The 55,350-nt window shown below is 73.7% G+C and carries 53 protein-coding genes, 1 pseudogene and 1 riboswitch (2 of these 55 cut by a window edge); of the genes and pseudogenes, 34 read left to right on the top strand and 20 right to left on the bottom strand.

Annotated features, from left to right (window positions below; translation table 11 throughout):
* Positions 1-282, bottom strand: partial view of a helix-turn-helix domain-containing protein gene (locus Cs7R123_RS05745; protein WP_212824012.1) — the start only. 309 nt of this gene lie to the left of the window's left edge; 282 of the gene's 591 nt are visible here — the first part of the coding sequence; it begins with the start codon at positions 280-282; the stop codon falls past the left edge of the window.
* A gap of 79 nt (positions 283-361) precedes the next feature.
* Between Cs7R123_RS05745 and Cs7R123_RS05740 the strand changes: the two genes are divergently transcribed.
* Positions 362-1,315: an NAD(P)/FAD-dependent oxidoreductase gene (locus Cs7R123_RS05740; protein WP_212824010.1), complete on the top strand. Its 954-nt coding sequence runs from the start codon at positions 362-364 to the stop codon at positions 1,313-1,315.
* Here Cs7R123_RS05740 and Cs7R123_RS05735 read toward each other — a convergent pair.
* Positions 1,304-1,903 carry a TetR/AcrR family transcriptional regulator gene (locus tag Cs7R123_RS05735; protein WP_212824009.1) on the bottom strand — a complete coding sequence of 200 codons (600 nt, stop codon included), beginning with the start codon at positions 1,901-1,903 and terminating at the stop codon, positions 1,304-1,306. The genes Cs7R123_RS05740 and Cs7R123_RS05735 overlap by 12 nt on opposite strands.
* A 63-nt stretch (positions 1,904-1,966) precedes the next feature.
* Here Cs7R123_RS05735 and Cs7R123_RS40015 point away from each other — a divergent pair.
* From Cs7R123_RS40015 to Cs7R123_RS05715, 4 genes and pseudogenes are all read left to right on the top strand, one after another.
* Positions 1,967-2,512: pseudogene (locus Cs7R123_RS40015) on the top strand (GNAT family N-acetyltransferase); the annotation flags it as partial.
* 426 nt (positions 2,513-2,938) lie between these two features.
* Entirely contained in the window at positions 2,939-3,754 is an 816-nt protein-coding gene (locus Cs7R123_RS05725; RefSeq protein ID WP_212824005.1) for an ATP-grasp domain-containing protein, read from the top strand.
* A 62-nt stretch (positions 3,755-3,816) separates the two neighbouring features.
* Positions 3,817-4,527 carry a cyclopropane-fatty-acyl-phospholipid synthase family protein gene (locus Cs7R123_RS05720; RefSeq protein WP_212824004.1) on the top strand — a complete coding sequence of 237 codons (711 nt, stop codon included), beginning with the start codon at positions 3,817-3,819 and terminating at the stop codon, positions 4,525-4,527.
* A 55-nt stretch (positions 4,528-4,582) separates the two neighbouring features.
* A complete protein-coding gene (locus Cs7R123_RS05715) occupies positions 4,583-4,849 on the top strand; it encodes a DUF4235 domain-containing protein (protein WP_212824003.1) in 267 nt (88 codons plus the stop codon).
* 142 nt (positions 4,850-4,991) lie between these two features.
* Here Cs7R123_RS05715 and Cs7R123_RS05710 read toward each other — a convergent pair whose 3' ends face one another.
* Positions 4,992-6,518: an MFS transporter gene (locus Cs7R123_RS05710; protein WP_212824002.1), complete on the bottom strand. Its 1,527-nt coding sequence runs from the start codon at positions 6,516-6,518 to the stop codon at positions 4,992-4,994.
* A 117-nt stretch (positions 6,519-6,635) separates the two neighbouring features.
* Here Cs7R123_RS05710 and Cs7R123_RS05705 point away from each other — a divergent pair, with 117 nt between their 5' ends.
* Entirely contained in the window at positions 6,636-7,415 is a 780-nt protein-coding gene (locus Cs7R123_RS05705) for a TetR/AcrR family transcriptional regulator (RefSeq protein WP_212824001.1), read from the top strand.
* Here Cs7R123_RS05705 and Cs7R123_RS05700 read toward each other — a convergent pair.
* On the bottom strand, positions 7,392-8,489 hold the full coding sequence (locus Cs7R123_RS05700) for an AI-2E family transporter (RefSeq protein WP_212824000.1): 1,098 nt from the start codon (positions 8,487-8,489) through the stop codon (positions 7,392-7,394). The genes Cs7R123_RS05705 and Cs7R123_RS05700 overlap by 24 nt on opposite strands.
* A 140-nt stretch (positions 8,490-8,629) precedes the next feature.
* Between Cs7R123_RS05700 and Cs7R123_RS05695 the strand changes: the two genes are divergently transcribed.
* Together Cs7R123_RS05695 and Cs7R123_RS05690 are read left to right on the top strand one after the other, a co-directional pair.
* Entirely contained in the window at positions 8,630-10,822 is a 2,193-nt protein-coding gene (locus Cs7R123_RS05695) for an MMPL family transporter (RefSeq protein WP_212823998.1), read from the top strand.
* A gap of 106 nt (positions 10,823-10,928) precedes the next feature.
* On the top strand, positions 10,929-11,495 hold the full coding sequence (locus Cs7R123_RS05690) for a carboxymuconolactone decarboxylase family protein (RefSeq protein WP_212828913.1): 567 nt from the start codon (positions 10,929-10,931) through the stop codon (positions 11,493-11,495).
* Between the two features lie 7 nt (positions 11,496-11,502).
* Here the strand turns inward: Cs7R123_RS05690 and Cs7R123_RS05685 are convergent, their stop codons facing one another.
* The gene (locus Cs7R123_RS05685; RefSeq protein WP_212823996.1) at positions 11,503-12,042 is read right to left on the bottom strand and encodes a hypothetical protein; all 540 of its coding nucleotides are present in this window, start codon (positions 12,040-12,042) and stop codon (positions 11,503-11,505) included.
* 29 nt (positions 12,043-12,071) lie between these two features.
* A complete protein-coding gene (locus tag Cs7R123_RS05680; RefSeq protein WP_212823994.1) occupies positions 12,072-15,116 on the bottom strand; it encodes a bifunctional diguanylate cyclase/phosphodiesterase in 3,045 nt (1,014 codons plus the stop codon).
* Between the two features lie 228 nt (positions 15,117-15,344).
* Here Cs7R123_RS05680 and Cs7R123_RS05675 point away from each other — a divergent pair, with 228 nt between their 5' ends.
* On the top strand, positions 15,345-15,764 hold the full coding sequence (locus Cs7R123_RS05675) for an RDD family protein (protein WP_212823992.1): 420 nt from the start codon (positions 15,345-15,347) through the stop codon (positions 15,762-15,764).
* Positions 15,765-15,833: 69 nt separating this feature from the next.
* On the opposite strand, the gene Cs7R123_RS05670 is transcribed toward Cs7R123_RS05675, so the two are convergent.
* The gene (locus Cs7R123_RS05670; protein WP_212823990.1) at positions 15,834-16,325 is read right to left on the bottom strand and encodes a DUF1203 domain-containing protein; all 492 of its coding nucleotides are present in this window, start codon (positions 16,323-16,325) and stop codon (positions 15,834-15,836) included.
* Between the two features lie 321 nt (positions 16,326-16,646).
* Here Cs7R123_RS05670 and Cs7R123_RS05665 point away from each other — a divergent pair, with 321 nt between their 5' ends.
* The 6 genes from Cs7R123_RS05665 to Cs7R123_RS05640 all read left to right on the top strand — a co-directional run bounded on the left by Cs7R123_RS05665 (position 16,647) and on the right by Cs7R123_RS05640 (position 22,687).
* On the top strand, positions 16,647-17,072 hold the full coding sequence (locus Cs7R123_RS05665) for a cupin domain-containing protein (RefSeq protein WP_212823989.1): 426 nt from the start codon (positions 16,647-16,649) through the stop codon (positions 17,070-17,072).
* 23 nt (positions 17,073-17,095) lie between these two features.
* The gene (locus Cs7R123_RS05660) at positions 17,096-18,292 is read left to right on the top strand and encodes an MFS transporter (protein ID WP_244871633.1); all 1,197 of its coding nucleotides are present in this window, start codon (positions 17,096-17,098) and stop codon (positions 18,290-18,292) included.
* A 160-nt stretch (positions 18,293-18,452) separates the two neighbouring features.
* On the top strand, positions 18,453-20,093 hold the full coding sequence (locus tag Cs7R123_RS05655; protein ID WP_244871632.1) for an ABC-F family ATP-binding cassette domain-containing protein: 1,641 nt from the start codon (positions 18,453-18,455) through the stop codon (positions 20,091-20,093).
* A gap of 98 nt (positions 20,094-20,191) precedes the next feature.
* Positions 20,192-20,683 (top strand): hypothetical protein, encoded by a 492-nt coding sequence (locus tag Cs7R123_RS05650; RefSeq protein WP_212829307.1) that lies wholly within the window; start codon positions 20,192-20,194, stop codon positions 20,681-20,683.
* 111 nt (positions 20,684-20,794) lie between these two features.
* A complete protein-coding gene (locus Cs7R123_RS05645) occupies positions 20,795-21,172 on the top strand; it encodes a hypothetical protein (RefSeq protein WP_212823987.1) in 378 nt (125 codons plus the stop codon).
* A 123-nt stretch (positions 21,173-21,295) separates the two neighbouring features.
* On the top strand, positions 21,296-22,687 hold the full coding sequence (locus tag Cs7R123_RS05640; RefSeq protein ID WP_212823986.1) for a diguanylate cyclase: 1,392 nt from the start codon (positions 21,296-21,298) through the stop codon (positions 22,685-22,687).
* A gap of 82 nt (positions 22,688-22,769) precedes the next feature.
* On the opposite strand, the gene Cs7R123_RS05635 is transcribed toward Cs7R123_RS05640, so the two are convergent.
* From Cs7R123_RS05635 to Cs7R123_RS05620, 4 genes are all read right to left on the bottom strand, one after another.
* A complete protein-coding gene (locus Cs7R123_RS05635) occupies positions 22,770-23,252 on the bottom strand; it encodes a hypothetical protein (RefSeq protein ID WP_212823985.1) in 483 nt (160 codons plus the stop codon).
* A gap of 61 nt (positions 23,253-23,313) precedes the next feature.
* On the bottom strand, positions 23,314-23,976 hold the full coding sequence (locus Cs7R123_RS05630; protein WP_212823984.1) for a DUF1345 domain-containing protein: 663 nt from the start codon (positions 23,974-23,976) through the stop codon (positions 23,314-23,316).
* A gap of 103 nt (positions 23,977-24,079) precedes the next feature.
* The gene (locus tag Cs7R123_RS05625; RefSeq protein WP_212823982.1) at positions 24,080-25,372 is read right to left on the bottom strand and encodes a VWA domain-containing protein; all 1,293 of its coding nucleotides are present in this window, start codon (positions 25,370-25,372) and stop codon (positions 24,080-24,082) included.
* A gap of 86 nt (positions 25,373-25,458) precedes the next feature.
* On the bottom strand, positions 25,459-26,700 hold the full coding sequence (locus Cs7R123_RS05620) for an EAL domain-containing protein (RefSeq protein ID WP_212823980.1): 1,242 nt from the start codon (positions 26,698-26,700) through the stop codon (positions 25,459-25,461).
* A 296-nt stretch (positions 26,701-26,996) separates the two neighbouring features.
* Between Cs7R123_RS05620 and Cs7R123_RS05615 the strand changes: the two genes are divergently transcribed.
* Complete coding sequence (locus Cs7R123_RS05615; RefSeq protein WP_212823978.1) at positions 26,997-28,808, top strand: acyl-CoA dehydrogenase; 1,812 nt, start codon at positions 26,997-26,999, stop codon at positions 28,806-28,808.
* Positions 28,808-29,395, top strand: coding sequence for a TetR/AcrR family transcriptional regulator (locus tag Cs7R123_RS05610; RefSeq protein WP_212823976.1), 588 nt, complete (start codon positions 28,808-28,810; stop codon positions 29,393-29,395). Before Cs7R123_RS05615 ends, Cs7R123_RS05610 begins: the two co-directional genes overlap by 1 nt.
* On the opposite strand, the gene Cs7R123_RS05605 is transcribed toward Cs7R123_RS05610, so the two are convergent.
* Genes Cs7R123_RS05605 through glsA form a run of 3 tightly spaced genes read right to left on the bottom strand, consistent with a single transcriptional unit; the run spans position 29,367 to position 32,866 of the window.
* Positions 29,367-30,686 carry a lactate 2-monooxygenase gene (locus Cs7R123_RS05605; RefSeq protein ID WP_212823973.1) on the bottom strand — a complete coding sequence of 440 codons (1,320 nt, stop codon included), beginning with the start codon at positions 30,684-30,686 and terminating at the stop codon, positions 29,367-29,369. The two genes, Cs7R123_RS05610 and Cs7R123_RS05605, sit on opposite strands and share 29 nt — an antisense overlap.
* Positions 30,687-30,721: 35 nt before the next feature.
* Positions 30,722-31,528, bottom strand: coding sequence for a hypothetical protein (locus Cs7R123_RS05600; protein WP_244871631.1), 807 nt, complete (start codon positions 31,526-31,528; stop codon positions 30,722-30,724).
* Positions 31,529-31,585: 57 nt separating this feature from the next.
* Positions 31,586-32,866, bottom strand: coding sequence for a glutaminase A (gene glsA, locus Cs7R123_RS05595; protein WP_212823970.1), 1,281 nt, complete (start codon positions 32,864-32,866; stop codon positions 31,586-31,588).
* A 66-nt stretch (positions 32,867-32,932) separates the two neighbouring features.
* On the opposite strand from glsA, the gene Cs7R123_RS05590 reads away from it, so the two are divergent.
* The 7 genes from Cs7R123_RS05590 (at position 32,933) to Cs7R123_RS05560 (ending at position 38,472) form a co-directional block, all read left to right on the top strand.
* The gene (locus Cs7R123_RS05590; RefSeq protein WP_212823966.1) at positions 32,933-33,367 is read left to right on the top strand and encodes a nitroreductase family deazaflavin-dependent oxidoreductase; all 435 of its coding nucleotides are present in this window, start codon (positions 32,933-32,935) and stop codon (positions 33,365-33,367) included.
* A 39-nt stretch (positions 33,368-33,406) separates the two neighbouring features.
* Positions 33,407-33,694: a DUF1905 domain-containing protein gene (locus Cs7R123_RS05585; RefSeq protein WP_212823964.1), complete on the top strand. Its 288-nt coding sequence runs from the start codon at positions 33,407-33,409 to the stop codon at positions 33,692-33,694.
* Positions 33,695-33,760: 66 nt separating this feature from the next.
* Positions 33,761-35,407 carry a Re/Si-specific NAD(P)(+) transhydrogenase subunit alpha gene (locus Cs7R123_RS05580; RefSeq protein WP_374706918.1) on the top strand — a complete coding sequence of 549 codons (1,647 nt, stop codon included), beginning with the start codon at positions 33,761-33,763 and terminating at the stop codon, positions 35,405-35,407.
* 7 nt (positions 35,408-35,414) lie between these two features.
* Positions 35,415-36,881, top strand: a complete 1,467-nt coding sequence (gene pntB, locus Cs7R123_RS05575) for a Re/Si-specific NAD(P)(+) transhydrogenase subunit beta (RefSeq protein WP_212823963.1) — start codon at positions 35,415-35,417, stop codon at positions 36,879-36,881.
* The gene (locus Cs7R123_RS05570) at positions 36,878-37,276 is read left to right on the top strand and encodes a hypothetical protein (RefSeq protein ID WP_212823961.1); all 399 of its coding nucleotides are present in this window, start codon (positions 36,878-36,880) and stop codon (positions 37,274-37,276) included. Before pntB ends, Cs7R123_RS05570 begins: the two co-directional genes overlap by 4 nt.
* 102 nt (positions 37,277-37,378) lie before the next feature.
* Entirely contained in the window at positions 37,379-37,840 is a 462-nt protein-coding gene (locus Cs7R123_RS05565) for a DUF427 domain-containing protein (protein ID WP_212823959.1), read from the top strand.
* Positions 37,837-38,472: an alpha/beta hydrolase gene (locus Cs7R123_RS05560; protein WP_212823957.1), complete on the top strand. Its 636-nt coding sequence runs from the start codon at positions 37,837-37,839 to the stop codon at positions 38,470-38,472. The genes Cs7R123_RS05565 and Cs7R123_RS05560 overlap by 4 nt, the downstream gene beginning before the upstream one ends.
* 10 nt (positions 38,473-38,482) lie before the next feature.
* Here the strand turns inward: Cs7R123_RS05560 and Cs7R123_RS05555 are convergent, their stop codons facing one another.
* Positions 38,483-39,007 (bottom strand): hypothetical protein, encoded by a 525-nt coding sequence (locus tag Cs7R123_RS05555; protein WP_212823955.1) that lies wholly within the window; start codon positions 39,005-39,007, stop codon positions 38,483-38,485.
* Positions 39,008-39,120: 113 nt separating this feature from the next.
* On the bottom strand, positions 39,121-39,777 hold the full coding sequence (locus Cs7R123_RS05550) for a hypothetical protein (protein ID WP_212823953.1): 657 nt from the start codon (positions 39,775-39,777) through the stop codon (positions 39,121-39,123).
* 114 nt (positions 39,778-39,891) lie between these two features.
* Between Cs7R123_RS05550 and Cs7R123_RS05545 the strand changes: the two genes are divergently transcribed.
* From Cs7R123_RS05545 to Cs7R123_RS05505, 9 genes are all read left to right on the top strand, one after another.
* Positions 39,892-41,139: a 26S protease regulatory subunit gene (locus Cs7R123_RS05545; RefSeq protein ID WP_212823951.1), complete on the top strand. Its 1,248-nt coding sequence runs from the start codon at positions 39,892-39,894 to the stop codon at positions 41,137-41,139.
* Positions 41,136-42,383: a lipopolysaccharide assembly protein LapB gene (locus Cs7R123_RS05540; protein ID WP_212823948.1), complete on the top strand. Its 1,248-nt coding sequence runs from the start codon at positions 41,136-41,138 to the stop codon at positions 42,381-42,383. Before Cs7R123_RS05545 ends, Cs7R123_RS05540 begins: the two co-directional genes overlap by 4 nt.
* A gap of 105 nt (positions 42,384-42,488) precedes the next feature.
* Entirely contained in the window at positions 42,489-43,472 is a 984-nt protein-coding gene (locus Cs7R123_RS05535) for a hypothetical protein (RefSeq protein ID WP_212823945.1), read from the top strand.
* 73 nt (positions 43,473-43,545) lie between these two features.
* Positions 43,546-43,636, top strand: a riboswitch (glycine riboswitch).
* Between the two features lie 148 nt (positions 43,637-43,784).
* A complete protein-coding gene (gene gcvT, locus Cs7R123_RS05530) occupies positions 43,785-44,957 on the top strand; it encodes a glycine cleavage system aminomethyltransferase GcvT (protein WP_244871629.1) in 1,173 nt (390 codons plus the stop codon).
* Positions 44,954-45,331 (top strand): glycine cleavage system protein GcvH, encoded by a 378-nt coding sequence (gene gcvH / locus Cs7R123_RS05525; protein ID WP_212823939.1) that lies wholly within the window; start codon positions 44,954-44,956, stop codon positions 45,329-45,331. Before gcvT ends, gcvH begins: the two co-directional genes overlap by 4 nt.
* Positions 45,328-46,599 carry a serine hydroxymethyltransferase gene (gene glyA / locus Cs7R123_RS05520; RefSeq protein ID WP_212823936.1) on the top strand — a complete coding sequence of 424 codons (1,272 nt, stop codon included), beginning with the start codon at positions 45,328-45,330 and terminating at the stop codon, positions 46,597-46,599. Before gcvH ends, glyA begins: the two co-directional genes overlap by 4 nt.
* Before the next feature lie 60 nt (positions 46,600-46,659).
* Positions 46,660-47,457 (top strand): metallophosphoesterase, encoded by a 798-nt coding sequence (locus Cs7R123_RS05515; RefSeq protein ID WP_212823933.1) that lies wholly within the window; start codon positions 46,660-46,662, stop codon positions 47,455-47,457.
* Between the two features lie 72 nt (positions 47,458-47,529).
* Positions 47,530-48,030 (top strand): SigE family RNA polymerase sigma factor, encoded by a 501-nt coding sequence (locus Cs7R123_RS05510; RefSeq protein WP_212823930.1) that lies wholly within the window; start codon positions 47,530-47,532, stop codon positions 48,028-48,030.
* On the top strand, positions 48,027-49,418 hold the full coding sequence (locus tag Cs7R123_RS05505; protein WP_212823928.1) for a WD40 repeat domain-containing protein: 1,392 nt from the start codon (positions 48,027-48,029) through the stop codon (positions 49,416-49,418). Before Cs7R123_RS05510 ends, Cs7R123_RS05505 begins: the two co-directional genes overlap by 4 nt.
* 51 nt (positions 49,419-49,469) lie before the next feature.
* Here Cs7R123_RS05505 and Cs7R123_RS05500 read toward each other — a convergent pair whose 3' ends face one another.
* A complete protein-coding gene (locus Cs7R123_RS05500; protein ID WP_212823925.1) occupies positions 49,470-50,165 on the bottom strand; it encodes a suppressor of fused domain protein in 696 nt (231 codons plus the stop codon).
* Positions 50,166-50,258: 93 nt separating this feature from the next.
* On the opposite strand from Cs7R123_RS05500, the gene Cs7R123_RS05495 reads away from it, so the two are divergent.
* Positions 50,259-50,591, top strand: coding sequence for a VOC family protein (locus Cs7R123_RS05495; RefSeq protein ID WP_212823922.1), 333 nt, complete (start codon positions 50,259-50,261; stop codon positions 50,589-50,591).
* A gap of 129 nt (positions 50,592-50,720) precedes the next feature.
* On the opposite strand, the gene katG is transcribed toward Cs7R123_RS05495, so the two are convergent.
* The 3 genes from katG to Cs7R123_RS41055 all read right to left on the bottom strand — a co-directional run.
* Entirely contained in the window at positions 50,721-52,958 is a 2,238-nt protein-coding gene (katG, locus tag Cs7R123_RS05490) for a catalase/peroxidase HPI (RefSeq protein ID WP_212823919.1), read from the bottom strand.
* A gap of 22 nt (positions 52,959-52,980) precedes the next feature.
* The gene (locus Cs7R123_RS05485) at positions 52,981-53,409 is read right to left on the bottom strand and encodes a Fur family transcriptional regulator (RefSeq protein WP_212823917.1); all 429 of its coding nucleotides are present in this window, start codon (positions 53,407-53,409) and stop codon (positions 52,981-52,983) included.
* A gap of 223 nt (positions 53,410-53,632) precedes the next feature.
* Positions 53,633-55,350, bottom strand: the 3' portion of a protein-coding gene (locus tag Cs7R123_RS41055; protein ID WP_212823915.1) for a protein kinase. It continues 43 nt past the right edge of the window; only the last 1,718 of its 1,761 coding nucleotides appear in the window; the start codon falls outside the window, past its right edge — the gene reads right to left on this strand; it ends in the stop codon at positions 53,633-53,635.

The raw sequence follows: 55,350 nt of genomic DNA, 5'->3' as shown, positions 1-55,350 counted from the left end.
CAGCATCGTCATCCCGTACCGGGTGACCGGTCGCAGGTGGATGCGCGGATCACCGGTCGGTGGGGCGTCGACGAGCTCGTCCAGCGTCACCCCGTACGCCCGCGCCAGTGGCAGCAGCAGTTCCAGGGTCGGCTTGCGGCTGCCGGACTCCAGCCGCGACAGGGTGCTGACCGAGATGCCGGTCTCGGCCGACAGGTCGGCCAGCGTGACGTCGCGCTGGCGGCGCAGGGCCCGGAGCCTGCCGCCCACCGCGTCCAGGGCCTGATCGAGATCTCCGGCCACGGTCCCAGTTTGCCAGATCGGCAACAGGGTTTGCGGGTCTGTGCCGACAGCCCGCATGGTTGCCGCGGAGGTGGTCGTGATGACCGACGAGCTGGCAGGCAGCTATGACGTGGTGGTGGTCGGCGGGGGAGCGGCGGGACTCAGCGGGGCGCTGATGCTGGGCCGCTCGCGCCGGGCGGTGGTGGTGCTCGACAGTGGGCAGCCGCGCAACGCCCCGGCCGAGGGGGTGCACGGGCTGCTGGCCCGCGACGGCATGCCGCCGTCGCAGCTGCTGGAGCTGGGCCGGGCCGAGGTGCGCGGCTACGGCGGCCACGTGGTGTCCGGCGAGGTCGCCGCGCTGACCCACGACGGCGACGGGTTCACGGTCGCCCTGGCCGACGGCCGCACCGTCGGCGCGCGGCGCCTGCTGGTCGCCACCGGCCTGGTCGACGAGCTGCCGCCGGTGCCGGGGCTGCGTGAGCGCTGGGGCCGCGACGTGGTGCACTGCCCGTACTGCCACGGCTGGGAGGTGCGCGACCAGGCCATCGGCGTGCTGTCCGGCGGCCCGTTGTCGGTGCACCAGGCGCTGCTGTTCCGGCAGCTCAGCGCCGACGTCACCTTCTTCGCGGGCACCGATGAGCTGTCGGCCGAGCACGCCGGGCAGCTGGCCGCGCGCGGGATCGCGGTCGTGCCGGGCGAGGTGGCGGGGGTCGAGGTCGCCGACGACCGGATCACGGGGGTACGGCTGGCCGACGGCACCGTCGTCGCCCGGCAGGCGCTGGCCGTGGCGAGCCGGATGGTCGCCCGCGCGGACCTGCTCGCGGCGCTCGGGCTGACGGCGGTGCCGCACCCGTCGGGCATGGGCGAGCAGGTGCCGACCACCGACCCGACGGGCCGCACCGAGCTGCCCGGAGTATGGGCGGCGGGCAACCTGACCGACCTGTCCGCGCAGGTCGGCGCGGCCGCGGCCGCCGGTGCCCTGGCCGGGGCGGCCATCAACATGGACCTGATCGCCGAGGAGACCCGGGCGGCGGTGGCGGCGCTACCGGGCTGAGGCCGGGCGGGCCAGCGCGGCGAGGAAGTCGTCGGTCAGCCGGGTCTGGCGCGCCGGGGTGAACCGGTCCGGGTCGAACAGCGCCTGCACGACCAGCCCGTGTGTGAACGACAGCGCGGCGGTGGCGAGATCGTCGGGGTCGCCCGGGGGCAGCTGGCCCAGCCCCTGGGCGTCCACGGCGCAGCCGCGCAGCACGTCGCGGATGCGCTGGTAGCGCGCGGTCTGGGCGGCGTACAGGGCCGGATCGGACAGGGCGACGTCCCAGGAGCCGACCCAGATGCGGTTCATCGCGGCTCCGTCAGGGGTCAGCGGCAGGATGTTGAGCAGGTGGGTGCGCAGCGCGGGCAGGCCCGGCCCGGGGGCGGCCTGCCGCGGCCGGTCGGTGGTGCGCGCCTCCAGGATGTCGAGGGCGTGGGCGATGAGCTCCCGCTTGCCCGCGAAGTAGTGGGTGACCAGGCCGGTGGAGGCGCCCAGGGCGGCCGCGACCGCGCGCAGGGTCAGCCCGCCGAAGCCGTGCTCGGCGAGCACCTGCCAGACGGCGGCGGAGACGTCCCCACGGCGGGCGTCATGATCGGCTCGGGCGGGCATGTGTGCTAGCGTACATACCAAACGTTTGTTATGCACACGGCTGTCATGTACACGGGAGACCTGATGTTCGCCCTTCCCCTCACCGCGACCGCGCAGCTGCGCCCGCTGGAGCCCTGGCACGACGAGCAGTTCCTGGCCAACCTCGACCGCTGCCGCGAGCACATCTCGCCGTGGGTCGGGGCGTCGTTCGTGGCCAAGGACCTGGCCGAGGCCCGCCACGTGCTGGAGCGCTACGCCGACCGGCGCACCCGCGACAACGGCGGCATCTGGGGCATCTGGGAGCAGGACCAGCTCGTCGGCGGCGTCATGTTCGTCTCCCTGGACGTCCGTCAGGGCGTGTGCGAGGCAGGCTGCTGGCTGGAGCCGTCCGCCGAGGGCCGGGGCCTGGTGACCCGGGCCGCCACGCAGATCCTCGACTGGGCGATCCGCGAGCGCGGCATCCAGCGCGTCGAGTGGCACACCAAGGCAGGCAACGTCCGCAGCGTCGCGGTCGCCCAGCGGTTGGGCATGAGCCGCGACGGCGTGCTGCGCGCGACCCACCCGGAGGAGGACGGCGGGCGCAGCGACACCGAGATCTGGTCGGTGCTGGCCCACGAGTGGCTGGCCCGCACCGCCGCGGCCGACGCCGACCGAGCCGAGCTCGACCGGCTCGCCGCGGCCTTCCTCGCGCTGTTCACCAACACCGGCGGCACCGAGCCCGACGTCGGCGCGATCCACCGGCTGTTCACGCCCGGCGGCGTCGTCGCCAACGGCGGACCCCGGCAGCAGGTCTGCGACCTCGACGCGTTCGCCGCCCCCCGCCAGGCGCTGCTCACCTCGGGCGAGCTGACCGACTTCAGCGAGCACGAGACCTGGTCGCAGACCGTCGTGTTCGGCGACGTCGCGCAGCGGCTGAGCCGCTACCGCAAGAGCGGCGTGCTGCGCGGCGAGGCGTTCACCGGGGGCGGCACGAAGAGCATGCAGTTCCTGCGTACGCCGGAGGGCTGGCGCCTGACCGCGGTCAGCTGGGACGACGACCGTCCCGGCCGGTGACCCATGATCGCTGCGCCCGCCGGCTTCCTGGTCCTGCCGCCCCGCCCCGACCGCACCGCTGAGCTGCTCGCCGGAGCGGCGCGGCGGCGGGGGCTGGCGGTCGAGCCGCTGTCCGGTCCGGCGGTGCCCGACCGGCTGCGCAGCGTCTCGGGCGGCCACCTCTACGGCGGGCCGCTGTTCGCCGCGGCTGTCGCCGCCGACCTCGACCTGGCTCTGCTCGAACCGGACGACGACTGGCTGACCGGGCTGCCGTACGAGTACACCCGCCGTGACATCGTCCTCACCACGCTCGGCGAGGCGCGCTGGTCGCGTACCCCCATGTTCGTGAAGCAGCCCCGCGAGAAGGCCCTGCCCGCCGGGGTGTACGCCGACGGCTCCCGCCTGCCCGGCGACGACCGGCACCCCGCCGACACCGAGGTGCTGGTCAGCGACATCGTGACGTTCCTGGCGGAATACCGGCTGTTCGTCCTCGACGGCGCGGTGCACACCGCCAGCCGGTACGCCGTCAGCGGCCGCCTGGACCCGGCGCCCCTGGACGCCTGCGCCCACCGCGCCGACGTGCTCGCCTTCGCCGCCGACCTGCTCGGCACCTGCGCCGGCACCCTGCCCGGCGCGGTCGTCGTCGACGTCGGCCTGGTCAGCGACCCGGACCGGGGGCACGAGCACTGGGCGGTGGTGGAGGCGAACATGGCCTGGTTCAGCCTGGCCTACGCCGCCGACCCCGACCGGGTTCTGGACGTCGTGCTGCGCGCCGCCGGCCCCCGCAGCCGCCTGACCTCGCGCGACGCGCCGTTCATCCGGGGTGTCGGCGAGCGTTGAGCGGGTGGATGTGATCGTGTCGGCACAGTCCGGCACATCGTCTCGGCGGGAAGGGTTGACTGATGACCGAGACCTACACCGTCACGGCCGAGTTCTACGACCTGCTGCAGGCCGCGCAGCACCGGGCCGTCACCGTCCCGCTGCTCGACCGCTGGCTCGGCCGCCCCGTGGTCGGGGTGCTCGACGTCGGCGCCGGGACCGGCCTGGACACGGTCCTGTTGGCCGAACGGTGCGACGTTACGGTGCACGCCGTCGAGCCCTCGTCGACAATGCGGGCGGTGCTGCTGGGACGGCTCACCGCCCGCGCCGACCTGCTGGCCCGGGTGCGGGTGCACGCCCGCGAGGTGGAGCGGCTGGGGCTGGCCGGGGTCGCCGACTTCGCCTGGTGCCGCAACACCGTCAGCGGGTTCGACACCGCAGGCCGCGCCGCCGCCCTGGCCGCGATGGCGACCGCCCTGGTGCCAGGCGGACGCCTGGTGGTGCAGCGGCCCCCGGCCGTCGCCCTGCCCGACCGCGGTGACCTGCCGTCGGTGCTGGTCGGCGGCGATCTCTACAGCGGCGAGCTGACCACGACCCCGGTCGGTGACCAGCGCGTCCGGTGGCGGTTCGCGTACCGGGTCAGCCGCGACGGCGCGCTGGTGCGGCAGGAGGACGAGACGTTCGAGGGCCACGTGGTGACACCCGAGGCGTTCGCGCGGGAGCTGGCCGCGGCGGGGTTCACGGTCGAGGCCGAGGACATCGGCGACACGGTCGTGGCCCGGCGCGTCGCCTGACCGGCCCGGCACCCGGCCCGGGACTGAACCGCCCCCGACCGGGTATGCGCTCGGCATGAACAAGCAGACACTGGTCTACAAGCCGATCGGCCTGATCGGAGGCGCACTGGCCGGTGTGGTCGCGGCCGCGGCCTTCAGACGGGTGTGGGCGGTGGCTTCGGGCTCGTCCGAGGCCCCGCACGCCACCGACCCGACGCGGGGCTGGGGTGAGATCCTCGCCGCCGCGGCGGTGCAGGGTGCGATCTTCGGGCTGGTCAAGGCGACCGTCGACCGCGGCGGCGCCCACGCCGTCAGATCACTCACCGGCCGCTGGCCCGACTGACCCGAGCCCTTCTTCGCCGAGTTGCCGAGCAGTCTGCGCCGAGTTGCCGGGCAATCGGGGGAATGCGCGGTGCCGATTCCCCCGATTGCCCGGCAACTCGACCAGAACGTGCCCGGCAACTCGGCCAGAACGTTTCCGGGGCTCAGGTGGCGAGTGCGGGGTCGGGCGGCTGCGGGGCATCGGCGGCCGGGCGCAGGCTGGCGAGCGCTGCGGCGGCGGCCAGCAGCATGATCGCGGTGCTGGTCCAGACCGCGACGTGCATGCTGGCCACGAACGCGTCGCGGGCGGAGCGCAGCAGCTCGTCGGCCGCGGGCGGGGACAGGCGGGCGGCGGTGGCCATGGCTCCGCCCAGGGTCTCGCGGGCGGCAGCCGGCACCTGCTCGCCGAGGCGGGTGCGGTAGACGGCGGTGGCGACACTGCCCAGCAGGGCGATGCCCAGGGCGCCGCCGAACTCCGTGGCGGTCTCCATCAGGGCCGATGACACTCCGGCCCGTTCCGGTGGGACCGTGCCGATGGCCAGCTCGGTGGCGGTGGACAGCACGACGACCAGGCCGGCCGCGTAGATTCCGGAACCGATCAGCCACACCACCAGGCCCGACTTGACCGGCACCGTGCTGAGCAGGGCGAAACCGGCGGCCGCCACGACGAACCCGGCAGTGACTATCTTCGTGCGGTGCACGCCGCGCCGGGCCAGGGTCGACGCGATCGGGGCAGCCGCGCCGACACCGACGGTCGGCACCAGACTCCACATTGCCCCGCGCAGCGGGCTCAGGCCGAGCACCAGTTGCAGATACTGGGTGGACAGCACCGCGAAACCGACCATCGCGAACGTCGCGAGCAGGCTCGCCAGCACCGACCCGGCGAACGCGGAGCGGCGCAGGACGGCGAGGTCCAGCATCGGGTCCGGCCGCCGCCGCTGGCGCCGGACGAACTGCACCGCGATCACCAGACCGGCCACGACGGCGGCGGCCCGGAGCGGGTCGGCGCCGTGTGCGGCGATCTCCTTGATCCCCCAGATGGCCGGCAGCACGGCGGCGACCGAGAGACCCGCGCCGGCCAGGTCGAACCGACCCTGCCCGGGGGTGCGGTACTCCGGCAGCAGGACGGGGGCCAGGGTCAGCAGCAGGACCATCGCCGGCACGTTGATCAGGAAGACCGAGCCCCACCAGAAGTGTTCGAGCAGCAGGCCGCTGATGATCGGTCCCAGCGCGATGCCGGAGGCCATCACGGCGGTCCAGACGGCGATGGCGGTGGAGCGCTGCTTCTCGTCGTGGAACATGTTGCGGACCAGGGCCAGTGTCGAGGGCATCAGGGCGGCGCCGGCGACGCCCAGGACCGCCCGCGCGGCGATCAGCATGGGCGCGCTGCCGGAGTACGCCGCCAGCGCGGAGGCCGCGCTGAACCCGAGCGCCCCGAGCATGAGCAATCGGCGCCGCCCGACGCGGTCACCGAGCGAGCCCATGGTGATCAGGAGACCGGCCAGCACGAACCCGTAGCTGTCGAAGATCCAGAGCTGCTCGGTGCTGCTCGGTGCCAGGTCGCGGCTGATGAACGGAACGGTGAAGTAGAGAACCGAGACGTCCATCGAGACCAGCAGCAGCGGCAGGATGAGGACGCCCAGCCCGATCCACTCCCGCTGCCCCGCTCGTGGCGTCGCTGCCTCCGGCATGGCGTGTCGCACGGCTTCCCCCCAGCATGGCGGCTTACTGCGTAAGGCTTACGCGTAATTGCTTAAGGTATACGCGGTAATAGGATGGGGGTCAAGCCCGAAGGAGAAGCAGCGTCGATGCCCGAGACCAACCCCGTACCCGGTGCCCTGCAACGGGCTTGGGGTCTGCGGGAGCGCCCCACCCGGGGCCCGAAGCCGACACTCAGCGTCGACCTGATCGTGACGGCGGCCGTCGGGGTCGCCCGCGCCGAGGGCTTCGCCGCGGTGTCGATGCCGCGGCTGGCCGCGGAGCTCTCGACCTCGGCGATGACGCTCTACCGGTACGTCGCCAACAAGGACGAACTGGTCCTGCTGATGCTGGAGGCGGCCGCGGGCGAGCCGCCGCACCCCAAGGCGCCGGACGAGGCGTGGCGGGCCGCGGTCGAGCGCTGGGCCCACGCGACGTTCGCCCTGTACCTGGCGGAACCGTGGATTCTGCAGGTCCCCATCGCCGCGCCCCCGGCCACGCCGCGCCAGCTCGCCTGGATGGAGACCGGCCTGCGCGCCCTGGCCGGCACCAGGCTCGCCGAGCGGGAGAAGCTTTCCCTGCTGATGCTGGTCCTCGGCTACGTCCGGTACGACGCCATGCTGCGCGGCCAGATGGTCGAGGCCGCACGGGCACAGGGAGGGTCCGTCGAGGCGGTGAACGCCGAGTTCGGCGGCCTCATGCGGCATCTGGTGCGGGCCGACCGGTTTCCCATGCTGCGCCAGGCGATCGACGCCGGTGCGATGGACGAGCCCCAGGATCCGGCGGCCTATTTCGGGTTCGGGCTGGCCCGCATCCTCGACGGCATGGCCGCCTTCATCGACGTGAAGAACGGCTCGGAGACAGGCCTATTCATCGAGGACGCCGGCTAGCTCGGGGTCGGCGGCGGTCTGGGCGGGTATGTGGCCCGGTGGTGGCAGCGGGGTGCGCAGCTCGGCGAGCACGGCCTTGGCGGTGGCGGCGACCGGGATCGCCATGAGCGCGCCGATCAGGCCCAGCAGCGCCGCGCCGATCAGGCCCGCGAGCAGCACGGCCAGCGACGGCATGTCCAGGCTGCGGCGCATCACCCGCGGCACGATCCAGTAGTTCTCCACCTGCTGGTACACCAGCAGCCACACCACGATCGCGACCGCCGCGGGCCACAGTCCGACGGCCATCGCGGCGACCAGGCCGCACACCGCCATGCCGAGGGTCGCCCCGACCAGCGGGATCAGGTCGGTGACCGCGACGATCAGCGCGAGCGGCAGCGCGAACGGGATGTCGAGGACCACCAGGCCGGCATACGCGACGGCGCCGGCGATCAGCGACACGACCACATTGCCGATCATGTACGAGCCGACCTTGTCGACGGCCGTGTCGACGATGCGCCGCACCCGCTCGCGGTGCCGGTCAGGGGCCATGAGCTGGGCGCGGCGGCGCAGCCGGGGCAGGTCGGCCAGGAAGTACAGCGACACGACCACGACCGTCACCGTGGTGGCCAGTCCGTCCAGAAAGGTCTGGAACAGGCTGAGCAGGTTGACGGCGATCCACTCGGGCACCGAGGAGGCCAGCTCGTTGAGCCGGTCGCCGAGCCCGTAGCGGGCGCTGAGCTCGCCGAAGACCGGGGACCGCTCGTCGAGCCCGGCGATGTAGCCGGGCAGGTCCTTGACCAGGTCGCCGGCCTGGCGGGCCAGTGGCGGCCCGACCCCGGCGGACAGCACGGCGGCACCGGCCAGCACGAGGACGAGGATCGCGGTGACGGCATAGGGGCGGCGTACGCGGTGGCGGACCAGCCAGCGCACCGCCGGGTCCAGGCTCACCGCGACGAACAGCGACACCAGGACCAGGACAAGCACGCCGCGTACGGCCCACAGCACCGCCGCGGCGGCGCCCACCGCCGCGACTCCGCACGCTGCCGCCGCCGACCAGCGGAACATCTCCGCCGAGGTGACCCGAGGTCTGCTCACCTGTTGCGGGTTGCCCCGGCCCACGCCCCGGCAAACGTGCCGGTTCCGGTCGCGCCGAGGTTTGCCCGCCCCGGCCGTGGGCATCGCTGGCGGGAGCGGCACCGGCCGCGGCGGCGACGAGCACCCCGGAGGTCTGACCGATGAGCCTGTACGCCCGGTTGGTGGTGTGGCTGCGCTGGCCGGTGGTGCTCGGGTGGCTGGCCGTGACGGCCGCCGCCGTGGTCAACCTGCCCGCGCTCGGCCAGGGCGGCAGCGACCTCGGCCAGCTGGTGGCGGTGGACAACCCGGCGATCCGCAGCGAGGTCCGCTCGTTCGAGAAGTTCGGGCTGCCGCTGCTGAGCCGGGTCGCGGTCGTGCAGCGCGACCCGAAAGGGCTGTCGGCGCAGGTCCAGGCCGAGGCGATCGCGCGCGCCCAGGCAGTCACCGACGGGACGTTCGCCGACGCGAAGCCGATCCTGGCCGCCGTGCCGGTGATGAACACGCTGAAGCTGGTCCCCGGTTCGCACGAGGACGGCACCACCATCGTCACGATGCTGTTCACCGCCCCGGACGTGGACTTCGCCGACCAGGTCGAGGCCGCCCGCCGGTTCGCCGCGGCGCACTACGACGCCGACGACGCCGTCATCGGGGTCACCGGTTCGGTTCCGGCCCGGGTGGAGCAGGGCGAGATCGTGCTGTCGTCGCTGCCGTGGCTGGAAGCGGTCACCGTGGCGGCGGTCTTCATCATCGTCGCGCTGGCGTTCCGGTCGCTGCTCGCGCCGCTGCTCGCGCTCGGGGTCGCCGGGATCGCGGTCATGCTCACCATCCACGTCGGCGGCGCGCTGGCCGAGCGGCTCGGCACGCCCGTGCCGCAAGAGACCCAGCCGCTGCTGGTGGCCCTGCTGCTCGGCGTCGTGACCGACTACGTCGTGTTCTACCTGTCGGGGTTCCGCAGCCGCCTGGCCGCCGGGGAGCACCGGCTGGACGCGGCCACGCAGGCCGGAGCCAGGTTCACCCCGATCATCGCCACGGCGGGCGCCACCGCGGCGGCGGGCACCGGCGTGCTGATCGTGGCGGGGTCGGCGGCGTTCCGGGCGTTCGGCCCGGGTATGGCCGTGGCGGTGCTGATCGGGATGGTCGTGTCGGTCACGCTGGTGCCCGCGCTGCTGGCCATCCTCGGCCCGGCGGCGCTGTGGGCGCCGGGGCGGCCGGTCGCCGAGCGCGTCGAGCCCGAGCCGGGCAGCGGCCGGTGGGCGCGCCTGCTGACCCGCCCCTGGGTCGCCCTGCCGGTGCTGCTGCTGTGCGTCGGGGGCCTGGTGGCGGCGACCCTGCCCGCCCGGCACCTGGGGCTGGGAGTGTCGTTCGTGGAGGCGCTGCCGGCCGACCAGCCGACCCGCCAGGCGGCCGCGCAGGCTGAGCAGGGGTTCGCGGCCGGAATCCTGTCGCCCACCGAGGTGCTGCTGGAGGGCGACGGCGTCGCCACCCGGCAGCAGCAGCTCGACCGGCTTCAGCAGCTGCTGGCCGAGGTGCCCGGCGTCGCCGCGGTCGTCGGGCCCGCCGACAGGTCCGTGCCCACCGAGCTCAACCTGTTCCGGGCCGAGGACGGGTCTGCGGCACGGTATCTGCTGGTGCTGGCCGACGAACCGCTCGGTGCGACCGCCGTGCGCACGCTGACCGGGCTCGAACGGGAACTGCCGGGGCTGCTGCGGTCCGCGGGCCTGTCCGGGGTGCGGGCGAGCCTGGGCGGCGACACCGCGATCGCGAAGGTGATCGTCGACCAGACCGTGTCCGACCTCGGCCGGATCGCGCTGGCGGCGCTCGCGGCCAACCTGCTGTTCCTCATGCTGTTCCTGCGCGCGCTGGTCGTGCCGCTGGCGCTACTGGCGTGCAGCGTCCTGGCCATCGGCGCGACGCTCGGCGCCACCACCTGGCTTTTCCAGGACCACCTGGGAGCCGACGGGCTGACCTTCTACGTGCCGTTCGCCGCGGCCGTGCTGCTGGTGGCGCTGGGATCGGACTACAACATCTTCGGCATCGGCCCCGCCTGGCGGGAGGCCCGCAGGCGCCCGCTGCGCGAGGCGCTGGCGATCACGCTGCCGCAGTCGGCGCGGGCCATCCGCACCGCCGCGGTGACGCTGGCGGTCAGCTTCGCGCTGCTGGCGGTCGTGCCGCTGCGGCCGTTCCGGGAGCTGGCGTTCGCGCTGTCGGTCGGGATCATCGTGGACGCGTTCGTCGTCCGGTCGCTGCTCGCCCCGGCGCTGCTGTCGCTGATGGACTGGGCGGGCGACGCGCGGCGGGTACGCCGGGTGGTGCATACCCGCCACGACCCCGCCGAGCAGCCGCAGGCGTCCTGACGTGGCGTCCACAACAGACGGTTGACTGACTCACGTGGATCGATAAGCTGGGCGGCGGTGCGTCGCGGTGGTGGGCCGGGCGCTGTCCGACCTGTGGGGGTACACGATGCCGCACGTGACCTTGCCGACCGACCAGCCCGGCATCCGGGGTCTGTTCCGGTTCCGCCCCGAGACCGCCGGGCCGCTCAACGCGCTCGTCGAGGTGCTGCTGTGCGGGCCGAGCACGCTGACCAGGGGCGAGCGCGAGCTGATCGCGGCGTACGTGTCGGGGCTCAACGAGTGCACCTACTGCTACTCCGCGCACGCCGCCTACGCCGCGGCGCAGCTGCCGGACGGCATGGCGCTGGTCGAGCAGGTGCGCGACGACGCCGGGGCCGCCCCGGTCTCGGCGAAGATGCACGCGCTGCTGGCGATCGCGGGCGCGGTCCAGCGCACCGGCCGCGCCGTGACCGCCGAACTCGTCGCCGCGGCGAAGGCCGAGGGCGCCTCCGACGTCGAGATCCACGACACGGTGCTGATCGCGGCGGCGTTCTGCATGTTCAACCGGTACGTCGACGGCCTGGCCACGACGCTGCCGGAGGACCCGGACTTCTACAACGAGCGCGCCAGGCTGATCGTCGCCAACGGCTACCTGGGCGTCCTGTCCCGCGAGGCCGTCCCGGCGGCGTCCTGACCGCCGGTCAGGCCGCCGGTTCCGGGGCGATCAGGCGCAGGCGGGCCAGGTCGCTCACGGCGAAGCCGAGCAGCACCGTGCCCGCGACCACGCCGGTGACCGTGCTCGGTGCGACGTCGGTGGTCGCCGCGACGGTGAGCGAGACCAGCGCGCCCGCCGTCAGCACGGCCGCGAGCACCCGGTAGCCGCCGTAGCCGAAGATCGGGACCAGCGGCAGGAAGTGGACGCCGACCACCGCGCACACCCACACCGGGATGTAGTCGGCCTGCCCGAGCGCGGCCAGCAGTCCCGCGCCCGCGCCCGCGGCGGCGAACTCGATCCCGACGACGACGCCGAACCGCCGCCACGTGGCCCGTTCGCGGGGCGCGGTGTCCCGCGAACGCAGCCCGAGCACCAGGCCGGCCGCGGCGACCAGCCAGCACAGCCCGCTCGCGGCGCCGAGCCATGCCGGCGCCCACGCGGGCGGGTCCGCCTGCGCCCACCCGAACCAGGACGCGGCGAAGAAGCCCAGTACGGCGGCGGAGAGCCCCGCGTCACGTCGTGACATTCCCCAAGTCGCGCTCACGTTCGAAGAGACTACGCATCCGGCGGCGATCCGGGTTGCCCGGAGGCTCGCGGCGAGGACCGGTGGTCGCGGGCCTGCTCGCCGGACATGGGGCGGGCGAACAGGTAGCCCTGGCCGTAGGGGCAGCCCGCGCGCAGCAGGTGGTCCAGTTCGGACTGCTGCTCGATGCCCTCGGCGATGGCGTCCAGGTTCATCCGGCGGGCCAGCGTGAGGATGCCCGCCACCAGGTCCGCCTGGTACTGGGAGGTGGTGATGCTGCTGGTGAAGACCCGGTCGAGCTTCACCACGTCCAGGGGCGTGTGGCGCAGGTAGTTCAGGGCCGAGTAGCCGGTGCCGAAGTCGTCTATGGCCACGCGTATGCCCGCCTGCCGCAGGCTGGCCAGGTCGTGCCAGACCTGCTCGTCGTCGCGCAGCAGCAGGGTCTCGGTGATCTCCAGCAGCAGCCGCCCGGCGGGCAGGCCGGTGGCCCGCAGGGTGTGCAGCACGTGCGCGGCGAATCCGCTGGTGCGGAACTGCCGGGCGGAGACGTTGACGCTGACGTACGGCGCGGTGCCGTCGACGGCGGGCCAGGTCGCCGCCATCGCGGCCGCCTCGCCGAGCGCCCAGTTGCCGATGGCCACTATCGCGCCGGTGTCCTCGGCGATCTCGATGAACTGCCCCGGCATGAGCCGGCCGCGCGCCGGGTGGTTCCAGCGCAGCAGCGCCTCGAAGCCCACGGTGGCGCGGTCGGCCAGCCGCACGATCGGCTGGTACTCCAGCAGGAACTGGCCGCCGGGCAGGGCCTGCTCCAGCTCGGCGCGCAGCTGCATCCGCTCGGCGGTCTGGGTGTCCAGGCTCGGGTCGTGGCGGCGCCAGCGGCCCTTGCCCTCGGCCTTGGCGGCGTAGAGCGCGACGTCGGCCTGGCGCAGCAGGTCGGCGCCGTCGTGGCCGTCGCTGGTGAACGACACCCCGACGCTGGCCCGGCCCGACACCAGGCGCCCGTCGAGGTCGAACGGCCGGGCCAGCGCGGCCACCACTCGGTCGGCCACGCCGTAGACGGTCTGGCGCGACGGGGCGTCCTCGACCAGCACCGCGAACTCGTCGCCGCCCAGTCGCGCGGCCGTGTCGTACGGCCGCAGCGCGTGCACGATCCGCTCGGCCACCAGCCGCAGCAACCGGTCCCCGGCCTCGTGCCCGAGGGTGTCGTTGACCAGTTTGAAGTCGTCGAGGTCGAGGTAGAGCACGCCCGCGAGCGCGCCGACCCGGTGCGCCCGCGCGGTGGCGTCGGCCAGCCGGCGCCGGAACGCCGTCCGGTTCATCAACCTGGTCAGCGAGTCGTGGTAGGCGTGGTAGGCCATCTCCCGCTGGAGCCGCCGCTGCACCGTCACGTCGCGCAGGGTCACCACGATCCCGGCGATGGCAGGCTCGGCGCGCAGGTCCCGGCAGATCGCCTCGGCCTCGGCGTGCTGGCCGTCGCAGCGCAGCACGGCCCAGTCGGCGACGCTGCCCGCCGGGCCGACCGGCGCGGTCTTGAGCTGGTCGCGTACGGCCGAGCGCCCGTCGGGCCCGGTCTGCTCGACCAGGTCGGCGCCGAGCAGCTCGCACGGGCCGAACAGGCTCGCCGCGGACGGGCTGGCGTAGCGGATGCGCAGGTCGTCGGCGTCGACGATGAGGATGACGTCGGTCGCGTTCTGGACCAGGGCGCGGAAGTACTGCTCGCTGTCGCGCTGGGTGATCTGGCGGGCCAGCGCGATCCGGTCGAGGGCCAGCACGGCCTGAGCCGAGAGCGTCTCGACCGGTCCCTGGAGCAGTTGCAGCAGTTCGAGGTCGCCGCCGACCAGCACCGCGCCGTGCTCGGCGGTGGCCTCGGCGTCGCGGCCCAGGTCGATCGGGCACACCAGCGCGTGCGGGAACGGGGTGATCGCGGCGGCGGCGACGGGCGGCAGGGCCGCGGTCTCGGTGAGGGCGCAGGCGGCGACGCCGTCCTGGCGGGGCCAGGCGTGCGCCCCCATGATCATGCGGAAGGTGTGCGGTTCGCCCCCGGCCAGGCGGCCGACCGCGTCGGCGAGGCTGGTGCGCACGCTGTGCACGTCGTGGGCGGCGACCAGGCTCGCCGAGGTGGCGCGCACGATGTCGGCACGGGCGGTGTCGCCGCGCCGATCGCCGATCATGGTGTAGAAACGGGCGCCGACCAGGACGGTGGTGACGCTGGCGCAGACCGCGATCGCCGGGGTGTGCAGGACGCCGCCGCGGGCGGCCTCGTACACCAGCAGGGCCGAGGGGAGCAGGGCGGCGGCCAGCAGCGACACCTGGCGGGCGGTGCTGAGCCGGCGCGGGGCAGTCGGCGGCCGGGTCAGCTCGACCATCGAGGGGTGCAGCGCGGCGGCGGCCCAGCCGCCGTAGAACAGCAGCCAGCCGAGGTCCACGGGGCCGCCCGCCGGGCCGTGGCCGCGCAGGTGGGACAGGGCGTACAGGAGGTCGGTGACCAGCAGCCCGGCGGCGCCGACGACGATCAGGAGCACGGCCGGGGTGAACCGGCGCACCACGATGAGACGGCCGATGGTGGCCAGCACGAGCACGTCGCCGACGGGGTAGGCGACCGAGAGCAGTCGCTGGACGGCGGTGAGGCCGGGGTCGGCCAGGTGCGGCGTGATCAGGAAGATCCAGGTCAGCAGTCCCAGGCCGCTGACCAGGATCATGGTGTCCAGCGGGATCGCGGGCCGTCGCCGCCGGCCGCGCGGCCCGGCCAGCCCCAGCAGCCCGGCGGCCAGCACCGGGTACATGGCCAGGTAGAACAGGTCGGCCGCCGAGGGGAACAGCTCGGCGACGTGCCGGGTATCGGTCAGCGCGGCGTAGACGGTGTCGCCGAGGAACAGCAGGGACACCGCGGCGCACAGCAGCCACCAGGGTCGCGCCGGGACGGGCCGGTGGTGCGCGACGCCGTACGCCATGGCGGCGGCGGAGCAGGCGCCGACCGCTGACCACACCACGTCGTCGGCGGGAGCGGGCAGGACGAAGAACCCCACCAGCCCCACGATCCACAATCCTGCATAGATCACGATCGCCCTCGGGAGCATGTCCCCCTCCCTCGCGCGGGTCTGACTGCTGCCGGGCTGTCCTCCGCGTCCCGCGCGACCGGTTACCACGCCCCTGACCTGCGGCGCCGGTGGATGCCCACGGTCAACCTGTACCCCAAAATGCTGTGAGTAATCTGAGAGTCACGAAATGTGCGCGTCGTGCGCGGTCCCTCGGGGCGGCGCGGCCGCCGAAGGTGATCTACCCTGTGGCCGATCTAGGAGGGTGTTGTGCCGTACGCGAGTTGGCCCCTGCGGGCCGCCGCCTTCGTCATCGACGTCATGCTCGTCACGGCGGTGGTGGCGGCGGTCGGGCTGACCGGCGCCGCCGCGCAGGACAGCGTCGCGGCCGATCTGGCCACGCTGCTCGTACTCGTGGTCCTGGGCGCCAACCGGTGGTACCTCGGCGGCCGCACCGGGCAGTCGCTCGGGCGCAGGCTGGCCGGGATCAGCCTGGTGTACGACCGCACGCACGACCCCATCGGGGTGCTGCCCGCGGTGGTGCGCGACGCGGCGCACGTGGCCGACAGCCTCGCGCTGCACATCGGCTGGCTGTTCCCGCTGTGGGACGCCAAGCGGCAGACGCTGGCCGACAAGCTCATCGGCACCGTCGTGATCAAGGCGGCGAAACCGGCGGTCGCCCGCGCCTGACCGAGTCGTGATCCGCGATCGTGGACGCGGGGTGCCGCTCCGGCAGCACCCCGCGTCCACGGCATCGGATCACACCCGCTGGAGCTCGTGCATGAAGCAGCCGAAGCCGACCGCCCGGACGTGGACCACGGCCACCGCCGGATCGGCGAACAGCTCACCGGCCACCGCGTCCGCCGTGCCGGCGTCGAGCACCTGCACCAGCTCGCCGCGCAGGATCCGGCCCTGCCCGTCATAGGCCCGCAGCACCCTCGGCCCGGCGTGCATATGCGCCGGGAACCGCGCGTCCGCCGGGCCCGCGCACTGCTCCGCGTGGATGAACACCGGACCCACCTCGTCGTACGGCCCGGGATCGGCGCCGGTGCCGGCCGCCCAGCGGCGCAGCGGCGCGTACGACACCAGCGCCAGCGCCTCACCCGGCTCGCTGCGGCGCAGGCAGCACCGTAACGGCGCCCCGCCCTCGGCGTCGATCGACAGCCGGGGCGGCCGCCTCGCGTCGTCGAACCGCCGCAACTGCGCCACCACCGCCGGGCTGATCGCCCGCACCACATAATCCGTCGTCATGCCTCCAGCCTCACCGACCCCCGCCCCGATCTCCGGCGGAGATCGGACACGGCATCCTGCCCCTGCCCCCGCCCCGCACTCCCATGCCGGGGCCCGCACGGCGCGGGGTTCGTGCAGTTTCGGGGAAAGTGCGGGAATCTTGGGCGCCTTTCGTGCAGTTTCCCCGAAACTGCACGCTGACCTGCGGCGGGGCCGCGGCGAGGCGACGATGGGTGGGGCGACGGCGCCCATGAGGTGGACCCGATGGTCGCCCCGTCGGCGCGGGCGTCCACTATCAAGCTCGTCCGCTGAGCAGGCGCGGCCCCAGCCGAGGAGGACGTGATGAAGATCGTCGAGCAGGCCCCGTCGGTCAAGGGCCGGGCCGAGTGGTTCACCGGCGACGTCTGGTTCGACGTGATCGCCCGGGGTGAGCCGCCGTCGCGGCTGCGGGTCAACAGCGTCCACTTCGCCCCGTGCGCGCGTACGGGCTGGCACCGGCACGCCGTCGGCCAGACCCTGTACGTCACCGAGGGCACCGGCCTGGTCCAGGCCCGGGGCGGGCAGGTGATGGCCATCCGGTGCGGCGACACGATCCACACCCCGCCGGGGGAGTGGCACTGGCACGGTGCCGCACCCGACCACTTCATGACCCACCTGGCCATGTGGGAGGGCCCCGACGACGGTGCCGGCCCCGAGACCGAGTGGGGCGAGCTGGTCACCGACGAGGAGTACGGCTCCGGGGCGGCGCAGGCGGGCGTGGCCGGATGACGGCGGCACCGGCGCAGCCGGCGATGACGCGCGGCCTGACGTTCCTGTTCGCGCTGGCTGCCGGGGCGGCGGTCGGCAACCTGTACTGGGCCCAGCCGCTGCTGGGGTTCATCGCCGCCGACCTGCACGCCTCCGCCGCTCGGGCGGGCTGGCTGATCACGGCCACCCAGGTCGGCTACGCGACCGGGGTGCTGCTGCTCGTGCCGCTCGGCGACGTGCTGGACCGGCGCCGGTTCATCCCGGCGATGATGCTGTGCGCGGCCGCGGCGCTGACGGCGTGCGCGCTGGCACCGACGATGGGCGTGCTGCTCGCGGCCCTCGCGGTGGTCGGCATGACCACGGTGTCGGGGCAGATCCTCACCCCGCTGGCCGGGGATCTGGCCGACGACGCCAGCCGCGGCCGGGTCGTGGGTGTCGTGGTGTCGGGCATCCTCACCGGCATCCTGGCCTCGCGCACCGTCAGCGGCCTGGTCGCGGGCGCGGCGGGCTGGCGCACCGTGTACGCGCTGGCGGCGGCGGCCGCGGTGCTGCTGGCGGTGCTGCTACACCGGGCGGTCCCGTCGCTGGCGCCGAAGGCGAGCATGTCCTATCCGGCGCTCATCGCCTCGGTGGGCCGGGCGGTGGCCCGCGAGCGGACCGTGCGCTGGACGCTGGTGCTGGCCGCGACCGGGTTCGGGGCGTTCACCATGTTCTGGACCTCGCTGACGTTCCTGCTCAGCGGGCCGCCGTTCGGATACCCGGTCTCGGTGATCGGTCTGTTCGGCCTGTTCGGCCTGGCCGGGGCGGTGGCCGCCCAGCGGGCCGGGCGGTGGCACGACCGGGGCTGGTCGATCCCGGCGACGGGTGCGGCGTGGGCGCTGGCGCTGCTGTCGTTCGTCGCGGCGGCGTTCGCCGGCCGGTCGGTGCTGCTGATCATCGTGGTGATCGTGGTGCTGGACGTGGCGGTGCAGGCGCAGGGCATCCTCAACCAGACCCGGGTGTTCGCGGTGTCGCGGCAGGAGCGCAGCCGGCTCAACACCGCGTACGTCACCTGCACGTTCATCGGCGGCGCGCTCGGTTCGGCCGCGGCGACCGTGCTGTGGTCGGCGGGCGGGTGGACGGCGACGTCGCTCGCGGGCGTGGTGCTGTGCTGCTTCGCGCTCGGGGTCTGGGCCTGGGGCAGCCGGGGGCCGCTGGTGGTGCCGCGACCGGCACCGGATGCCGCCGCGCCGTCGGCCTGACGGGTGTGAGCCGGGCCCCGGGCGCGGCTATCGCGTTGCGGGCGGGTCCGGGCGGCGGGTACCGTCGACGGCGATGTGATCCGTTGACACCTTCCCGCACCCGCGCCCGAGGCTCCGCCCGGCGGGTGGTCGAACCGAACCTTCCTCGGTGGTGTCAACCATGTCTGCTCCCTTGCTCGCCCATGACCTCGTCCGCACCCTCGGCACGCGCCGCGTGCTCGACGGGGTCAGCCTGACCGCCGCCCCCGGCCGCCGCATCGGCCTGATCGGGGAGAACGGCACCGGCAAGTCCACCCTGCTGCGCCTGCTGGCCGGGGTGGACGAGCCCGACGGCGGCTCCGTCGTACGCCCGGCCGACCTCGGTTTCCTGCACCAGGAGATGCCGTTCGAGCCCGGTGCGACCATCGCCGACGTGCTCGACGACGCGCTGCGGGAGTCCCGCGACGACCTCGCCGCGCTCGACCGGCTCAGCCGCGACCTGGCCGACATCCCGCCGGACGCGCCGAGCTACCCCGACCTGCTGGCCGAGTACGGCGAGCGGCTGGACCGGGCCGAGCAGCACGACGCCTGGGACGCCGACCGGCGGGCCGGGCTGGTGCTGGCCGGGCTGGGGCTGGGCGCGCTCGGCCACGACCGGGCGCTGGGGACGCTGTCGGGTGGCCAGCGCGGGCGCCTGGCCCTGGCCGCGCTGCTGGTGCGCCGCCCGGCCGCGCTGCTGCTGGACGAGCCGACCAACCACCTCGACGACGACGCGGCGTCCTTCCTGGAGGAGCAGCTGCGCGGCCTGCCCGGCGCGGTGGTGCTGGCCAGCCACGACCGGGCGTTCCTCGACGCCGTCTGCACCGACCTGGTCGACCTCGATCCGTCCGCCGACGGGCCGGTCCGCTTCGGCGGCGGTTACACCGCATACCTGGCCGAGAAGCGGGCCGAGCGGGAGCGCTGGCAGCGGCGGTTCGAGGCCGAGCAGGACGAGCTGGCGCAGCTGCGCCGGGCCGTCGACGTCACCGCGCACCAGGTCGCGCCGGGCCGGGCCAGACGCGACAGCGAGAAGATGGGGTACGGGCACACCGCGGGCCGGGTGCAGAACCAGATCTCGCGCCGGGTCCGCGACGCCGCCCGCCGCCTGGACGAGCTGGAACGCGACCAGGTCCGCAAACCGCCGCAGCCGCTGCGGCTGCGCTCGGGCGCGCTGGCGGCCGAGGCCGCCGACGGGCTGCTGCTGTCGCTGCGGGACGTGGCCGTGCCCGGCCGGCTGGACCTGGCCCGCCTCGATCTGGTCGCGGGCGACCGGCTGCTGGTCACCGGCGGCAACGGGACGGGCAAGTCGACGCTGCTGTCGGTGCTGGCCGGGCGGCTGGCGGCGGCCGGGGCGGTGACGCGGCGGCGCGGCCTGACGGTCGGGCTGCTCACGCAGGACACCGCGGTCGGCGACCCGGACCGCACCGTGCAGCAGGAGTACGAGCTGGCGCTCGGCGCGCAGCGGGCGGAGGCCGTGCCGCTGCGGGGGCTCGGTCTGCTGGCCGCGCGCGACCTCGGTGCCCGGGTCGGCGACCTGTCGGTGGGGCAGCGGCGCAGGCTGGCGCTGGCGCTGCTGGTGGCCGACCCGCCGGAGCTGCTGCTGCTGGACGAGCCGACCAACCACCTCTCGCCGCGGCTGGCCGACGAGCTGGAGGAGGCGTTCGGCACCGGGCCGGGCGCGGTCGTCGTCGCCAGTCACGATCGCTGGCTGCGCCGCCGGTGGCAGGGCCGCGAGCTGCGGTTGGGTGACGAGCACGGATCCGTGCCGGATGAGCTGCCGTAGGCGCGGAAGTCCGGATGCGAGGGCGCCGATGTCGGGCGCGGGGCCCCGGTTTCGCGGGTTGACAGCTGGTCTTGAGGTTCGCGGCTCATGCTGTGGGCATGGCTGACTCCGCTGCCGACCCCGAGGCCACGACGGCCTCGGTGCCACCGGTACCACCCGCACCACCTGCACCACCGGGTCCGCCCGTCCCGCCGCCCGTGCCGGTCCGCCGGCACTGGGCGATTCCGGCGGTCCTCGCCGGGCTGGCGGGGCTGATCCTGGGCTGTCTGCTGGGCGCCTGCTTCGTGGGCGCGGTCGCGCACATGCACGGCGGCGACCGCGGCGACTGGGGCAGGCACCACCGCGGCTACGACCGCGAGGACCGCGGTCCGTGGTCCGACCGCGAGGACCGCGGTCCATGGTCCGACCGCGATCACCGCTTCCCCGGCCAGCCGGGCTATCCGGGCCAGCCCGGTTTCCCCGGCTATCCCGGCAACCCCGGTTACCCCGGCTATCCGGGTAATCCCGGGAACCCGCAGATGCCGCCGCAGGTGCCGGTGCCGCAGGCGCCGACCGTGCCGCAGCAGCCGTCACCGACGCCGTCGCGGTGACCGGGTGGTCGTGCCGTACCCGTGCGGTGCGGCACGACCACGCACACCACCTGCATGTTCATTCGGCCGCGTCAACGGTCAGCGCGACGCTATACGCCGATAATGGCCTATATGTACGGCAGTGTGGTATGGGACGACCGCGAGCGGGAGCTCGCCGCGGCACTGCACGCAGAGATCGACGTGATCCGTCACGGCACCGATCTCACCCACCGGCTGTGCCGGGTCCGGTTCGCGGTCGAGCGCATCGACCGGGTCCTGCTCGCGCTCGCGGGTCACGGCGGACCGCTGGCTGAGGCGTGCCGCCGCACGATCGACGAAGGCGAGCTGCGGGAACTGGGCGAACTGACCGACGACTTCTGGTCGGACCAGGTGCTCTACCAGGCGCATCCGGATCTCGACGCGGAGCTGGCCGACGCCGAGCGCCGGTTGGACGCGTTCCTGCACCTGCTGGCGCGTACCGCCGCGCTGACCCCGGCGCCGCCCAACTGAAACAGTGAAACGGGCGTAGCATCGTAATCGGTGTGAATCGCCCGGAGCAGCGGCGGGGGAGAGACGATCGGGCCGAACATCTTCGACGACGTCGCGCTGGCCATCGCCGACTGCGACTCGGCGGTGCGTGCCTGCAACACGGCCGTATCGATCCTCAACGCGCACACCCGCAGCCCCGTCGACGCGCTGCTGGTGTCGGGCACCCACCTGTCGCTGGTCGCGTGCAGCGGCGCGTGGCAGGCGCCGCAGACCGTGCCGGTGCACTACGGCATCGTCGGCCGCGTGCTGGCCACCGGCCGGGCCGTCTCCATCGGCGACGCCTCCATCGAGTACGCGGGCCTGCACCAGCGCCTGCCGGTCGGGTCCGTGGTCTGCGCGCCGATCCGCCGCCAGGCCCAGTCCCCGATCGGCGTGCTCAACCTGGAGTTCGACCGGCTCATGCCGGGGCTGGACGAGTGGCGCAACGGACTGGTCGACCTCGGCCTGCGGCTCGGTGAGCGCATCGCCGAACTGGGCGGACCGCCCGTGGAGTCGCGGGCGGAGCGCACGCTGCGATACACCCTCGCCTTCGCCGACGCCCGCGACCGGCGCGAGCTGGCCGAGCTGGCCTGCGAGGCGGCCGTGGACGTCTCCGGCCTGGGCAGTGCGGCGCTGCTGGTCCGGCGGGCCGCCGACACGACGGAGTGGCTGGTGCCCGACCTCGCCCTCGCCGCCGGGTACACCGCCCCGGACACCCCCGACCTGGCCGCGCACGTGGCGGGCCTCGAACCGCACCGGCTGTCGGAGATGATCGACGCGGTGTGCCGCCACGGTGCCGGGCACACCCTGGGCGATCCGGACCTGCTGGACGCCAGGGGCTTCGAGCCGCTGATCGGGGCGGGCGTGCGCACGCTGGTGGCCGTGCCCGTACGCGGCACGGCCGAGAGCCCGCTCGCCGACGCGGCCATGCTGATCATGGATCGGCTCGCCGTCCGGGTCGGCTCCGGCACCGTCAGCGTGCTGCAACTGCTCATGGCCAACGCCGCCGTCTGCTACGAGCGGCTGTCCACGCTGGACCATCTGAAGTCGATGGCCGACTCCGATCCGCTGACCGGCCTGCCGCACCTCGGCCCGTTCACCGAGCGCCTGGCCGCCGCCCGTGCCGGGCGCACCGCGCTGCTGGTCGTCGACATCGACGACTTCAAGAAGGTCAACGACACGATGGGCCACGCGGCCGGGGACCGGTTGCTGATCCGGCTCGCCAAGGCCCTGCGCGGGACGCTGCGCGCCGGTGACGAGCTGTTCCGGGTGGGCGGCGACGAGTTCGTGGCGGTGCTCGACGTCCCGGACGAGACCGAGGCGACACGGGTCGCGCGGCGGCTGGCCGCGGCCGCGCGGGAGGTGGGGAACGCGATTAGCGTCGGGGTCGCCGTACGCCGCCGCGGCGAGCCCGCCGAGGTGACGCTGCGCCGCGCCGACGACGCGATGTACCTGGCCAAGCAGGAGGACCAGATCGAGGTGCGCGTGTCGGCCTGAGCACCCGTACGGGCTGCTGCTCGGCGACGACAGGATCACCGATCCGGTGATCCTGTCGCAGCTCGACCGGTCGACCTGACGGTCAGGTCAGGCAGGCGGCCACCTCGGAGTGGTCGTACACCAGCACCGCGAACGTGCCCGTGAACACCCAGCGCTTGACGTGCCAGTAGTGGTAGTCGTACTCCAGGTACCAGGACAGGAACGGGACGAGGCCCGTGTGCGACCCGACGTACTGGGACAGCGTGGTGGAGGTGGTGCCGCAGTGGTCGGCGTCGCCGCTGGTCGGGGTGAGGTCGGCCGACCAGGCGATGGTGTCGCCGCTGCACCGCACGACGTAGCTGCGCTGGTACAGCTCGCCGCCCGAGGGCAGCACCACGTGCCAGTAGCGGTAGCTGCCGACGGTGCCCACGAGCCAGAAGGTGGTGGGGGTGCCGCCGATGACCTTGCTGTAGCTGCCCGCGGCCGAGCAGGCGATGGAGTCGGGGGCGGCGTGCGCGGCGGCGGGCGCCACGAGGATCGATGCGAGCACCGCGACGGTGCTGGCGAGGGCGATTCGGAGCCTCATACCGGTGGATGTTAGGACCGCGTCCGGCGTCCGCCCGCCGCCGAGACGCCATGCCGACACCTCAGCGGGCCAGCCCGGAGAACAGGTTGATCGCGCCCGCGACGATCACCACGCCGAACAGGTACGCCAGCAGCGAGTGCACGATGATGGTGCGCCGGATGCGCGGATCGCGGATGGTGGTGTCCGAGACCTGGTAGGTCATGCCGATGGTGAACGCGACGTAGGCGAAGTCCAGATAGGTGGGGTGTGCGCCGGTGGCCGGGCCGAAGTCGATGCCGTCGCTGCGCGGCGAATACTGCAGGTCGGCGTAGCGCAGCAGGAAGACGGTGTTGACGACGATCCACGACAGCAGGATCGTGAGCACCGCCACCGCGATCAGCGCGCCCTTGCGCAGCCCGTGCTCGTGCGCGGCCGACGGCAGGGTCGCCACGACGCCCAGGATGCTGCCGACACTGGCGGCGAGCAGCACCAGCGTGGCCGCGGTGCGGGTGTCGTCCTCGGTGGAGGCCATCTCCTCGGTGGCTTCGGCGTCGCTGGTCAGCACCATCGGCCAGACGGCGATGAGGAAGGTGAGGGCGGTGGCGTCCCAGCCGGCGACCAGGGCCAGCTGCCAGGACGCGAAGGTCGTGACCGCCAGCGCCGTGATGATCCCCAGGCAGCCGGCCACGACGGCGCGGCGCAGCGCCGGTGCGTGGCGGCCCATCAGCCTTTGCGAGGCCTTCATATGCCGCTGACTCTAGGCGCTGCGGCCGCCGTGGGTGACGGTTCGGCCAGGTCAGGCGACCGGCAAGGTGACATGCAGCCTCGAACCTGGTCACCGCGGTGCCTCACGCGTTCGGCTGGCTCGGCCCCTGCGGCGGGACCTCGCGGCCCCGGCTGCGCGACTTGTACGCCGCGTTCGACGACGAGTACTTCGCCGCCCGCGCGAGGTCACCCTGCTCGGTCTGCTCCGCCAGGTACGCCAGCGACGACGACTCCTCGACCAGGTCGGCGCGCAGCGCGTCGGGCGCGGCCGCCATCGCCGCGTCCACCGCGCGCTGCGCCTGGCGGATCTCGTCCAGCGCCGCCCCGGACGCCCCGGTGCTCAGGTGCCGCGACGCGCGCCGCTTGGCCTGCTGCACCTGGAGGTACACCAGCTCGGTGCGGACCGTCGCGTCGGGCACCCGGCCCGCCGCCTGGTCGCCCGGCACCACGTTGACGTGCAGCGGGACCCGTACCGTGTGCTGGGTCAGCGACGGCAGCTCGACCCAGGTGAACTCGCACACCGCCACCTCGGCCAGCCCGAGGGCCGCGATCGCCGGGATGTCGAACACCAGCAGCAGCTTGCGCGTCTCCTCGGCGTAGAAGCTGCCGAGCTCGGCCAGCACCGCGTCACCGGCCGCCGTCACCGGCAGGTCGTTGACGATCTGGACCGACCGCACCTGCGGCGACACGGTGATCCGCAGCGAGGCCGCCTGGGCCGTCTGCGACAGCAGGCCGTCGACCTCCCCGGCGATCAGCGCCCCGGCGGTGTCGGCCTCCTCGGCGAACAGCTCGTTGCCGGACCCGCCCCGCGCGATCGCCGACAGCAGCCGCTCGTCGTAGCCGAGCCCGAACCCCAGCGTGGTGGAGGTGATCTTCCCGGCGTACGCCTTGGCGGCGACCCCGGCCAGGGTGTCCGGATCGGTCACCCCGGCGTTGGCGTGCCCGTCGGACACCAGCAGCAGGCTGCCCCCGCCGGGCCCGGCCACCCGCTGCGCCTCCTGGAGCCCGCGCAGGTATCCGGCCGACAGGTCGGTGCTGCCGCGCGGGGTGAGCTGCTCGATCGCGCGCTTGGCGGCGGCCTTGTCGGCCAGTGGCCCGGCGGGCACCGTCACCTCGACCCGGTCGTCGAACGCGACCAGGCCGAAGTTGTCCTGCGGCGACAACCGGTCGATCAGGCCCAGCAGCGCGGCCTTGGCACCGTCGAGCCGGCCGCCCCGCATGGAGCCGCTGCGGTCCAGCACCACCTGCAGCGTCGACGGCTGCCTCGGCGTGCCGTCGTCGGCGGCGGGCGGGGCGGTCAGTTCGATGAGCACCGACAGCTGGTCGTCGGTCTCGACGGCCACCACGTCGACGTCGAGGTGCGCGGAGATGTGCACAGGCTTCTCCTTCGGACGCTACAGATTCGGCAGCGACAGTAGGAACCCGTGTCCAGCGCTCGTCGCGCCCCGTGGCGAAGCCCATGTCACCAGAAGGTCGCGGCACCCTCCGGCATCATCCGCCGCAGCAGCGGCAGGGCGGCGGCCAGCACCGTCGCCCGGTCGTAGGTGAGCACGTAGTCGTACTGGCCCGGGTCGCGCTCGGTGGCGAACAGGCCGCCCGCGAAGTGGGCGCCCACCACCACGACCGTCCATTCGCGGGTCAGCGGATCGTCGTCGGCCAGCCGTACACCCGAGATGCTGTCGCCCGGTGCGTCGGCGATGCCCCGCGCGAAGACCGCGGTCAGGGCCGACCGCTCCGCCAGCGGCCGGTACCGCTCACCGGTCGCCTCGTCGAACCGGTCGGCCTGCTGGAACGCGGCCAGCAGCACCGGCGGCTCCGGCAGGCGCGGGCACTGGTTCTCCAGGTGCCGGCTGAGGTGGCCCAGGGTGTCCCGGTCGGCGCGGTGCACCGGACGGCGTCCGGCGGCGATCTCGTACGGCGTGCCGCCGTCCTCGGCCACCGGCACCCGCGGCAGGTCGGCGCCCTGGGCGGGCAGCTCGGCGGGCAGCGGCTCGGGGCGGCCGAAGAACCAGCCCTGGCCCAGGGTCGCGCCCATCGACCGGGCGGCCGCGAGATGCTGCTCGGACTCGATGCCCTCGGCCACCACCGTGGCGCCGGTGCGCTCGGCCTCGGCCAGCACCGCGTTGACCACCGCCGACACCGACGGGGTGGTGCGGTCCTGCACGATCTCGCGGTCGAACTTGATCACGTCGGGGCTCAGCAGCGGCAGCATCGACAGCACGCTCTCGTCGCCCACGTCCTCCAGCACGACGCGCAGCCCCGAGGCTCTCACCCCCGAGACCGCCGCGAGCAGCCCGGCCGGGTCCTCGGCCAGCGTCCGGGCGGAGATCTCGACGACGACCTGCAACTGCTGCGCCGCACCCTGGAACGTCTCGATGAGCTGGGCCGGGGCCGGGGTGAGCAGCGCGGCCGGCTCGGTGTTGACGAACAGCGGCACATACCGGGGCAGGCAGGAGGCGATCGCGGCGCGGCATACGGCGGCACGGCAGACCCAGTCGAGCTCGGCCAGCCGCCCGGCCTTGGCGCCCTGCCGGAACAGGCGCTCCGGGGTGGCGAAGGCGGTGCCCGACGGGCCGCGGATCAGCGCCTCGTAGCCGACGGTGTCGCCCGTGCTCAGGTCGACGACCGGCTGGAACACCGGATAGAGCGCGGCGCGCCGCATCAGCGCGTCGAACTCGGCCTCGGACGACCGACCGTCGGCCATGGACGACTCCTCTGGGGCGTGCCCGCCCTGCTTGTTGATCTTTGCGGCCTTCCGCTCGTCCCAGGGTAGTGCCCGACACGGCACGATTCGCACCTTTCGCGCTGATATGTGCGATCGGCGGCGTGGGGGATGATCGCCGTCTGTGGTCCGAGCGCGCGCCAGGACGGCAGAAAACGACCGCAGACCGCGATCATCCCCCTGCGCCGACGACACATACCGACCGGTCAGTATTGACAACCGGGCGGCGGGCGGGTGGGATCGGGGCGTCACCACCCCGCCCCTGGGAGATGCCGCAGATGAGCCACTACCGCAGCAACGTGCGCGACCTCCGCTTCAACCTGTTCGAGGTGCTCGGCACCGGCGCCGCCCTCGGGCGCGGGCGCTTCGCCGACCTCGACGGGGACACGGCCGCGACCATGCTCGACGAGGTGGACCGGCTCGCCACCGGCGTCATCGCCGACTCGTACGCCGACGGCGACCGCAACCCGCCGCGCTACGACCCCGCCACGTTCTCCGTGGCCATGCCCGAGTCGCTGCGCCGGGCGTACCGCGCGTACATGGACGCCGAGTTCTGGCGCCTGGACCTGCCGGTCGAGGCCGGGGGCACCGCCGCGCCGCGCGCCCTGTGGTGGGCGCTGATCGAGCTCGTCCAGGGCGCCAACGCGCCGGTCTACATGTACGGCGGCGGCCCCGGCTTCGGCGGCCTGCTGCACACCATGGGCACCCCCGACCAGCGCCGCATCGCCGAACACATGATCGAGCAGGGCTGGGGCGCGACCATGGTGCTGACCGAGCCCGACGCGGGCTCCGACGTCGGCGCCGGGCGCACCCGCGCGGTCGCGCAGCCCGACGGCTCCTGGCACCTCGAGGGCGTCAAGCGGTTCATCACCTCGGCCGAGCACGACATGGCCGACAACATCATGCACTTCGTGCTGGCCAGGCCGGTCGACACCCCTGGCGCGGGCGGTCCGGGCACCAAGGGGCTGTCCATGTTCCTGGTGCCGAAGTTCCACGTCGACCCGCAGACCGGGCAGCTCGGCGAGCGCAACGGCGTGTTCGTCACCAACGTCGAGCACAAGATGGGCATCAAGGTCTCCACCACCTGCGAGCTGACGTTCGGCGCCCACGGCGTGCCGGCCAAGGGCTGGCTGGTCGGGGAGGTGCACGACGGCATCGCGCAGATGTTCAAGGTGATCGAGTCGGCTCGGATGCAGGTCGGCGTGAAGGCGATCGCCGCGCTGTCGACCGGCTACCTCAACGCGCTGGACTACGCCCGCCAGCGGGTGCAGGGGGCGGACCTGACCCGCATGACCGACAAGACCGCGCCCCGGGTGACCATCGACAACCACCCGGACGTGCGCCGGATGCTGATGCTCCAGAAGGCGTACGCCGAGGGCCTGCGCGCGGTCTACCTCTACACCGCCGACTGGCTCGACCGCGGCCACGAGCTCGGGGCCAGCGTCAACGACCTGCTGCTGCCGATCGTCAAGGGCGTCGGCTCGGAGCGGTCCTACGAGCTGCTGGCGCTGTCCCTCCAGACGCTGGGCGGATCGGGGTTCCTCCAGGACTACCCGATGGAGCAGTACCTGCGCGACACCAAGATCGATACCCTGTACGAGGGCACGACCGGCATCCAGGGGCAGGACTTCTTCTTCCGCAAGATCGTCCGTGACCGCCGCGTGGCGTTCGACCTGGTCACCGGCGAGATCGAGGATTTCGTCAGCGGCCTGGAGCAGCGCGGGGAGCTCAAGACCGAGACCGCCGCGCTGCGCGAGGCGCTGACCGAGGTCCGCACCATGGCCGCCACCATGCTCGGCTGGGTGCGCGACAGCGCCGAGAGCCCCGCCGAGATCTACCGCGTCGGCCAGAACACGACCCGCCTGCTGATGAGCTTCGGCGACCTGCTCATCGGCTACCTGCTCACCCGGCAGGCGGCGGTGGCGGCTGCGGCGCTGGCGCAGGCCGGGCCGGACACCGCCTTCTACACCGGCAAGCTCGCCGTGGCCCGGTTCTTCGCCGTCACCGTGCTGCCGGGGCTCGCGGCCCGGCGGGCGGTGCTGGAGCGCACCGACAACGCGCTGATGGACGTCCCCGCGGACGCTTTCTGATGGACGACGCGCGCTCGCGCCTGGTCGCCGCCGCCATCGGCGTCTTCGCCGAGGCGGGCTACGACGGCGCGTCCGTGCAGCAGGTGGTGACCCGGGCCGGGCTCACCAAGGGCAGCTTCTACTACTACTTCCCGTCCAAGGAGGAGCTGCTCTTCGAGATCTACGGCTCGGTGCTGGCCGCGCAGCTGTCCGCCCTGGAGGCGATCCTCGCCCGGGGGCTGGCCCCCGAAGCCACGCTGCGCGCCGTCGTCGCCGACGTCGTGGCGAGCACGGCCGACAACATCACCGCCGCCGCCGTGTTCAGCCGCGAGTCCAACCGCCTGGACCAGGCGCACTGGCAGACCCTGCGCGAGCACTGGCGCCGCTACCTGGACCTGGTCCGCGGCGTCATCCGCGCCGGTCAGGCCAGCGGCGACTTCTCGGCCGCCGCGTCCCCGGAGACCGTCTCGTGGATGATCTTCGGGGTCACCACCAGCATGCCGACCTGGTATCGCGCCGACGGCCCGAAGACCCCCGCCGAGATCGCCGACGAGATGTGCGCGGTGGTGTTCACCGGCCTCACGCGCGGGTCAGCAGCTCCGGGCTGAGCTCGGCCGTCGACGCGCAGCCGGACAGCGCCATCGTCAGGTCCAGCTCGGCGCGCAGGTTCTGGACGACCTCGCGTACGCCCTGCTCTCCGGCCAGTGCCAGGCCGTAGAAGTACGGCCGCCCGACGCAGACCGCCCGCGCGCCCAGCGCCAGCGCCTTCACCACGTCCGCGCCGCCGCGCACGCCGCTGTCGAACAGCACCGGCACCCGCCCGCCGACCGCGTCGACGACGCCGGGAAGCGCGTCCAGCGAGCCGGTCGCGCCGTCGACCTGCCGTCCGCCGTGGTTGGACACGATCACGCCGTCCATCCCGGCGTCCAGGGCGCGGCGGGCGTCGTCGGGGTGCTGGAGGCCCTTGAGCAGGATCGGCAGCTTCGTCAGCGTCCGCAGCCGGGCCAGGTCGCCCCAGGTCAGGTCCTGGCGCGAGAAGACGTCCAGGAACGTCTCCACGGCGGCGCGCGGCAGCGGCGAGGCCACGTTGCGCAGCGTCTTGCCCGGGTGCCGCCGCGCGATCGAGATCAGCGACCCGATCGCGGCCGGGGTCACCTGCGGCTTCGGTCCGGTCTTCGGCTGCCGCGCCCGCTCGGCGGCCAGCCGCAGGAACACCGGATCGCTGGTGTACTGCGCGATGCCCTGCCCCCGGCTGAACGGCAGCGAGCCCAGGTCCAGGTCGCGGGCGCGCCAGCCCAGCAGCGTCGTGTCCAGGGTGACCACCAGCGCCTCGCACCCTGCCGCCTCGGCGCGGGCCAGGAAGCTGGCGACAAGCTCCTCCGACCGGCTCCAGTAGAGCTGGAACCAGCGCGGCGCGTCGCCCATCGCCGCCGCGACCTCCTCCATCGGCCGCGACGCCTGGGTGGACAGGATGTAGGGCACCCCGACGGCTGCCGCCGCCCGGCCCACGGCCACATCGGCCTCGGCATGCGCCAGCTCCAGCACCCCGATCGGGGCCAGCAGCAGCGGTGAGCTCAGCCGCCGCCCGAACAGCTCCACCGACGTGTCGCGCGCCGAGGTGTCGCGCAGCATCCGGGGCACGATCCGCCACCGGTCGAACGCGGCCCGGTTGGCCGCGTCGGTGGCCTCCATCCCGGCGCTGCCCGCGACATACGCGTACGCCTTGCGCGAGAGCACCCGCTCGGCCCGCGCCCGCAGCTCCGGGTACGCCGTCGGCACGGCGGGGCGGCGCCCGCCGACCCCGTCGCGGTAGATCGCGCCCTGCCGCACCCGCCCCCACCCGCCGCTCGCGGCGACTGCCGTGTTCACCGGATTACTGGTGGGTGCTGCGTCAGCCATCGCGGGATCCTCAGGGTCGTGGGGTGGCGGCCATGTTAACCGCGCGTCAGGCCGGTGCAGTAGGCGGCCGTGGCGTCGTCGGGGGACTCGCCCGGCCACGGCTCGGCCGCGCGCACCTGGCGGATCAGCCCGCCCGGGCCGTGCGCGGCGAGCAGTGCCAGCAGTTGCGTCCAGTCGGCCAGGGCGTACCGGTCGACCAGGCGGCTGGCACCGTTGCTGAGCAGCGCGGCGGCGGCCAGCTCGGTGACCGGGAGGCTGCCGGCGACCGCCTGCGCGACGGCGGACGGGTCGTCCTTGGCGACGAAGAAGCCGCCCGGCTGGTTGCGGCTCGCCCGCATCACGCCGACGGCCCGCGCGCGGGCCTGCGTGTATTCGGGTGTGTCCGGTGCCAGCGCGTCCAGCATCCGCCGCAGCGGCGTCGCGATCTCGACCTCCCGCCGGTCGGTGACGGCCAGCGGTGCCACCCCGATCCGGTCCAGCACCAGGATGCTGTCGCCGAGGACCAGCCAGTCGGCGCGGCCGTCGCGCACCCGCAGCATGGCCACGGTCGCCGACGGGCTGCTCGGTTCGGCGAGGTCGCAGGTGCCGCGGTGGCTGTCGGCCACCTCCGCGATCGCCTCGGCCAGCAGCATCGCCAGCTCGCGGCCGTCGCCGAGGGACAACCGGTGAATCAGCGCGCCGCCGAGCCGGTGGGTGTACCAGGCGACGCCGTGGCGGCAGATCGCCTCGGCTCCCACGATCCCGGCCCCGTCGAGCAGCACCGCGGCGCCGGGCACGGCGGCGGCGAAGTCCTCGTTGACCCGGTCAGGTGGCGCGGCACTGGTCGCCATGCTGATCTGCACGGTGCACCTCCTGCGGTAGGCGTCACCGACCATCATCGGTCCGCCGGGATCGGGCGGCTAGCGCCGCGCGGTGCGCAGGCACCAGTCGACGGCCTCGGCGCGGGTGCCGAACACCGGCCGTACCGGCGACGACGGGCCCACGGACGCGACCGTCAGGCCGTGCGCGCCCAGGTAAGCCAGGTCCTCGCGCAGCATCCCGGCCGACACCTGGTCCACGGCGGTGACCTCGGCCAGGTCCAGGACCAGCCCGCCGCCGGTGTCCCGCAGCGGCGCGACCGTCTCGGCCAGCGCCGACAGCAGCCGCTCGGTCTCGGTGAACTCCAGCGTCCCGCGCGCGGCCACGGTCGCGACCCGGCCGTCGCACCGGGCCAGCGACACCGTGGCCGCGCCGGGTTCGCGGTGGTGCATCAGGTGCAGGGCGTAGCGTTCGGACAGCTCGCGCAGCGCCAGCACGCCGCGCACCGGGTTGCCGACGGCGTCCAGCGGCGGGCTGAACACGCCGATGCCGAACCGGGACGGGCTGCACGCGATCAGCGCCCCGGACACGCCGCTCTTGGCGGGCAGGCCGACGCGCAGCAGCCAGTCCCCGGCGGCGTCGTACATGCCGCAGGAGGCCATCACGGCCAGGGTTCGTTCGGCGGCCAGCGCGGGCACGACGGGTTCGCGCGTCACCGGGTTGATCCCGCCCCCGGCCAGCGTCGCGGCCATCACGGCGAGGTCGGCGGCGTCGACCCGCACCGCGCACTGCCGGAAGTACGTCCCGGTGGCCTCGGCGACCGGGACGGTGAGCACCCCCGCGCCGTGCATCAGGTACGCCAGGGCGCGGTTGCGGTCGCCGGTGGCCAGTTCGGAGTCGTAGACGGCCTCGTCGACGTCCAGGCGGCGCCCCGCGAACGCGGACAGGCCGGCCAGGATGCGCTCGAACCGCTGCTCGGGGCCGTCGCCCGGCACCAGGGCGGTGGTCGCGATCGCACCCGCGTTGACCATCGGGTTGGCGGGGCGGCCGGTGACCGGCTCCAGGCTGATCGCGTTGAACGCCTCGCCGCTGGGCTCGGCGCCGACCCGCTCGGTGACCGCGTCCAGGCCCAGTTCGGCCAGGACGAGGGCGTACACGAACGGTTTGGACACCGACTGGAGGGTGAACCGGGTCGCGGTGTCGCCCGCGGCGTACCGGTGGCCGTCGACGCCGGTCAGGGCCAGCCCGAACGCGGCCGGGTCGGCGTGGGCCAGCTGCGGGATGTAGTCGGCGACCGCGCCCTCGCGTACGGCCGACAGCCGCTGGTGCAGTTCCGCCAGCGCCAGGGTGACCGCCCGGGCCGGTGCCAACGCCGCCTCCACTGCCGTGACCTGTGGTTGTGTCCAGCCTAAGGGTGCCCGGCGGGGTGTCGCCCTAGACTGCGAGGAATGGAGCTGACAGGGGAGTACGCACCCGGGACCTGGCCGATGTCCGTCAAGCAGGTCGCCGAGTACGAGGCCAGTGACGGCGCCCGGGGCAACACGATCATGGGGATGCCGGTCGTCATCGTGACGATGCGCGGCGCGAAGTCCGGCAAGATCCGCAAGACGCCGCTGATGCGGGTCGAGCACGACGGCAGCTACGCGCTGATCGGCTCGGTCGGCGGCGCGCCCAAGCACCCGGACTGGTACCACAACATCGTCGCCCACCCCGATGTCGCGCTACAGGACGGCCCGGTGCGCAGGAACTACACGGCGCGGCTGGTCGGCGGCGCCGAGCGCGCGCAGTGGTGGGACCGGTCGGTGGCGGCGTTCCCGAACTACGCCGAGTACGCAAAGAAGGCCGGGCGCGAGATCCCGGTGTTCGTCCTCGATCCGGCCTGAGGGCAGCAGGCGCCGGCCTCCGCCCCTATCCTGGCCGCCATGGACCTGCAATTCAGCGGCGAGATCTGGTTCTGGCGGGGTCCGGCGCCGTGGCATTTCGTCACCGTGCCCGACGAGCAGTGCGCCGCGATCGAGGCGGCCGCGGCGCTGGTCACCTACGGCTGGGGCATGATCCCCGTGTCGGCCCGGATCGGGGCGACCGGCTGGACGACGTCGCTGTGGCCCAAGGACGGGCGCTACATCGTGCCCGTGAAGACCTCGGTGCGCCGCGCGGAGGGACTCGACCTCGGTGACACGGTCACCGTGCTGCTCACCGTCGACACCTGACCGTCCGGCGCACAGTCGCGGTTGGACGCGGCGCGTGCATTGACGTCGCGGCCCGCCGGACACACCATGGACGATGGTCTCGATCCAGTCGGGGCCGGTGCGACGGGAGCAGCAGTGGAACAGCAGGGCGGCATGCAACGTGGCATGCGGCGGCCGGGGCAGGACGCGCCCGGACCGCGGGAGGCGCAGCGGCTTGCCGTGGCGGCGGAGTCGGCGGCGGGGGAGACCCGCGTGGCCGCGACCCCGGCCACGGTGAAAGCCCTGGTCGACCTCGGGTACGAGGTGGAGGTCGAGACCGGTGCCGGTGCCCGGTCGAGCTTCTCCGACCAGGCCTACGAGGCGGCCGGTGCCGCCATCCGCGGCCGCGACGAGTGCTGGCACGCCGACGTCATTCTCAAGATCAATCCGCCCGCGCCGGACGAGATCGAGCGGCTGCGCCCCGGCGCCACGCTGATCAGCCTGATCAGCCCGGCCATCCGCCCCGAGCTGGTCGAGGCGCTCGCGCGGCGCCCGATCACCGTGCTGGCGATGGACGCGGTCCCGCGCATCTCCCGCGCCCAGTCCATGGACGTGCTCAGCTCCATGGCCAACATCGCCGGATACCGGGCCGTGGTCGAGGCCGCGCACGCGTTCGGGCGGTTCTTCGCCGGCCAGGTGACCGCCGCGGGCAAGGTGCCGCCCGCGAAGGTGCTCGTCGCCGGGGCCGGGGTCGCCGGCCTGGCCGCGATCGGTGCCGCCAAGAGCCTCGGCGCGGTCGTGCGCGCCACCGACCCGCGCCCCGAGGTCGCCGAGCAGGTCCGCTCGATGGGCGGGGAGTTCCTGTCCGTCGCCGCCGTGCAGGAGTCCGGCAGCGACGGCTACGCCCGGCAGACCTCCGCCGAGTACGACCAGCGGGCCGCCGACCTCTACGCCGAGCAGGCCGCCGACGTCGACATCGTCATCACCACCGCGCTGATCCCCGGCCGACCGGCCCCGAGGCTGCTGACCGCCGAGCACGTGGCGAGCATGCGTCCGGGCAGCGTCATCGTGGACATGGCCGCCGCGCAGGGCGGCAACGTCGCGGGCACGGTCGCGGGCGAGGCGGTCGTCACGGCGAACGGCGTCACCATCATCGGCTACACCGACCTGGCCGGCCGCCTGGCCACCCAGGCCTCGCAGCTGTACGGCACCAACCTGGTCAACCTGATGAAGCTGCTCACCCCGAACAAGGACGGGCGGCTCGCGGTCGACTTCGACGACGTCGTCGTGCGCGGCATGACCGTGGTGCGCGACGGCGAGAAGACCTGGCCGCCACCGCCGGTGCAGGTGTCGGCCGCGCCGCCCGCGCCCGCCGCCGCGCCGCCCGCCGTGCAGCCGAAGCCGGCCCGGTCGCCGGGGCGGACGTACACGCTGGTCGGGCTGGCCGCGGTGCTGCTGTTCGCGGTCACCGCGTTCGCGCCGCCGCAGTTCATCGGCAACTTCACCGTCTTCGCCCTCGCCGTCGTCATCGGCTACTACGTCGTCGGCAAGGTGCACCACGCGCTGCACACCCCGCTGATGTCGGTCACCAACGCCATCAGCGGCATCATCGTGGTCGGCGCCCTGCTCCAGATCGGGCACGGCAACCGCGCCGTGACCGTGCTGGCCTGCGCGGCCATCCTGCTGGCCACCATCAACATCGTCGGCGGGTTCGCCGTCACCCGGCGCATGCTCGGCATGTTCTCGAAAGGCTGATCACACCATGACCGCCGCCATCGCGGTGCAGGCCGCCTGCATCGTCGCCGCTCTGCTGTTCATCCTCAGCCTCGCCGGGCTGTCCCGGCACGACAGCGCCCGCTCCGGGGTCGTCTTCGGCATCGGCGGCATGGCCATCGCGCTGACCGCCACCATCGCGCTCGCCACGCGCAGCCTCGACGCCGTCGCCGGGGGCGTGCTCGCCGCCGCGATGGGAGTCGGCGGCGCGATCGGCCTGTGGCGGGCCCGGGTCGTGCAGATGACCGGCATGCCTGAGCTGATCGCGATCCTGCACAGCTTCGTCGGCCTGGCCGCCGTGCTGGTCGGCTGGAGCGGCTACCTGGAGGTCGAGGGCGCCGACCACACCGACCTGACCGGGGCGATGCTGCGCATCCACCACGGCGAGGTGTTCGTCGGCGTGTTCATCGGCGCCGTCACCTTCACCGGCTCGATCGTGGCCTACCTGAAGCTGTCGGCGCGGATCTCGTCCAGCCCGCTGATGCTGCCCGGCCGCAACCTGCTCAACCTGGCCGCACTGGCCGGGTTCGGGGTGCTCACCGGGTTCTTCACGGCCGGGCCGACGCTGGGCCTGCTGATCGCGGTCACCGCGCTGGCGCTGGCGCTGGGCTGGCACCTGGTCGCCTCCATCGGCGGCGGGGACATGCCCGTCGTGGTGTCGATGCTCAACAGCTACTCCGGCTGGGCCGCGGCCGCGTCGGGCTTCCTGCTGGACAACAACCTGCTCATCGTCACCGGGGCGCTGGTCGGGTCGTCGGGCGCGTACCTGTCGTACATCATGTGCCAGGCGATGAACCGGTCGTTCATCTCCGTCATCGCGGGCGGGTTCGGGATCGAGGCGGGGCCGGTCGACGACACCGACCTCGGCACGCACCACGAGACCAGCGCGGTCGAGACCGCGGCGCTGCTGCGTGAGGCCACCTCGGTGATCATCACGCCCGGGTACGGCATGGCCGTCGCCCAGGCGCAGGGGCCGGTCGCCGAGCTGACCCGGCTGCTGCGCGCCCGCGGCACGCGGGTGCGCTTCGGCATCCACCCCGTCGCCGGGCGGCTGCCCGGCCACATGAACGTGCTGCTGGCCGAGGCGAACGTGCCGTACGACATCGTGCTGGAGATGGACGAGATCAACGACGACTTCGCCGGGACGTCGGTGGTGCTCGTCATCGGCGCCAACGACACGGTCAACCCGGCCGCCGCCGACCCGGGCAGCCCCATCGCGGGGATGCCGGTGCTTCGGGTGTGGGAGGCCGAGCACGTGGTCGTCTTCAAGCGGTCCATGGCGGCCGGGTACGCGGGCGTGCAGAACCCGCTGTTCTTCCGCGACAACAGCTCGATGCTGTTCGGCGACGCCAAGGCGCGGGTGGAGGACATCGTCCGGGCGCTCGGCCCGGCCGTGACCGCCCAGCGCGACACGGCCGAGCCCGCCCGCCAGAAGTCGCTGGCCGGAGTCGGATGACGTTCGAGCAGGACAAGCGGCGGCTGATGGCGGCCGGCACGCCCAGCGACGGCGACAACCTCACGGGCATGAGCATGGACTTCGACGCGTACCTCTTCATGTCGGAGCTGTTCGCGCACGTCGAGGTCCGGCGGACCGGCGACCCGGACTGCCTGCTCGTCGCGACGTGCACGGCCGCCCCCGGCGCCACCCCGACGAGCGTCGCCGAGGGGCTGGTCGACGTCTGGCTGCGGCACCTGCAGTACCACCACCGGTCGGCCCACCGCCTGCGCCAGGACGCCCAGAAGGTGTACCTGGACGTGGTGACCTTGATGAGCGCCGGCGGGATCTACGTCACCGGCCTGATCGAGGCGGGCTGGAAGCGCGACGGCGGTGACGGCCCGGTCGTCGGCTGATCCGCTCCGCCCCCGGGACCGGCTCAGCCCGGCCGGCCCCGGGGGTCACCCGCCCCCGGGCGATCGCCGCGCGGCGCCGCCCCGGCGACTATCGTCGATTCCATGACCGAATCGGTGTGGGACTACCCGCGCCCGCCCAGGGCGGAGCGCACCCCGCGGCGCATCGTGGTGACCCACGCGGGGCGCCTGGTCGCCGACAGCCGGGGCGCGGTGCGGGTGCTGGAGACCTCCCACCCGCCGGTCTACTACGTTCCGCCCGGCGACGTCCGGGTGCCGCTGCGCCGCGTCGACCACGGATCGTTCTGCGAGTTCAAGGGCGCGGCGACCTACTGGGACGTGGTCGTCGACGACGAGGTCGTACGCCGGGCGGCCTGGTCCTACGAGCAGCCCGCGCCCGGATACGAGCAGCTGACCGGGCTGCTCGCCTTCTACCCGTCGAAGTTCGACCGCTGCACCGTCGACGGCGAGCCGGTCACCGCGCAGCCGGGCGACTTCTACGGCGGCTGGATCACCACCGACCTGGCCGGGCCGTTCAAGGGCGCGCCCGGCACCATGGGCTGGTGACCGTGTCCGTCGACCCCGCCGAGACGATGTCCGCGCTGATCCTGCTGCACGGGTACGGCGACGACCGCGACGGCCTGCTCGCGCTGGCCGACCTGCTCAGCGCCCCGGACCGGATGGTGGTCGTCCCCGACGCCCCGCAGCCCAGCCCGGTCGGCGGCCGCCAGTGGTGGCCGCTGGACGGCGACGACCGGCCCAGCTGGGCCTGGCACGGGACCCCGCCCCCGTCCGGCCCGCGCCATCGCGGGGTCGAGGCCGCCCGCGCCCGGGTGGGGGAACTGGTCACCGACCTGCGCCACCGGTACGACGTACGCCGGGTGGCCCTGGCCGGGTTCTCGCAGGGCGGCATGCTCGCCCTCGACGTGGCGCTCGCGCCGGACTCCGGCGTGGACCGGGTCGCGGCGCTGTCGGCGGTGCTGCTCGCCGACACCGAACGGCACCTGGCCGGCGGCTCCCGCCCGCGGATCCTGCTGGCGCACGGCGAGCACGACGACCAGATCCCGTTCGCGGCCGGGGAGAGCACCCGCGCCCTCCTGGTCGAGCACGGGCACGCGGTCGACTGGCTGCCCTTCCCGGGTGGCCACGACATCCCCGACGAGGTGGTCTGCGCGCTGGCGGCGTTCCTGGAGCTGTGACCGGCGGCGATCAGGTCGCCGGGTAGACGTAGCCCTCCAGCCGCACCCGGACGTAGCCCCGGGCGACGGCCTCGTTCATCGTCGCCGGATTCGCCACGGTCAGGTTGTCGGCGTTGGCCGCGTTCCAGTACGTGTACAGCGGCACGGACGCGGCGACCTGCGTGGTGAAGACGCGGCCCTCGACGCGGACGTACTGGTAGCCGTACGCGATCGCGCTCTGGATGCCCTCCTGGGTCGCCGTCGTGTAGTTGTCCTGCCGCCACGGGTTCCAGAACAGGTACAGCGGCACGGTGCCCGCCGTGTCCGAGGTGATGACAGCGCCCTCGACCCGCAGCTTGGCGTAGCCGTTCTGGACCGCGCTGAGGTTGCCCACTTCGGTGCCCGCCGCGTAGTAGTCACCGCGCGCGGCGTTCCACCACTGGTAGAGGCTGGTGCCGTTGACCGGGTCCGGCGGCGGTGCCGCCGCGACCGGACCTGTCGGCACCAGCACCGCCAAGCACGTCGCCACGGCCGTGACCCATCGCCGAACGCGCATCGCCTTCTCCTGCCTGGAAATCGTCCACACCGGACTCCCGATGATGGTATGCATCCGTGGCGGCCCGGCCCGCCGTGCCGCCGTGATCCGACAGCGGGTGCGTGACGCCCAGGTCAGCCGTCGGCGCCGGATCGGGCCGCCGCGATCCAGCGCAGCACGCCGTGGGCCTCGGCCTCGGCGGCGGTGCGCTCGGCCTCGTCCAGCAGCCGCTCCCGCTCGGCGGCGTCGCCCGCCTGCCCGGACAGCTCCGCCAGCGCGAGCAGCCCGGCCGCGACCCCGGGCTGGTGGCCGACCTCGCGGCGCAGCGCGACCGACTGCTCCAACCGCTGCCGGGCCCGGTCGAGGTCACCGTCCTCGTACTGGTGGACGAACCCGAGGTGCCGGACGATGTACGACAGCAGCAGCCGGTCCTCGGCCGCCTCGGCCAGGCTCTCGGCGTGGCGCAGGAACGGCCACGAGCCCCGGCCGTCGTGCTCGATCACCTGGTAGTAGGTCCCGATCCAGAACATCGCCTCGGCGTAGCCGCGTTCGTCACCGAAGCGGTGGTACAGCTCGGACGCCCGCAGGAACAGCTCCAGTTCGGCGGGGTCGGCCTGGTCGCGGTCGCGCAGGAACTTCGCGTGCAGGATCTTGCCGCGGGCGAGCGCCAGGTCCGCCTCGACCCGGTCGAGCAGGGGCAGCGCCTTGTCCACCGCGTGCTCGTCGCCGTAGAACATCGAAGCCTCGTACAGCGCGTGCGCGTCGTCCAACCGCGGATCTCGTCGACTCATGTTGATCCAATGTAGTGGGTCGGTGCCGCGTGCGGGTCCCCGCCGGCCGGGCTGGGGGCGGGCCGTCCGGGGCAGGGCCGCGAGGATCGTCGCGGTGGCGCATAATCCCTCGTCATGAACGACCCCGCGCTGATCGACAGTCTGCGGGCGGCTGTGGCCGCCCGGCCCGACGACCACCGGCTCCGGCTGCACCTGGCTGAGCTGCTCCTCGGCGCGGGACGTGGCGCCGAGGCCGTGGGCGAGGCCGCGACGGTGCTGGCCGGCGACCCGCAGAACGCGGCCGCCCGCGCGGTGATGGCCGCGGCGATCGGCGCCCCGGCAGCCCCGGCAGCTCCGGCCGACCCGGCGCCCGCGGCAGACCCGGCACCGCGGCCCGGCGCTTCGCCCGACTGGGCGGCCTGGGAGCGCGACCTCGGCGAGGTCGTCCCGGCCGGCTATGCCGTCGACGACGACGCCGAGCCGGTCGCCGGGGAACAGGACCGCATGTTCGACGTGGAGCAGTCCGGGGTTCGCCTGTCCGACGTCGGCGGCCTGGTGGACGTGAAGAAGCGGCTGGAGCTGTCGTTCCTGGGCCCGCTGCGCAACCCGGAGCTGCGCAGCCTGTACCGCAAGAGCCTGCGCGGCGGCCTGCTGCTGTACGGGCCGCCCGGCTGCGGTAAGACGTTCCTGGCCCGCGCGGTGGCCGGGGAGATGGGCGCCCGGCTGATCAACCTGTCCATCGTGGACGTGCTGAACATGTGGATCGGCAGTTCCGAGCGCAACCTGCACGAGATCTTCCAGGCGGCCCGGCGCAACGCCCCGTGCGTGGTGTTCCTCGACGAGATCGACGCGCTGGGGCACAAGCGGTCGCAGATGGCCTCCTCGGCGATGCGTACGCTGGTGAACCAGCTGCTGGCCGAGCTCGACGGCATGGACGGCGACAACGAGGGCGTGTTCGTGCTGGCCGCCACCAACGCCCCGTGGGACGTGGACCCGGCGCTGCGGCGGCCGGGCCGGTTCGACCGCACCGTGCTGGTGCTGCCGCCCGACGCCCCGGCCCGGACCGCGATCCTGCAGCGGCTGCTGCGCGACCGGCCGATCGAGGGCATCGACCTCAAGCGGATCGTCGCGGCGACCGAGGACTACTCCGGCGCCGACCTGTCGCACCTGTGCGACACCGCCGCCGAGTACGCGATGCACGACTCGATCACCTCCGGTGAGGTGCGCCAGATGCGGCAGGGCGACTTCGACCACGCGCTGCGCGAGGTGCGGCCGTCCACGGGGGCGTGGCTGTCGTCGTCGCGCAACGTGGTGGCGTACGGCAACGAGGACGGCACCTACGACGACCTGGCGGCGTACCTGAAGAAGCGCAGGATGCTGTGAGCGACGACGTCGAGGACGACCTGCGCCGGGCCGAGGCGCTGCTGTCGGTCGGGCGGCACGACGCGGCCGGGGAGGTGCTGGCGCGGGTGCTGGCCCGCCGACCCGACTCGTACCAGGCGCTGTGCCAGCTGGCGCGGGTCGAGTTCGAGCGCGGCGACTACGCGGCGATGCTCGCGGCGGCCGACGCCGCGGTGGCCGCGGCCCCGGGCAGCGACTGGGCCCACCGGCTGCGTTCGATGGCGCTGCGCCACAGCGGCCGGGTGGCCGCGGCGGCGGGCGCGGCGGCCGAGGCGGTGCGGCTGGCCCCAGGGAACTGGGCCTGCCACGTCAGCGTCGCCAGCTGCGAGCTGGCCTACCCGAGCGAGTCGGGGGTGCGGGCCGCCTACCGGGCCGCGGCGCGGGCGGTGGTGCTGGCCCCGCACCAGCCGGACACCCACCTGACGCTGGGCCGGGTGCACGCGGCCGCGTTCGACTCGCCCAACGCGCAGGCCTGCTACGGCCGGGCGCTGGCGCTGGACCCCGACTTCGTCGCGGCCCGCAACGACCTGGCGGTGGAGCAGCTGCGGACGGGGCGTTACTCGGCGGCGGGCCGGCAGCTGATCGACGTGCTGGCGGGCGACCCGCATCTGAAGGTGGTGCAGCACAACCTGGGGCTGGCGGTGCGGGCCTGGCTGGGCCGCTGGGCCGACCTGGCCGCGGCGGCGTGGGTGGTCGTCCTGGTGCTCACGATGACGCTGGACAACACCGTCGACCGCGTCGCGAGCGGGGTGCTGGCCGCGGCGCTGGGCGCGGGCGCGGTGTGGTCGTACCGGCGGCTGCCCGCGACGATGCGGCGGATGGTCCGGCGGCGGCCGGGCCGCGGCGAGTTCGCCCTCGCGATGGTGTGGGTGAGCTCGGTGCTGCTGTTCGCGGGCCTGGTGGTGCGGGCGGTGGCGGCCACCGACGGGCTGCGCAGCGCCGCGGGCCTGCTCGTGGTGTTCGCGGTGGGCCGGGTGTTCGCCACGGGGGTGCGGGCGTACCACCGGCTGTTCGAGGCGGCGCACCGGCGCACCAGGCGCTGGCGCCACCGTGCCTTCCTGCGCCGCCACGCCGCCGAGCCGGGCTTCGCGGCCGAGCTGGCGCCGGGGCGCGGCGCCGGGCTGTCGGCGCGGGTCCGGATGGTGCCGCCGACCGCACTGACCTGGGGCAGCGTCGCCGTGATCGTGCTGATCCTGGTGGCGGTCCGGGTGGTTCGTATGCTCTGACGGCAGGACATGCGTCCCGGTGGATTCCGGATCGGCCACTCTGCCGCGACTTGTCGCACGGCGCCACAGTGGAGGCGACACCTCGACGGCTGAAAGGACAACGCCATGCGGCGCGTGGCCCCGGCGATCGCCCTCTACCTGCTGGCTCCGTTCGTGGCCGAGTTCCTGCTCGGCGACTTCCCGATCACGATGATCCTGCTGATCCTGCCGCTGTCGACGATGTACGGCGGCGGCGCACTGTTCATCCGCGAACTGGCCCGCCGCACCGGACGCGGCTGGCCGACGATCCTGCTGCTGGCGCTCGCGTTCGGGGTGGTCGAGGAGGGGCTGCTGACCCAGTCGCTGTACAACCCCGACTACGTCGGGGCGCACCTGCTCGACGAGGGGTTCGTCCCGGCTTTGGGCATCGCGGTCCCGTGGACCCTGTTCGTGCTGGCCATTCATGTGATCTGGAGCATCGGCGCCCCGATCTCGCTGGTCGAGGAGGCGGCGGGGGACCGGCGGGACCAGCCGTGGCTGCGGGGGCCCGGGTTCGCCGCGTCGATCGCGGTGTTCGCGGCCGGGTGTGTGGCGATCTTCTCGTTCTCGTACGCCGATGGTCAGTTCATGGCTTCGGCCGCGCAGCTGGCCGCCGCGGCGTTGGTCGCGGTCGCGCTGGTCGTCGCCGCGTTCGCGGTCCCGCGCCGGGTCCGGCCGGCCACGGGCGCGGTGCCTGGTCCGCGGGCGGTGTTCGCCGCCGCGATCGGCGCGGGGCTGGTCCTGTTCGGAGCCGAGCTGCTGCCCACCTGGGTGGGCGTGGCGGTGGTGGCCGTGGACCTGGCCGTGTTGGGCTGGCTGGTGCGGCGCTGGTCGGCGCGCGATTCGTGGGGCGCCTGGCACCGGTTCGCGCTGGCGGCGGCGGCGCTGCTCACGTACGCCTGGCACGCGTTCTTCCAGCTGCCGGTGCAGGGCGGCCAGGCCACGGTCAACCTGGTCACCCACATCGTCTTCGCGCTGGTCGCGCTCGGCGTCATCGGGTACGCCGCCCGCCGCGTCCACCGGACCGCGCGCTTCCCCGCCGGGCAGCCGCGACCGGCCGCCATACCGTGACGTCCGTTGTGTTCTTGACGGGTGCGGCGGCGGCGCATACGGTACGCGGCGTACAACTGAATATCTCGCCGAACGACTCGCGGCGGGAGAGTCCCGGCACCACCGGGACGCCGAAGGAGCAACTCTCCCCGGAATCTCTCAGGCCCATGTACCGCCGCGGCTAGGCGAACTCTGGAAAGTCGGGACCCGACGGTCCCGCGCCCACGGTGCAAGCCGTCCACGCGACGGCGAAGCTCTCAGGCAGCGATGACAGAGGGGGAGGCCCACCACCCACGGTGCCGCCTGTGCGGTGCCCGGACCAGGGAGCCTCCCGTGAGCGCTACCGCGCCGCCCGCTGCCCGTGCCTGCCCTGACGACGGCACGGCCGGGCCCGAACCCGCCCTCAGAACCACCCCGCTGCACGAGGTCCACGTGGCGCTCGGTGCCGTGCTGACCGCGTTCGCGGGCTGGACGATGCCGCTGCGCTACGGCAGCGAGCTCGCCGAGCACCACGCCGTGCGCAGCAGCGCCGGCCTGTTCGACCTGAGCCACATGGGCCAGCTGGAGGTCACCGGCGCCGACGCGGCGGCCTTCCTCGACTACGCGCTGGTGGGCCGCCTGTCGGCGGTCCAGCCGGGCCGGGCCCGGTACACGATGCTGTGCGCGCCCGACGGCGGCGTGCTCGACGACCTGGTCGTCTACCGGCTGGAACCGCAGCGCTACCTGGTGGTCGCCAACGCGGCCAACACCGCGGCGGTGCTCGCCGAGCTGGTGGCGCGGACCGCCGGGTTCGGGGCCGACGTGGCCGACGTGTCGGACCGGTGGGCGCTGATCGCGGTGCAGGGCCCGCGCGCGGCCGCGATCCTGGCGCCGCTGACCGGTGCGGACCTGCCGTCGCTGCGCTACTACGCCGTCGACGTGGCGTGGCTGGCGGGGCGGCCGGTGCTGCTGGCCCGCACCGGGTACACCGGCGAGGACGGGTTCGAGATCTACTGCGCGCCCGCCGACGCGGCCGCGATCTGGACCGCGGTCACCGCCGCGGGCGCCGGGCACGGCCTGGTCCCGGCCGGGCTGGCCTGCCGGGACACGCTGCGGCTGGAGGCGGGCATGCCGCTGTACGGCCACGAGCTGACCGCCGAGGTCAGCCCGTACCAGGCGGGGCTGGGCCGGGTGGTGGCGCACGACAAGCCCGGCTTCGTCGGCCGCGAGGCGCTGGCCGCCCGCCGCGAGCAGGCCGCCGACGTGCTGGTCGGGCTGGTGTCGGGCGGGCGGCGCGCCCCGCGCCCCGGCTACGCCGTGCTCGACCCGGACACCGGTGCCCGCGTCGGCACCGTCACCAGCGGCGCCCCGTCGCCGACCCTGGGCCGCCCGATCGCCCTGGCGTACGTCGCCGCCGACCGCTGCGCGGTAGGCACCGTGCTCACCGCCGACATCCGCGGCAGCCACGAGACCGTCACGGTCGTGGAGCTGCCGTTCTACCGCCGCACCCAGGAAGGCCGCCGATGAGCATCCCGCAGCAGCTGAAGTACACCCGCGAGCACGAGTGGCTGGCCGCCGACGGCGACACGGCCACGGTCGGCATCACCGCGTTCGCGGCCGACGCGCTCGGCGACGTCGTCTACGTCGAGCTGCCCAGGCCGGGGCAGCTCGTGGCGGCAGGGGAGCCGTGCGGCGAGGTGGAGTCGACCAAGTCCGTGAGTGAGCTGTATGCCCCCGCCGACGGCGAGGTCGTCGCGGTCAACGAGGCGGTGGCGGCCGACCCGGGTCTGCTGAACACCGACCCGTACGGGCAGGGCTGGCTGTTCCGGCTGCGCCTGGCCACGGCGCCGGACCTGCTCGACGCCGCCGCGTACGCGGCCCTGACGGGGGAGGCGGCATGAGCGTGCTGGACCGGCCGCTGGCTGAGTTCGACCCCGAGGTGCACGCCGCGCTGCGCGCTGAACTGGACCGCCAGCGCGACACCCTGGAGATGATCGCCAGCGAGAACTTCGCGCCGCTGGCGGTGCTTCAGGCCCAGGGTTCGGTGCTGACCAACAAGTACGCCGAGGGCTATCCGGGGCGGCGCTACTACGGCGGCTGCGAGCACGTCGACGTGGTCGAGCGGCTCGCGGTCGAGCGGGTCAAGGCGCTGTTCGGGGCGGCGTACGCCAATGTGCAGCCGCACTCGGGCGCGCAGGCCAACGCCGCGGCGATGATGGCGCTGATCCAGCCCGGGGACACGATCCTGGGCCTGGACCTGGCCCACGGCGGGCACCTGACCCACGGCATGCGGATCAACTTCTCCGGCAAGCTGTACCGCGCGGTCGGCTACCGGGTCCGTGAGGACGACGGCCTGGTCGACCTGGCCGAGGTCGAGCGGCTGGCGCACGAGCACCGGCCCGCGCTGCTGATCGCCGGCTGGTCGGCGTACCCCCGCCACCTGGACTTCGCCGCGTTCCGGCGGATCGCCGACGCGGTCGGGGCGCGGCTGATGGTGGACATGGCGCACTTCGCCGGGCTGGTCGCGGCGGGTCTGCACCCCAATCCGGTCCCGTACGCCGACGTGGTCACGACCACGACCCACAAGACGCTGGGCGGCCCGCGCGGCGGCGTCGTGCTGACCGACCGCGAGGACGTGGCGCGCAAGGTCGACAGCGCGGTCTTCCCCGGCCAGCAGGGCGGACCGCTGGAGCACGTGATCGCGGCCAAGGCGGTCGCGTTCAAGATGGCCGCGCAGCCGGAGTTCGCCGACCGGCAGCGGCGCACCGTGGCCGGGGCGCGGCTGCTGGCGGCGCGGCTGGCCGCCGCCGACGTCGCCGCGGCCGGGGTCGAGGTGCTGACCGGCGGCACCGACGTGCACCTGGTGCTGGTCGACCTGCGCCGCTGCCCGCTGGACGGGCGCCAGGCCGAGGACCGGCTGCACGAGGTCGGCATCACCGTCAACCGCAACGCCGTGCCGGGCGACCCCCGGCCGCCGATGGTCACCTCCGGCCTGCGGATCGGCACGGCGGCGCTGGCCGCGCGCGGGTTCACCGAGCCGGACTTCGCCGAGGTCGCCGACATCGTGGCGCAGGCGCTGCTGCCGTCGTACGGCGAGCAGACCGCGCGGCTGCTGCGCGACCGGGTCGCCAAGCTCGCCGCCGCGCACCCGCTCTACCCGGGGTTGTAGGCGTCACCGGTCCGGGCGGCGGGACAGCGACCGCCGCCCGGGCCGACTAGCGTGTGGCCGATGCGCAGACCACTGGACCGCATCGCGCTGATCTCCGACGTGCACGGCAACCTGACGGCGCTGGAGGCGGTGCTCGACGACATCGACGCCCGCGGCATCACCCGGATCTTCAACCTCGGCGACTACGTCGGCAAGGGCCCGCGCGGCCGCGAGGTGATCGACCTCTGCCGGCAGCGGTGCGAGGTCAACATCCTCGGCAACTGGGACGACGCCCTGCCCGACCCGGCCCGCACGTTCGACTCCCCGGCCCTGGCCTGGTGGCTGGCCCAGCTCGCACCCGGCCAGGGTGAGTGGCTGCGGGCGCTGCCGTTCAGCCACGACTTCACCATGAGCGGGCGGCGGGTGCGGCTGTTCCACGCCTCGTCGACGTCGGTGCACACGCGGATCCGGTTCGACCACGACGAGGCCCAGTTCCTGTCGCTGTTCGACAACACCCCCGCCACCGGCGACGGGCCGCCGCCGACCGTGGTCGGCTACGGCGACACCCACGACCCGTACTACGAGGTCGACCGCTGGCGGCGCACCGTGTTCAACACCGGCAGCGTCGGCAACAGCATGGACGACCCCACCCCGGTGTACGTCATCCTCGAAGGCGCCTTCGGCTCCGAGGCCGAGGCCCCGTTCTCGATCCAGTTCGTGCGCGTGCCCTACGACGCCGAAGCCGAACTCGCCGTCGCCCGCGAGCTGGGCATGCCCGAGTACGGCGGCTGGGAGTCGGAGCTGCGCCACGGGATCTACCGGGGCGAGGCGGGCGATCCGGCCGGGCCGAGCTACCACCGCAGGCCGTACCCGGCGTAAAAAGTCCGGCCGGCGGCACAACCGGACGCCGCGGTGCCCCGATCGAAGGGAGGACGAGCAAAGAGGAGTCACATGCGGGCCGACCGAGAACGCGCCTTCACCGAGTACGCGCAGGGCCGCGCCCTGGAGCTGCGGCGTACCGCGTACCGGCTGTGCGGCAGCTGGGACGAGGCGCACGACCTGCTCCAGACCGCGCTGGTACGCCTGTACCGGCACTGGGAGCGCGTCGCAGCCGCCGATTCACCCGACGCCTACGTACGCCGGGTCCTGGTCAACGTCTACCTCCAGCAGCGCCAGTCCTGGTGGAGCCGGGTCGTGCGCGCCTACGCCGAACCACCCGAGCAACCCGCCCCGCCCGACGGGGTCGACGGCCGGCTCGACCTGATGGCGGCCCTGGCCCGCCTCGCCCCCGGCCAGCGGGCCGTACTGGTGCTGCGCTACTGGGAGGGCCTCGACGTGGCCGAGACCGCCAGCGCCCTGGGCTGCTCGACCGGCACGGTCAAGAGCCAGTCCGCGTACGCCATCGCCGCCCTGCGGCGGCTCATGCCCGATTACGTGGGAGGCAGCAAATGAGCGACCAGCAGATCGCGGCGCTGTTCGCCGCCGCCCCGTCCGCCGCCGAGCCGCCGCTGCCGCCCGGGCACCTGGAGCAGGTGCTCGGCGCCGCCCGCCGCGACCGGCGCCGCCGCCGCGTCACCGCCGCGCTCACCGCGATCGTGGTGCTGCTGCTCGGCGGCACCGCGGTGGCGTTCGTGCCGGGCGGGTTCACGCCGCCGGTCGAGCCTGCCGTGGGCCCGGCGGGCCTGCCCGACGAGATCGCCGGCTACTCGCCGCTGACCGGCCTGGTCAGCCAGTCCCCACCCGGCCGGGCCCTGATGCTGTACGGCTACGGCAACAGCGAGCTGTTCAACACCTACCAGACGCTGGTGCTCGGCGCCGACGGCGACGTCTACCGGCAGGTCGACGCCGCCCGCGACACCTCCGGCATGTGGCTGCTGTCGCCCGACGGGCGCTTCATCGTGCTCGGCGACGACACCCGCGTGACGTCGGCGGTCACGGTCGTCGACCTGGCGACCGGCGACCCGCACGAGGTGCCGCTGGGCCGCTCCGGCGGGGTCATCCCGCTGGCCCTGTCCCCGGACGGCGACATCCTGGCCTACTCGCTGTCGGACGCCAAGCCGCTGGAAGGCGACCTCAACAACCGCGTCAGCGGGGTGCTCCAGCAGTACGCCTCCAACCACAGCACCCTCATGCTGCTGAACCTGCGCACCGGGCAGACCACCGCCACCGACACCAGCCCCGTCGCGGCCGTGTCGTTCGCCCCGGACGGGCAGCGCATGGCGGTGCAGTCGCGGTCGCAGACCTGGCTGCTGGGCCGGGACGGGCAGCGCATCGAGCAGGTGCCCGTGCCCGAGAACTACGGGATCACCGCGCAGAACGCCTGGTCGACCGACGGCACCAAGCTGGCGCTGAACTGGTGGGCGCACGACAGCTGGGGCACCGACGAGTCCTTCTACCCCGACCTGAGCCCGAGCGGCGGCTTCGGCGTGGTCAGCCTCGACCGGCCGGGCACCCTGGTGCGGCCGCAGGCGCAGGTGGAGCACTTCCTCGGCTGGCTGTCGGGCACCGAGTGGCTCGGCCTGTCCTGGGACTACGGCGCCGACACGGGCGCCCTGTGGGCGATGCCCGCCGACGGGGCTGAGGGCCGGGTGCTGAGCCGGTTCGACAACGCCAAGCGCTGCGAGTTCGGCACCCAGCGGTGCGTGCCGTGGGAGCCGGTGGTCGCCGCCGGCCTGATCGCGGGCATCACCGTACGCGAGGCGGGCTGGGCCGAGCGCGGCCCGTGGCCGGTGCCGTACCGGTGGGCCGCGCTCGTGGGGCTGCTGGTGGTCGCCGGGGTGGTCCTGCTGGTCCGCCGCCGCGGGCGCCGCCGCCGCGCGCGCCGTCCGGCCGCGAGCTGACCTGGCGTGGTGCCGGCCCGGCCTGACCCGGCCGGGCCGGCACCACGTGGCTCAGACCAGGGACGGGCGGCGCGGGTCGAGGCACTCGCTCACGCCGCCGCGGTCGAGCAGGGGCAGCAGCGCGTCCGTGCCCTCGGTGACCTTCAGCCGGATCTCGGCCGCGTGCAGCGGCACCAGCGCGAGCAGGTTGATGTGCGTGCCGTCGCCGACGTCGATGGTGCGGGCCTGCTCGGGCACCCGGACCGGCGGCGCGATGAGGACCCCGGCGAACGGCGTGTCCGGCGCGTACGGTTCGGCCGGGTCGCCGTTGGGGACCGAGTGCCACTCGCCGATCCAGGTCAGGTATTCGTGGGGCAGCCGCGCCACGTACTTGAGCACGTGGACCGGCCAGCCGGTCCGGTCGTCGCGCAGCGCGCCCTCGCCCACCGGCCAGTCCGCGGGCAGGCAGATCATCAGCTCCGCGTACGGGCTGATGTCGTGTCCCTCCGGCAGCGACATCGGCAGGTCGCTCATCCCCGAGGTGATCAGCACGTGGTACGGCCGCTGCGCGGTGGCCTCGACGACGTGCACGTGCACGGGGACCAGGTGGGACAGGAACTCGTGCAGCACGAACGCCACCGGCCCGAAGTACTCGGCGATGTGCCGGTCGATCGCCTCGGCGAAGTCCTGCCGCTGCCCGTCCGCCAGCACGAAACCGTCGTGCTGCGACTCGTGCCGGGTCACCCCGGCGCCCGTTGGCGTCTCCATGGCGGTGCAGCCTAGCGGCCCGCTGTTTCGCGCCCGCTCCGCGCCTGCCGCGCCTGACCTGCGACCAGGGCGACAGCGTGACATGCTCAGACGATGGCGCGTATTCGATCGATCGTCCTGCACGTCGGCGACACCGGCCGCGCGGCGGCCTTCTGGACCGGAGCCCTGGGTTACGAGCGCTCGCCCGACAATCCCGAGTTCCTGGTCCCGCCCGACGGCGACGGCCCCCGCCTGCATCTGGACAGCGGCGACCGCACCCACCTCGACCTGTGGGTCGACGGCCCCGACGAGCAGCGGGCCGAGGTCGAGCGGCTGGTCGCCCTCGGTGCGTCAGAGGTCGCCTGGCAGTACCCGGACGGCGCCGACTTCGTCGTGCTCGCCGACCCCGACGGCAACCTGTTCTGCATCGTCGACACGTCGAAGTGAACCCGGCCCGGCCGGCCGGCGACCACCTTCTGCGGCGGGTCACACCTCCTGTGGTGTAGCTACACCACAGGAGGTGTGACCCGCGGCGAGAAGAACCCGGGCCGGCGGCTGCACCGGCCCGGGACCTGATCAGGCCAGGTCGAACCGGTCGAGGTCCATGACCTTGGTCCAGGCCGCGACGAAGTCGGCCGCGAACTTCTCGTGCGCGTCCCGGCTCGCGTACACCTCGGCCAGCGCCCGCAGCTGCGAGTTGGAGCCGAAGATGAGGTCGACGGCGGTGGCCGTCCACTTCACCTGGTCGGTGGCGACGTCGCGGATCTCGTACACGTGCTCGGCCGACTCCGACGCCTTCCACCGGGTGCCCGGCGACAGCAGGTTGACGAAGAAGTCGTTGGTGAGCACGCCGGGCCGCTCGGTGAGGACGCCGTGCCCGGCGCCGCCGACGTTGGCTCCGAGGCCGCGCAGGCCGCCGAGCAGGACGGTCATCTCCGGCGCGGTCAGGTTGAGCATGTACGCCCGGTCGATCAGCAGCACCTCCGGCAGCAGCTTCTCGCCCGGCCGCAGGTAGTTGCGGAACCCGTCGGCCCGCGGCTCCAGAACCCGGAAGGACTCCACGTCGGTCTGCTCCTGGGTCGCGTCGGTGCGGCCCGGGTGGAACGGCACGGTCACCTCCACGCCCCCGTCGCGTGCCGCCTTCTCGACGGCGGCCGACCCGGCCAGCACGATCAGGTCGGCCAGCGAGATCTTCGCGCCGCCGGACTCGTTGAACTTCCGCTGGATGCCCTCCAGCGTCTCCAGGACCCGGCCCAGCTGGTCCGGCTGGTTGACCTCCCAGCCGCGCTGCGGCTCCAGCCGCAGCCGGGCGCCGTTGGCGCCGCCGCGCTTGTCGGTGGAGCGGAAGCTCGCGGCCGACGCCCAGGCGGTGGAGACCAGCTGGGCGGTGGTGAGGCCGGAGTCCAGGACCGCCGACTTGAGGGCGGCGATGTCGGCGTCGCTGACGAGTTCGCCGTCGGCGGCCGGGACCGGGTCCTGCCACAGCTGGGCCTCGGGGACCCACGGGCCGAGGAAGCGGCTGACCGGGCCCATGTCGCGGTGCAGCAGCTTGTACCAGGCCTTGGCGAAGGCGAGGGCGAACGCGTCGGGGTCGGCCAGGAAGCGGCGGGAGATCTTCTCGTACGCCGGGTCGACCCGCAGCGACAGGTCGGTGGTGAGCATCGTCGGCTTGTGCTTGCGCGACGGGTCGTACGGGTCGGGGATGATCTCCTCGGCGTCGCGGGCGACCCACTGCTTGGCGCCGCCGGGGCTGGTGGTCAGCTCCCACTCGTGCCCGAACAGGATCTCGAAGAAGCGGTTGCTCCACCGCGTCGGCTGGTCGGTCCACGTCACCTCCAGCCCGCTGGTGATCGTGTCGCCGCCCTTGCCGGTGCGGTTGCTGCTCAGCCAGCCCAGGCCCTGCGCCTCCAACGGCGCGCCCTCGGGCTCCGGGCCCACGTGGTCCTTGGCGACGGCGGCGCCGTGGGTCTTGCCGAAGGTGTGGCCGCCCGCGATCAGGGCGACGGTCTCCTCGTCGTTCATCGCCATCCGCGCGAACGTCTCGCGGATGAAGTGCGCGGCCGCGGCCGGGTCGGCGTTGCCCTGCGGGCCCTCGGGGTTGACGTAGATGAGTCCCATCTCGGTCGCGCCGACCTCGGCCGCCATCTCCTTCTCGGAGACGTAGCGCTCGTCGCCGAGCCAGGCGTCCTCCGGACCCCAGAAGATCTCCTCCGGCTCCCAGACGTCCGCTCGGCCGAAGCCGAAGCCGAAGGTCTTGAAGCCCATCGACTCCAGCGCGACGTTGCCCGCGAGCACGAGCAGGTCGGCCCACGAGACCTGCTGGCCGTACTTCTGCTTGACCGGCCACAGCAGGCGCCGGGCCTTGTCGAGGTTGGCGTTGTCGGGCCAGCTGTTGAGCGGCGCGAACCGCTGCCCGCCGTCACCGGCGCCGCCGCGCCCGTCGTGGATGCGGTAGGTGCCCGCGGCGTGCCAGCTCAGCCGGATCATCAGGCCGCCGTAGTGGCCGAAGTCGGCGGGCCACCAGTCCTGCGACGTGGTCAGGACGTCGGTGATGTCGCGCTTGAGCGCCTCGACGTCGAGCTTGCCGAACTCCCTGGCGTAGCTGAAGTCCTCGCCCAGCGGGTTGCCCTTGGGCGAGTGGGCGTGCAGCACCGACAGGTCGAGCTGGTTGGGCCACCAGTCCCGGTTCGTATGCGGGCGCCCGCCGGTCTTCGGGGTCGGCGCGGCGATCGCCGGGTTCTCGCTCTCGCTGCCGTGCGCGGTCGCGGAGTCGCCCGCGACCGGGCATCCGGTCTGGTCTGGGGTGTTGCTCATGTGCTTCCTCCGAACTGGCGGATCATCGGGAACTGCGGGCGGCCGCGCAGCCGGGGCAGGTGCCCCAGTAGACGACCTCCGCCTCGTCGACCCTGAAGCCGTGGTCGTCTGAGGCGGTGAGACAGGGAGCGGCGCCGACGGCGCAGTCGACGTCCGTGATGACGCCGCACCAGCGGCAGACCGCGTGGTGGTGGTTGTCGCCCACGCGGGACTCGTAGCGGGCGGTCGCCCCCGCCGGCTGGATGCGCCGGACCAGGCCCGCCTCGGTGAGCGCCCGCAGGACGTCGTACACCGTCTGGTGGGACACCGCGGGATGCTCGGCGCGGACCAGGGCGATCACCGTTTCGGTGTCGATGTGCGGGCGGTCGCGCAGCGCGGCCAGCACGGCCAGGCGATGCCGGGTCACCCGCAACGAGACCGTCCGAAGCTGCGCCTCGAAGTCGGACGTCATGCGATCGATATGCCACTCATCTGGAACGGTTCAAGTTTACTTTCGGGAGCTTACCCGCGACGCCGGAGTTTCAGCCGACTTTTCAGTATTTTTACGGCACGAGTATGCGCCGACGGCCCTCGGACACGCTCATACCCGCGAAGTCTTTATGTGCCGGTCCGGCCGCCGCGAAACACGAAGCCCCGCCCGGACCAGGCCGGACGGGGCTTCGTGCGGATGCGGGCTACGCGGTCGGAGTGGTCACACAGACCCAGGCGCTCGTCGCGGCCGGATCGTAGGCGGACACCCCCGCCGCGTTGAACGCCCGGACCTTGAAGCACATGTAGGTGCCCGGAGCCAGACCACTCCAGTCGTAGGACGTCGTCCCGGCACCGACGTTGCGCGAGGTCGAGCCGTTGATCACGGTGAAGCCGGCCTCGTCCGCCGAGTTGTCGACCCATTCCAGGTGTACCGTGCCCGAGTCGACCGCCGCCGCCGTCAACCCGGTCGGCGCCGTGGGACCCGAACCGTCCAGACTCACGGCGCACACCCACTCGCCCTGCGCGGCCGGGTGGTACGCCGAGACCCCGGACGCGTCGAACGCCCGGACCTTGAAGCACGTGTACGCCGACGGTGCCAGCCCCGTCCAGTCGAACGTCGTCACGTTCGCCCCGACGTCGTGCGACGTCGCCCCGTCGATGACGGTGAACCCCTTCTCCCCGGTCGACCGGTCCGACCAGCGCAGGCGGATCGTGCTCGCGCTGATCGGCGTGGCCGTCAGGTTGCCCGGCGCCGTGAGCGACGTCGTCGCCGCCCCCGCCCCCGCCTTCAGGCTGGGGACACCCGCACTCGGCACGGCCGTCGGGACACCCGGACTCGGCGTCGCGGCCGCGACGGGACTCGCCTGCACCGCCACCGCGCTCGTGGCAGGACTCGCGGTGCTCGCCGCCGGGCTCTCCCCGAGGCTCTGCGGCCGCTCCGGATCCGAGCCGCTCAGCCCGATCCCGATCGCGGCCGCGGCCACCAGCACCACTGCGACCAGGGCGGGAACGAGCGCTCGCGACCGGCGGCGGCGTCGCCTGACGACCTGGTGGTCCCGGGTCGGGACCGGGACCGTGCCCTGCGGCCGGGTCGGCACCGCCGACGTGGGCTCCGGCCGGGTCGGCACCGCCACCGTCACCGGCTCGGGCCGCAGCGACACCCGCCGCGCCTCATGGGCGAGCACCGCACCCGACGGCCAGCGCAGCGCCGGGTCCTTCGCCATCGCCCGCGCCACCAGCGCCCGTACGCCCGGCGGCACGTCCGCCGGCAGCGGCGGCGGCTCGTCGTGGACGTGCCGCATCGCGATCTCGACCACGCTGTCCCCGGGGAACGGCACCTGCCCGGCCAGGCACCGGTATGCCACGATGCCGAGCGCGTAGACGTCCGAGGCGGGCGTCGCCGGGTGGCCCATCGCCCGCTCGGGCGCGATGTACCCGGCCGTGCCGACCAGCGACCCGGTCGCGGTGTGCCCGGTGCCGTCGGTCGACCGGGCGATGCCGAAGTCGGTGACCAGCGTGCTGCCGTCCGTACGCAGCAGCAGGTTGCCGGGCTTGACGTCCCGGTGCGTCACACCCTTCTCGTGGGCGGCGTGCAGGGCGTCGGCGGCCTCGGCGACCAGCCGCATCGTCGCCGCCGGGTTCAGTCGCCCGACCCGGCCCAGCGCCTGCGCCAGCGACTCGCCCTCGATGAACTTCATGACCAGGTACACCCCGGCGGCGGGGTCGTCGCCGAAGTCGTACACCTCCACCACGCCGGGATGGCTGATCGTCGCCATGATCCGTGCCTCGGCCCGGAACCTGCTGACGAAACTCAGCTCCTCCGGCGACCCGTGCAGCAGGCATTTCACCGCGACGGTGCGGCCGAGCACCAGGTCGACGGCCCGCCACACCTCGCCCATGCCGCCGCTGCCGACGCGCTGGT

Origin of the sequence: Catellatospora sp. TT07R-123, assembly GCF_018327705.1 — a bacterium.
Taxonomy (GTDB): domain Bacteria; phylum Actinomycetota; class Actinomycetes; order Mycobacteriales; family Micromonosporaceae; genus Catellatospora.
The sequence above is the reverse complement of the archived record's forward strand: the minus strand, read 5'-3'. Positions and strand labels throughout refer to the sequence as shown.

Excerpts from the sequence above, each read along its gene's own strand:
- Cs7R123_RS05740 (WP_212824010.1), top strand. The coding sequence starts at position 362 with ATGACCGACGAGCTGGCAGGCAGCTATGACGTGGTGGTGGTCGGCGGG.
- Cs7R123_RS05735 (WP_212824009.1), bottom strand. The coding sequence starts at position 1,903 with ATGCCCGCCCGAGCCGATCATGACGCCCGCCGTGGGGACGTCTCCGCC.
- Cs7R123_RS05725 (WP_212824005.1), top strand. The coding sequence starts at position 2,939 with ATGATCGCTGCGCCCGCCGGCTTCCTGGTCCTGCCGCCCCGCCCCGAC.
- Cs7R123_RS05720 (WP_212824004.1), top strand. The coding sequence starts at position 3,817 with ATGACCGAGACCTACACCGTCACGGCCGAGTTCTACGACCTGCTGCAG.
- Cs7R123_RS05715 (WP_212824003.1), top strand. The coding sequence starts at position 4,583 with ATGAACAAGCAGACACTGGTCTACAAGCCGATCGGCCTGATCGGAGGC.
- Cs7R123_RS05710 (WP_212824002.1), bottom strand. The coding sequence starts at position 6,518 with ATGCCGGAGGCAGCGACGCCACGAGCGGGGCAGCGGGAGTGGATCGGG.
- Cs7R123_RS05705 (WP_212824001.1), top strand. The coding sequence starts at position 6,636 with ATGCCCGAGACCAACCCCGTACCCGGTGCCCTGCAACGGGCTTGGGGT.
- Cs7R123_RS05695 (WP_212823998.1), top strand. The coding sequence starts at position 8,630 with ATGAGCCTGTACGCCCGGTTGGTGGTGTGGCTGCGCTGGCCGGTGGTG.
- Cs7R123_RS05690 (WP_212828913.1), top strand. The coding sequence starts at position 10,929 with ATGCCGCACGTGACCTTGCCGACCGACCAGCCCGGCATCCGGGGTCTG.
- Cs7R123_RS05685 (WP_212823996.1), bottom strand. The coding sequence starts at position 12,042 with ATGTCACGACGTGACGCGGGGCTCTCCGCCGCCGTACTGGGCTTCTTC.
- Cs7R123_RS05680 (WP_212823994.1), bottom strand. The coding sequence starts at position 15,116 with ATGCTCCCGAGGGCGATCGTGATCTATGCAGGATTGTGGATCGTGGGG.
- Cs7R123_RS05670 (WP_212823990.1), bottom strand. The coding sequence starts at position 16,325 with ATGACGACGGATTATGTGGTGCGGGCGATCAGCCCGGCGGTGGTGGCG.
- Cs7R123_RS05665 (WP_212823989.1), top strand. The coding sequence starts at position 16,647 with ATGAAGATCGTCGAGCAGGCCCCGTCGGTCAAGGGCCGGGCCGAGTGG.
- Cs7R123_RS05660 (WP_244871633.1), top strand. The coding sequence starts at position 17,096 with ATGACGCGCGGCCTGACGTTCCTGTTCGCGCTGGCTGCCGGGGCGGCG.
- Cs7R123_RS05655 (WP_244871632.1), top strand. The coding sequence starts at position 18,453 with ATGTCTGCTCCCTTGCTCGCCCATGACCTCGTCCGCACCCTCGGCACG.
- Cs7R123_RS05650 (WP_212829307.1), top strand. The coding sequence starts at position 20,192 with ATGGCTGACTCCGCTGCCGACCCCGAGGCCACGACGGCCTCGGTGCCA.
- Cs7R123_RS05645 (WP_212823987.1), top strand. The coding sequence starts at position 20,795 with ATGTACGGCAGTGTGGTATGGGACGACCGCGAGCGGGAGCTCGCCGCG.
- Cs7R123_RS05635 (WP_212823985.1), bottom strand. The coding sequence starts at position 23,252 with ATGAGGCTCCGAATCGCCCTCGCCAGCACCGTCGCGGTGCTCGCATCG.
- Cs7R123_RS05630 (WP_212823984.1), bottom strand. The coding sequence starts at position 23,976 with ATGAAGGCCTCGCAAAGGCTGATGGGCCGCCACGCACCGGCGCTGCGC.
- Cs7R123_RS05620 (WP_212823980.1), bottom strand. The coding sequence starts at position 26,700 with ATGGCCGACGGTCGGTCGTCCGAGGCCGAGTTCGACGCGCTGATGCGG.
- Cs7R123_RS05615 (WP_212823978.1), top strand. The coding sequence starts at position 26,997 with ATGAGCCACTACCGCAGCAACGTGCGCGACCTCCGCTTCAACCTGTTC.
- Cs7R123_RS05610 (WP_212823976.1), top strand. The coding sequence starts at position 28,808 with ATGGACGACGCGCGCTCGCGCCTGGTCGCCGCCGCCATCGGCGTCTTC.
- Cs7R123_RS05605 (WP_212823973.1), bottom strand. The coding sequence starts at position 30,686 with ATGGCTGACGCAGCACCCACCAGTAATCCGGTGAACACGGCAGTCGCC.
- Cs7R123_RS05590 (WP_212823966.1), top strand. The coding sequence starts at position 32,933 with ATGGAGCTGACAGGGGAGTACGCACCCGGGACCTGGCCGATGTCCGTC.
- Cs7R123_RS05585 (WP_212823964.1), top strand. The coding sequence starts at position 33,407 with ATGGACCTGCAATTCAGCGGCGAGATCTGGTTCTGGCGGGGTCCGGCG.
- Cs7R123_RS05580 (WP_374706918.1), top strand. The coding sequence starts at position 33,761 with ATGGACGATGGTCTCGATCCAGTCGGGGCCGGTGCGACGGGAGCAGCA.
- pntB (WP_212823963.1), top strand. The coding sequence starts at position 35,415 with ATGACCGCCGCCATCGCGGTGCAGGCCGCCTGCATCGTCGCCGCTCTG.
- Cs7R123_RS05570 (WP_212823961.1), top strand. The coding sequence starts at position 36,878 with ATGACGTTCGAGCAGGACAAGCGGCGGCTGATGGCGGCCGGCACGCCC.
- Cs7R123_RS05565 (WP_212823959.1), top strand. The coding sequence starts at position 37,379 with ATGACCGAATCGGTGTGGGACTACCCGCGCCCGCCCAGGGCGGAGCGC.
- Cs7R123_RS05555 (WP_212823955.1), bottom strand. The coding sequence starts at position 39,007 with ATGCGCGTTCGGCGATGGGTCACGGCCGTGGCGACGTGCTTGGCGGTG.
- Cs7R123_RS05550 (WP_212823953.1), bottom strand. The coding sequence starts at position 39,777 with ATGAGTCGACGAGATCCGCGGTTGGACGACGCGCACGCGCTGTACGAG.
- Cs7R123_RS05545 (WP_212823951.1), top strand. The coding sequence starts at position 39,892 with ATGAACGACCCCGCGCTGATCGACAGTCTGCGGGCGGCTGTGGCCGCC.
- Cs7R123_RS05535 (WP_212823945.1), top strand. The coding sequence starts at position 42,489 with ATGCGGCGCGTGGCCCCGGCGATCGCCCTCTACCTGCTGGCTCCGTTC.
- gcvH (WP_212823939.1), top strand. The coding sequence starts at position 44,954 with ATGAGCATCCCGCAGCAGCTGAAGTACACCCGCGAGCACGAGTGGCTG.
- glyA (WP_212823936.1), top strand. The coding sequence starts at position 45,328 with ATGAGCGTGCTGGACCGGCCGCTGGCTGAGTTCGACCCCGAGGTGCAC.
- Cs7R123_RS05515 (WP_212823933.1), top strand. The coding sequence starts at position 46,660 with ATGCGCAGACCACTGGACCGCATCGCGCTGATCTCCGACGTGCACGGC.
- Cs7R123_RS05510 (WP_212823930.1), top strand. The coding sequence starts at position 47,530 with ATGCGGGCCGACCGAGAACGCGCCTTCACCGAGTACGCGCAGGGCCGC.
- Cs7R123_RS05505 (WP_212823928.1), top strand. The coding sequence starts at position 48,027 with ATGAGCGACCAGCAGATCGCGGCGCTGTTCGCCGCCGCCCCGTCCGCC.
- Cs7R123_RS05500 (WP_212823925.1), bottom strand. The coding sequence starts at position 50,165 with ATGGAGACGCCAACGGGCGCCGGGGTGACCCGGCACGAGTCGCAGCAC.
- Cs7R123_RS05495 (WP_212823922.1), top strand. The coding sequence starts at position 50,259 with ATGGCGCGTATTCGATCGATCGTCCTGCACGTCGGCGACACCGGCCGC.
- katG (WP_212823919.1), bottom strand. The coding sequence starts at position 52,958 with ATGAGCAACACCCCAGACCAGACCGGATGCCCGGTCGCGGGCGACTCC.
- Cs7R123_RS05485 (WP_212823917.1), bottom strand. The coding sequence starts at position 53,409 with ATGACGTCCGACTTCGAGGCGCAGCTTCGGACGGTCTCGTTGCGGGTG.